Source organism: Paenarthrobacter sp. C1 (genome assembly GCF_049315185.1).
Lineage (GTDB): Bacteria > Actinomycetota > Actinomycetes > Actinomycetales > Micrococcaceae > Arthrobacter > Arthrobacter nicotinovorans.
In genome coordinates this window covers 57,672-112,338 of sequence record NZ_CP186054.1, presented here as the reverse complement: position 1 = coordinate 112,338, position 54,667 = coordinate 57,672, and the positions used below count along the sequence as shown (strand labels likewise).

General features: G+C 63.2%; 58 protein-coding genes (1 of these 58 running past the window's edge). 24 read left to right on the top strand and 34 right to left on the bottom strand.

The annotated features are described in order from the left end of the window. Positions 1-41 precede the first annotated feature (41 nt). From ACNAOU_RS26175 to ACNAOU_RS26160, 4 genes are read right to left on the bottom strand one after another with little or no spacing between them, the layout of a single operon-like run. A complete protein-coding gene (locus ACNAOU_RS26175; RefSeq protein ID WP_422759291.1) occupies positions 42-899 on the bottom strand; it encodes an SURF1 family protein in 858 nt (285 codons plus the stop codon). Then, on the bottom strand, positions 889-2,520 hold the full coding sequence (resB, locus tag ACNAOU_RS26170) for a cytochrome c biogenesis protein ResB (RefSeq protein WP_250820616.1): 1,632 nt from the start codon (positions 2,518-2,520) through the stop codon (positions 889-891). The genes ACNAOU_RS26175 and resB overlap by 11 nt, the downstream gene beginning before the upstream one ends. Continuing rightward, on the bottom strand, positions 2,517-3,485 hold the full coding sequence (locus tag ACNAOU_RS26165) for a cytochrome c oxidase assembly protein (protein ID WP_250820617.1): 969 nt from the start codon (positions 3,483-3,485) through the stop codon (positions 2,517-2,519). Before ACNAOU_RS26165 ends, resB begins: the two co-directional genes overlap by 4 nt. Before the next feature lie 60 nt (positions 3,486-3,545). Continuing rightward, complete coding sequence (locus ACNAOU_RS26160) at positions 3,546-3,968, bottom strand: ArsR/SmtB family transcription factor (protein ID WP_284705365.1); 423 nt, start codon at positions 3,966-3,968, stop codon at positions 3,546-3,548. A gap of 225 nt (positions 3,969-4,193) precedes the next feature. Here ACNAOU_RS26160 and ACNAOU_RS26155 point away from each other — a divergent pair, with 225 nt between their 5' ends. The 6 genes from ACNAOU_RS26155 (at position 4,194) to ACNAOU_RS26130 (ending at position 9,753) form a co-directional block, all read left to right on the top strand. Beyond that, positions 4,194-6,308 (top strand): cytochrome c oxidase assembly protein, encoded by a 2,115-nt coding sequence (locus ACNAOU_RS26155; protein ID WP_422759290.1) that lies wholly within the window; start codon positions 4,194-4,196, stop codon positions 6,306-6,308. 67 nt (positions 6,309-6,375) lie between these two features. Beyond that, entirely contained in the window at positions 6,376-6,750 is a 375-nt protein-coding gene (locus ACNAOU_RS26150) for an ArsR/SmtB family transcription factor (RefSeq protein WP_250820619.1), read from the top strand. Further along, entirely contained in the window at positions 6,747-7,664 is a 918-nt protein-coding gene (locus ACNAOU_RS26145; RefSeq protein WP_250820620.1) for a cation diffusion facilitator family transporter, read from the top strand. Before ACNAOU_RS26150 ends, ACNAOU_RS26145 begins: the two co-directional genes overlap by 4 nt. Continuing rightward, positions 7,664-8,371 carry a DsbA family protein gene (locus ACNAOU_RS26140; RefSeq protein WP_422759289.1) on the top strand — a complete coding sequence of 236 codons (708 nt, stop codon included), beginning with the start codon at positions 7,664-7,666 and terminating at the stop codon, positions 8,369-8,371. Before ACNAOU_RS26145 ends, ACNAOU_RS26140 begins: the two co-directional genes overlap by 1 nt. Positions 8,372-8,464: 93 nt before the next feature. After that, entirely contained in the window at positions 8,465-9,073 is a 609-nt protein-coding gene (locus tag ACNAOU_RS26135) for a hypothetical protein (RefSeq protein ID WP_250820622.1), read from the top strand. A gap of 68 nt (positions 9,074-9,141) precedes the next feature. Next, positions 9,142-9,753 (top strand): copper resistance CopC family protein, encoded by a 612-nt coding sequence (locus tag ACNAOU_RS26130; protein WP_422759288.1) that lies wholly within the window; start codon positions 9,142-9,144, stop codon positions 9,751-9,753. 72 nt (positions 9,754-9,825) lie between these two features. On the opposite strand, the gene ACNAOU_RS26125 is transcribed toward ACNAOU_RS26130, so the two are convergent. Beyond that, positions 9,826-10,272 carry a hypothetical protein gene (locus ACNAOU_RS26125; protein WP_422759287.1) on the bottom strand — a complete coding sequence of 149 codons (447 nt, stop codon included), beginning with the start codon at positions 10,270-10,272 and terminating at the stop codon, positions 9,826-9,828. Positions 10,273-10,785: 513 nt separating this feature from the next. Here ACNAOU_RS26125 and ACNAOU_RS26120 point away from each other — a divergent pair. Further along, positions 10,786-15,675: a DUF4082 domain-containing protein gene (locus ACNAOU_RS26120; RefSeq protein WP_422759286.1), complete on the top strand. Its 4,890-nt coding sequence runs from the start codon at positions 10,786-10,788 to the stop codon at positions 15,673-15,675. A 63-nt stretch (positions 15,676-15,738) separates the two neighbouring features. Here the strand turns inward: ACNAOU_RS26120 and ACNAOU_RS26115 are convergent, their stop codons facing one another. Together ACNAOU_RS26115 and ACNAOU_RS26110 are read right to left on the bottom strand one after the other, a co-directional pair. Then, a complete protein-coding gene (locus tag ACNAOU_RS26115) occupies positions 15,739-16,785 on the bottom strand; it encodes a TolB family protein (protein WP_422759285.1) in 1,047 nt (348 codons plus the stop codon). Then, positions 16,778-17,947, bottom strand: a complete 1,170-nt coding sequence (locus tag ACNAOU_RS26110) for an ATP-binding protein (protein WP_250820632.1) — start codon at positions 17,945-17,947, stop codon at positions 16,778-16,780. The genes ACNAOU_RS26115 and ACNAOU_RS26110 overlap by 8 nt, the downstream gene beginning before the upstream one ends. 1,079 nt (positions 17,948-19,026) lie before the next feature. Here ACNAOU_RS26110 and ACNAOU_RS26105 point away from each other — a divergent pair. Beyond that, positions 19,027-19,986, top strand: a complete 960-nt coding sequence (locus ACNAOU_RS26105; protein ID WP_422759284.1) for a hypothetical protein — start codon at positions 19,027-19,029, stop codon at positions 19,984-19,986. Between the two features lie 64 nt (positions 19,987-20,050). Here the strand turns inward: ACNAOU_RS26105 and ACNAOU_RS26100 are convergent, their stop codons facing one another. From ACNAOU_RS26100 to ACNAOU_RS26080, 5 genes are all read right to left on the bottom strand, one after another. Then, positions 20,051-20,641, bottom strand: coding sequence for a hypothetical protein (locus ACNAOU_RS26100; protein WP_422759283.1), 591 nt, complete (start codon positions 20,639-20,641; stop codon positions 20,051-20,053). Further along, positions 20,638-21,258: a recombinase family protein gene (locus ACNAOU_RS26095; RefSeq protein ID WP_250820635.1), complete on the bottom strand. Its 621-nt coding sequence runs from the start codon at positions 21,256-21,258 to the stop codon at positions 20,638-20,640. Before ACNAOU_RS26095 ends, ACNAOU_RS26100 begins: the two co-directional genes overlap by 4 nt. A 209-nt stretch (positions 21,259-21,467) precedes the next feature. Further along, positions 21,468-21,848: a DsrE family protein gene (locus tag ACNAOU_RS26090; protein WP_422759282.1), complete on the bottom strand. Its 381-nt coding sequence runs from the start codon at positions 21,846-21,848 to the stop codon at positions 21,468-21,470. A 1-nt stretch (position 21,849) separates the two neighbouring features. Further along, entirely contained in the window at positions 21,850-22,266 is a 417-nt protein-coding gene (locus tag ACNAOU_RS26085; protein ID WP_422759281.1) for a DUF302 domain-containing protein, read from the bottom strand. A gap of 34 nt (positions 22,267-22,300) precedes the next feature. Then, on the bottom strand, positions 22,301-22,558 hold the full coding sequence (locus tag ACNAOU_RS26080) for a metal-sensitive transcriptional regulator (protein WP_422759280.1): 258 nt from the start codon (positions 22,556-22,558) through the stop codon (positions 22,301-22,303). Positions 22,559-22,681: 123 nt separating this feature from the next. Between ACNAOU_RS26080 and ACNAOU_RS26075 the strand changes: the two genes are divergently transcribed. The 7 genes from ACNAOU_RS26075 (at position 22,682) to ACNAOU_RS26045 (ending at position 28,066) form a co-directional block, all read left to right on the top strand. Next, positions 22,682-23,296 (top strand): rhodanese-like domain-containing protein, encoded by a 615-nt coding sequence (locus tag ACNAOU_RS26075; protein WP_422759279.1) that lies wholly within the window; start codon positions 22,682-22,684, stop codon positions 23,294-23,296. Then, positions 23,293-24,051 carry a sulfite exporter TauE/SafE family protein gene (locus tag ACNAOU_RS26070; protein ID WP_422759278.1) on the top strand — a complete coding sequence of 253 codons (759 nt, stop codon included), beginning with the start codon at positions 23,293-23,295 and terminating at the stop codon, positions 24,049-24,051. The genes ACNAOU_RS26075 and ACNAOU_RS26070 overlap by 4 nt, the downstream gene beginning before the upstream one ends. A gap of 22 nt (positions 24,052-24,073) precedes the next feature. Continuing rightward, a complete protein-coding gene (locus tag ACNAOU_RS26065) occupies positions 24,074-24,415 on the top strand; it encodes a rhodanese-like domain-containing protein (protein ID WP_422759277.1) in 342 nt (113 codons plus the stop codon). Between the two features lie 53 nt (positions 24,416-24,468). Continuing rightward, positions 24,469-24,765, top strand: coding sequence for a rhodanese-like domain-containing protein (locus ACNAOU_RS26060; protein WP_422759276.1), 297 nt, complete (start codon positions 24,469-24,471; stop codon positions 24,763-24,765). A 55-nt stretch (positions 24,766-24,820) separates the two neighbouring features. Continuing rightward, a complete protein-coding gene (locus tag ACNAOU_RS26055) occupies positions 24,821-25,183 on the top strand; it encodes a thioredoxin family protein (protein WP_422759275.1) in 363 nt (120 codons plus the stop codon). Between the two features lie 108 nt (positions 25,184-25,291). Beyond that, positions 25,292-26,704 (top strand): MBL fold metallo-hydrolase, encoded by a 1,413-nt coding sequence (locus tag ACNAOU_RS26050; protein WP_422759274.1) that lies wholly within the window; start codon positions 25,292-25,294, stop codon positions 26,702-26,704. Positions 26,705-26,782: 78 nt separating this feature from the next. Then, on the top strand, positions 26,783-28,066 hold the full coding sequence (locus ACNAOU_RS26045) for an MFS transporter (RefSeq protein ID WP_050686542.1): 1,284 nt from the start codon (positions 26,783-26,785) through the stop codon (positions 28,064-28,066). On the opposite strand, the gene ACNAOU_RS26040 is transcribed toward ACNAOU_RS26045, so the two are convergent. Together ACNAOU_RS26040 and ACNAOU_RS26035 are read right to left on the bottom strand one after the other, a co-directional pair. Beyond that, positions 28,063-28,545, bottom strand: coding sequence for a hypothetical protein (locus tag ACNAOU_RS26040; protein ID WP_331456843.1), 483 nt, complete (start codon positions 28,543-28,545; stop codon positions 28,063-28,065). The two genes, ACNAOU_RS26045 and ACNAOU_RS26040, sit on opposite strands and share 4 nt — an antisense overlap. A 67-nt stretch (positions 28,546-28,612) precedes the next feature. Beyond that, a complete protein-coding gene (locus ACNAOU_RS26035) occupies positions 28,613-29,335 on the bottom strand; it encodes a VIT1/CCC1 transporter family protein (RefSeq protein WP_050686506.1) in 723 nt (240 codons plus the stop codon). Positions 29,336-29,775: 440 nt separating this feature from the next. Between ACNAOU_RS26035 and ACNAOU_RS26030 the strand changes: the two genes are divergently transcribed. Both ACNAOU_RS26030 and ACNAOU_RS26025 read left to right on the top strand, forming a co-directional pair. Further along, positions 29,776-30,306 (top strand): DinB family protein, encoded by a 531-nt coding sequence (locus ACNAOU_RS26030; RefSeq protein WP_422759273.1) that lies wholly within the window; start codon positions 29,776-29,778, stop codon positions 30,304-30,306. Between the two features lie 33 nt (positions 30,307-30,339). Beyond that, positions 30,340-30,678 (top strand): YnfA family protein, encoded by a 339-nt coding sequence (locus ACNAOU_RS26025; protein WP_422759272.1) that lies wholly within the window; start codon positions 30,340-30,342, stop codon positions 30,676-30,678. 200 nt (positions 30,679-30,878) lie between these two features. Here ACNAOU_RS26025 and ACNAOU_RS26020 read toward each other — a convergent pair whose 3' ends face one another. Both ACNAOU_RS26020 and merA read right to left on the bottom strand, forming a co-directional pair. After that, on the bottom strand, positions 30,879-32,243 hold the full coding sequence (locus ACNAOU_RS26020; protein ID WP_422759271.1) for a dihydrolipoyl dehydrogenase family protein: 1,365 nt from the start codon (positions 32,241-32,243) through the stop codon (positions 30,879-30,881). A gap of 68 nt (positions 32,244-32,311) precedes the next feature. Then, positions 32,312-33,751 (bottom strand): mercury(II) reductase, encoded by a 1,440-nt coding sequence (merA, locus tag ACNAOU_RS26015; RefSeq protein ID WP_422759270.1) that lies wholly within the window; start codon positions 33,749-33,751, stop codon positions 32,312-32,314. 190 nt (positions 33,752-33,941) lie between these two features. Between merA and ACNAOU_RS26010 the strand changes: the two genes are divergently transcribed. Further along, positions 33,942-34,331: a heavy metal-responsive transcriptional regulator gene (locus ACNAOU_RS26010; protein WP_422759269.1), complete on the top strand. Its 390-nt coding sequence runs from the start codon at positions 33,942-33,944 to the stop codon at positions 34,329-34,331. Positions 34,332-34,880: 549 nt separating this feature from the next. On the opposite strand, the gene ACNAOU_RS26005 is transcribed toward ACNAOU_RS26010, so the two are convergent. Beyond that, entirely contained in the window at positions 34,881-35,492 is a 612-nt protein-coding gene (locus tag ACNAOU_RS26005) for a recombinase family protein (protein WP_422759268.1), read from the bottom strand. Positions 35,493-35,847: 355 nt separating this feature from the next. Further along, on the bottom strand, positions 35,848-36,228 hold the full coding sequence (locus tag ACNAOU_RS26000) for a MerR family transcriptional regulator (RefSeq protein ID WP_422759267.1): 381 nt from the start codon (positions 36,226-36,228) through the stop codon (positions 35,848-35,850). A gap of 178 nt (positions 36,229-36,406) precedes the next feature. On the opposite strand from ACNAOU_RS26000, the gene ACNAOU_RS25995 reads away from it, so the two are divergent. After that, complete coding sequence (locus ACNAOU_RS25995) at positions 36,407-37,930, top strand: SulP family inorganic anion transporter (protein ID WP_422759266.1); 1,524 nt, start codon at positions 36,407-36,409, stop codon at positions 37,928-37,930. 241 nt (positions 37,931-38,171) lie between these two features. Beyond that, positions 38,172-38,753, top strand: a complete 582-nt coding sequence (locus ACNAOU_RS25990) for a recombinase family protein (protein WP_422759265.1) — start codon at positions 38,172-38,174, stop codon at positions 38,751-38,753. 109 nt (positions 38,754-38,862) lie between these two features. Here the strand turns inward: ACNAOU_RS25990 and ACNAOU_RS25985 are convergent, their stop codons facing one another. The 4 genes from ACNAOU_RS25985 to ACNAOU_RS25970 are packed head-to-tail and all read right to left on the bottom strand — an operon-like array spanning position 38,863 to position 41,766. Then, positions 38,863-40,254 (bottom strand): hypothetical protein, encoded by a 1,392-nt coding sequence (locus ACNAOU_RS25985; RefSeq protein ID WP_422759264.1) that lies wholly within the window; start codon positions 40,252-40,254, stop codon positions 38,863-38,865. After that, on the bottom strand, positions 40,235-40,834 hold the full coding sequence (locus ACNAOU_RS25980; protein ID WP_422759263.1) for a hypothetical protein: 600 nt from the start codon (positions 40,832-40,834) through the stop codon (positions 40,235-40,237). The genes ACNAOU_RS25985 and ACNAOU_RS25980 overlap by 20 nt, the downstream gene beginning before the upstream one ends. Next, positions 40,831-41,307 carry a DUF7665 family protein gene (locus tag ACNAOU_RS25975; protein WP_422759262.1) on the bottom strand — a complete coding sequence of 159 codons (477 nt, stop codon included), beginning with the start codon at positions 41,305-41,307 and terminating at the stop codon, positions 40,831-40,833. The genes ACNAOU_RS25980 and ACNAOU_RS25975 overlap by 4 nt, the downstream gene beginning before the upstream one ends. Positions 41,308-41,310: 3 nt before the next feature. Next, complete coding sequence (locus tag ACNAOU_RS25970) at positions 41,311-41,766, bottom strand: hypothetical protein (protein ID WP_422759261.1); 456 nt, start codon at positions 41,764-41,766, stop codon at positions 41,311-41,313. A gap of 147 nt (positions 41,767-41,913) precedes the next feature. On the opposite strand from ACNAOU_RS25970, the gene ACNAOU_RS25965 reads away from it, so the two are divergent. Continuing rightward, entirely contained in the window at positions 41,914-42,273 is a 360-nt protein-coding gene (locus tag ACNAOU_RS25965) for a hypothetical protein (protein WP_422759260.1), read from the top strand. Between the two features lie 5 nt (positions 42,274-42,278). Continuing rightward, positions 42,279-43,385 (top strand): ImmA/IrrE family metallo-endopeptidase, encoded by a 1,107-nt coding sequence (locus tag ACNAOU_RS25960; RefSeq protein ID WP_422759348.1) that lies wholly within the window; start codon positions 42,279-42,281, stop codon positions 43,383-43,385. 175 nt (positions 43,386-43,560) lie between these two features. Here the strand turns inward: ACNAOU_RS25960 and ACNAOU_RS25955 are convergent, their stop codons facing one another. The 3 genes from ACNAOU_RS25955 to ACNAOU_RS25945 are packed head-to-tail and all read right to left on the bottom strand — an operon-like array spanning position 43,561 to position 45,246. Beyond that, positions 43,561-43,722, bottom strand: a complete 162-nt coding sequence (locus ACNAOU_RS25955; protein ID WP_422759259.1) for a hypothetical protein — start codon at positions 43,720-43,722, stop codon at positions 43,561-43,563. 4 nt (positions 43,723-43,726) lie between these two features. After that, on the bottom strand, positions 43,727-44,749 hold the full coding sequence (locus ACNAOU_RS25950) for a zeta toxin family protein (RefSeq protein ID WP_422759346.1): 1,023 nt from the start codon (positions 44,747-44,749) through the stop codon (positions 43,727-43,729). A 17-nt stretch (positions 44,750-44,766) separates the two neighbouring features. Continuing rightward, positions 44,767-45,246, bottom strand: coding sequence for a hypothetical protein (locus ACNAOU_RS25945; protein WP_422759345.1), 480 nt, complete (start codon positions 45,244-45,246; stop codon positions 44,767-44,769). 512 nt (positions 45,247-45,758) lie between these two features. Here ACNAOU_RS25945 and ACNAOU_RS25940 point away from each other — a divergent pair. Beyond that, the gene (locus tag ACNAOU_RS25940; protein WP_422759344.1) at positions 45,759-46,340 is read left to right on the top strand and encodes a DUF4145 domain-containing protein; all 582 of its coding nucleotides are present in this window, start codon (positions 45,759-45,761) and stop codon (positions 46,338-46,340) included. A gap of 74 nt (positions 46,341-46,414) precedes the next feature. Here the strand turns inward: ACNAOU_RS25940 and ACNAOU_RS25935 are convergent, their stop codons facing one another. The 6 genes from ACNAOU_RS25935 to nrdH all read right to left on the bottom strand — a co-directional run bounded on the left by ACNAOU_RS25935 (position 46,415) and on the right by nrdH (position 49,908). Then, positions 46,415-46,780: a hypothetical protein gene (locus ACNAOU_RS25935; protein WP_422759343.1), complete on the bottom strand. Its 366-nt coding sequence runs from the start codon at positions 46,778-46,780 to the stop codon at positions 46,415-46,417. Positions 46,781-46,808: 28 nt separating this feature from the next. Further along, a complete protein-coding gene (locus ACNAOU_RS25930) occupies positions 46,809-47,228 on the bottom strand; it encodes a ParB family protein (protein WP_422759342.1) in 420 nt (139 codons plus the stop codon). 4 nt (positions 47,229-47,232) lie between these two features. Continuing rightward, complete coding sequence (locus ACNAOU_RS25925) at positions 47,233-48,048, bottom strand: ParA family protein (protein ID WP_422759341.1); 816 nt, start codon at positions 48,046-48,048, stop codon at positions 47,233-47,235. Positions 48,049-48,191: 143 nt separating this feature from the next. Beyond that, the gene (locus ACNAOU_RS25920) at positions 48,192-49,148 is read right to left on the bottom strand and encodes a DUF3560 domain-containing protein (RefSeq protein ID WP_422759340.1); all 957 of its coding nucleotides are present in this window, start codon (positions 49,146-49,148) and stop codon (positions 48,192-48,194) included. Between the two features lie 56 nt (positions 49,149-49,204). Beyond that, entirely contained in the window at positions 49,205-49,609 is a 405-nt protein-coding gene (locus ACNAOU_RS25915; protein ID WP_422759339.1) for a hypothetical protein, read from the bottom strand. Between the two features lie 29 nt (positions 49,610-49,638). Then, positions 49,639-49,908, bottom strand: coding sequence for a glutaredoxin-like protein NrdH (gene nrdH, locus ACNAOU_RS25910; protein WP_422759338.1), 270 nt, complete (start codon positions 49,906-49,908; stop codon positions 49,639-49,641). Positions 49,909-50,292: 384 nt separating this feature from the next. Between nrdH and ACNAOU_RS25905 the strand changes: the two genes are divergently transcribed. After that, on the top strand, positions 50,293-50,532 hold the full coding sequence (locus tag ACNAOU_RS25905) for a hypothetical protein (RefSeq protein ID WP_422759337.1): 240 nt from the start codon (positions 50,293-50,295) through the stop codon (positions 50,530-50,532). 11 nt (positions 50,533-50,543) lie between these two features. On the opposite strand, the gene ACNAOU_RS25900 is transcribed toward ACNAOU_RS25905, so the two are convergent. The 3 genes from ACNAOU_RS25900 to ACNAOU_RS25890 form a co-directional block, all read right to left on the bottom strand. Then, positions 50,544-53,510, bottom strand: a complete 2,967-nt coding sequence (locus tag ACNAOU_RS25900) for a Tn3 family transposase (RefSeq protein ID WP_015062052.1) — start codon at positions 53,508-53,510, stop codon at positions 50,544-50,546. A 78-nt stretch (positions 53,511-53,588) separates the two neighbouring features. After that, entirely contained in the window at positions 53,589-54,161 is a 573-nt protein-coding gene (locus ACNAOU_RS25895) for a recombinase family protein (protein ID WP_422759336.1), read from the bottom strand. 201 nt (positions 54,162-54,362) lie between these two features. Continuing rightward, a protein-coding gene (locus tag ACNAOU_RS25890) for a DUF3105 domain-containing protein (RefSeq protein ID WP_015062045.1) crosses the window boundary here: on the bottom strand, positions 54,363-54,667 show its 3' portion. It continues 334 nt past the right edge of the window; the window shows 305 of its 639 coding nt (coding positions 335-639); its start codon lies beyond the right edge, outside the window; its stop codon occupies positions 54,363-54,365.

Sequence of the window (54,667 nt, the reverse complement as noted above, 5' to 3'; positions counted from 1 at the left end):
CATGCCCGCGCTGCGCGGGTATCCGCCGGCCTGCGCCAGAGTCACAGTCCCATCGAGTCCAGCAGGGCGTCTTCTTCCTCGGCGCGGGAACGCTTGGGCGCGGAGGGATGACGGGGGTGCTGGAGGGTGCTTGCTGTCTCCGCGGATTCGTCCGGGATTTCACGCTCCTCACGGTGGATGCGGGCCTGTTGACGTGCCATGTATCCGAAGCCGACGAACGCCAGAACCCCGAAGGTGATCCACTGCATGGCGTAGGACAGGTTTGATCCTTCCTTGACGGCCGGTTGGGCAAGTTGCTGGGGAACTACGGCGGGCTGCGGGGACTCCGAGGCCATCACCCCGTAACTGCCTGTCATCAAGGGATAGCCCAGCTGGCTCGCGAAGTAGGGCAGGTCGATGCTGGCCAGTTGTCCCTCGGGAGCGTCCCGGCCAAGATCGGGTTCGGAGGGTTTGATGCGCACCACCGCGGAGATCTCGCCCGGTGGCGGGGCCGGCACGGCATCGGGGTATCCGGGCCGAAGGTTGCCGATCGGCAGCCACCCCCGGTTGATCACGATCGTTTCACCGGAAGCAAGCCGGAACGGAACCACTACCTCATATCCGGCAACGGAGTTATTGGGCCGGTTCCTGACGATTCTCTGGTCCTGGACAAGGTACCGGCCGGACACTGCAACGGTTGTCCACTTCGCGTCGGGGTTGGCGACCTCGAAGTAGGGGCGGGCGTCCTGAAACGGCGCGGGGGGTTTGTCGTAGTTCTCCTGGACCCTGCGGATCTCTGCCACTGTCTGGTTCCGACGGTCCATCTGCCAGTTTCCCAGGCCTATGCATGCGGCGGCGAAAAGTGCGGCCAGCAGCAGCCACCCCACCCAACGCCACGACAGCAATAATCTATACGCCACTCTTTTCCTCCCGAAGCTGCCACCGCCGTGCCAACAGGGCGCGGATGGCAGTGGCCTCGGCGGCCAGGCGGTGGTCTTCTCCTCGGGCCAGGAGGCCGTACTCGACCATCGTCCTGCCGTCCTCGTGGGTGCCGGCGCGGACCCAGACCCGGCGCCGGTTCACGTACAACGAGACCATCAGGCCTGTCACGGCCAGCAGGGAAAACGCCAGGACCCCACCTTGGGCGGGGGTGCTGCGCACATCCACTCCGATGTAGCGTTTCAGCCCGTCGAAGCTGATGCTTCCCTTGCCGTCGGGCAGCGTGTACGTGCCACCGGGTGCGAGTGTGATGCCCCCGGCGGGCAGGTCCCGGCCGTTGAGTTGGGTCAGCTTGGCCACGTCCAGGACATAGACGTTTTGCGGGGCTCCGGTGTCCAGTCCAAGGTCTCCGTAGTATGAATTCAGGTTCAGCTGCGGGTTCAGGGGATCAGGATCGAAGCTGTAGGACACACCCTGGTCGTTCTTGATGGCCGAAGGCAAAAAGAACCCGACAAAGCCCAGCTGGGACGGTGCCGCGTCCGGGACCTTGAGCACCACCGAGGAGGTGTACACCCCGTCGTTGGGGATGGACACCACGGGACCGCTGAACGCGGTTTTCCCGGTGCCGTCCTTTACCGTGACGACCGGGGCGTAGCCGTTGCCGACGAGGAACACCCCGGTTTCACCGAAGTAGACCGGTTCGTTGACTTTCAGGATCTGTTCCCGTGCCGGGGACTCCGTTCCGTCTTTGGTGGTCAGCTTTGCGGTGAAATCGATCGGCTGGCCGAACTGCCGGGATGATTCCCTGTCGAAACGGACTTCGAATGTCTCGAGAGTGACGGCGAACGGATCCAGCCAGGCGGTGTTGAAGTTGGTTCCCGGGGTGAAGGCGTCATAGCTGACCAGGGTGTTGACGAAGGTGCCGCCTTCGATGAGAATTTTCTGTCCGCGGTAGCCGAACATGCCGCCGACGGCCACGCAGACCAGCACACCGATCAGCGCGGTGTGGAACACCAGGTTGCCGGCTTCCTTCACGAAGCCGCGCTCGGCACCCAGAGACGGCCGCGTTCCGTCCGCGTCCCTGACTTCCACCCGGTAGCGGCGTTTCCTGAGCACTTCCGCGGCGTCCGCAATGGCGGCAGCGGCAGGGATTCCGGCGTCGGCGGGCAGCACCAGGGTGCCGTACTCCGGCAGGCGCGAAAGGCGCTTGGGGGTACGCGGCGGCCGGGACCGCATGGCCTTGTAGTGCGCGGCAGCACGTGGCGTGACGCAGCCGGCCAGCGAAATGAACAGCATCAGATAGATCGCGGAGAACCACACCGAGGAGTAGACATCGAACATCTGCAGCGCATCCAGGACCGGCCCATACCCGGGGTTGTCCTTGATATAGCGGGTAACGAGTGCGGGATTGGCCGAGCGTTGCGGGAACAACGAGCCCGGCACGGCGCCCACTGCGAGCAGGAGCAGCAGGAACAGGGCCGTCCGCATGCTGGTCAGCTGCCGCCAGGCCCAGCGCAGCATGCCACCGGGTCCCAACGCGGGCAGCACGGGCGCCGGAGCCTGGTCTGCGGGCGCGGAATGTGGGGTGCCTGGTGTTCTCATCGCCGGCGCACCGGACGGTTCGCCAGCTGACGCAGGTATTCGTTGTAGGCGTCCAGGTCCGGGTCCCCCACTACCGCCGCCTTGCGTTCGGATTTGGCCCAGCCGCGGGCCTCGTCCCGCTGCCAGCGCACCAGGATAAACATCAACAGCAGCACCCCCGGCAGCTCCCCGTACGACCAGGCCAGCCCGCCGGCGAGGCCCTGGTCCTGCATCGGATCCACTTTCCAGCTTTCCGGCGGTGCAGCGAAGAACTTCACCATCGGCGCTGTGGCCATCATGATCACGACGCCGAAAAAGGCATGCAGCGGCATCTCGGCAAAGATGTCCAGCAGCCGGCCGAAGTGCGTCTGCCTGCTCGGCAGCGGATCAGCGGAAATCAGCGGAACCGTGAACAGGATGCCCGCGGCAAGGAACAACAATTCCAGCCCGACGTGCCCGTACCAGTTAGGCAACAGCAGGTCCGCGAGCCCGGAAAAATAGACCCCGTAGAAGCTGAGCAGGAACAACGGCACCATGAAGGCCGGGTGAATGGCCAACCGGCCCCAACGGGACCGCAGACCCCAGAGGGCAAACCTCAGCACCGGCCGGCCCAACCGGCCGTGCGGGGTCGCCCGCAGCAGCAAGGTCCCGGGGGAACCAATGACCAGCAGGGGCGGCACAGCCATCATCAGGGTCAGCTGCTGAAACATGAAAATGGAGAACATCCGCAGCCCGTACCCTTCAATGCCGGCTCCCATGACGACGATGATGGCCAGGCAGCCGAACAGGAACGATGCTGTGCGTATCGGGGACCAGTGTCGGCCCTGCCGCCAGAGGCTGATCGCGCCGGCGAGGTAGAGGGCCGCGGCCAGCAGTGTCAGGGCCGGGATCAGCGGAACAGGCTGCAGGTTCGGTGCAAGGTACTCACCCAGCGAAGGTGGCAGGGTAGGAAGCCAGACCGGCCCCTCGATTCCAGGCTCACCCATCTCAGTACCTCCGTGCGGCCGCGGCGTCCGGGCCGGGTGCGGGCGGGGCGGGGGCGGGAGTTAGCTGTTGCTGACCATTTTCAGCCGGTCCTGGCCGGCATGTCCGACGTGCGTGAGGCCAAGATCGAGCAGCATGCGCACGTGCGAGTCGGCCAGCGAGTAGTAAGCCATCCGGCCGGCCCGACGGACCTGCACCACACGCGGGCCGCGCAGCAGCCGCAGCGCATGGGAAACACCGGATTCGCTCAGACCGGTGGTGGCGGCCAGGTCGCACACGCACATCTCCCCTTCGAGCAGGGCGATGAGGATCCTCACCCGCCCAGGGTCCGAGAGCAGCCCGAAAATCACGGCCAGATCCGTCACGTCCGTATCCGCCGGCATCCGGGACCTGACGGCCTCGACCTTCTCGGCATCGATCAGCCGGACGGCGCAGTCGCTGCCCGGTTGGCTGGGCATCGGCGCTGCCTGTGCTGTTCCCGTCATTCATCAAGACTACCTCTACCTGCTAATGCGTCGCATTTGCCTTCTGGCGTGTCCGGGCCATGTCCCACGGGCCCGGACTCGGGGATCCTGGCGGTATCCAGGCAGCCACCGATTAACGTCTGAACAACTCTACAGATAATCTTGAATGGCGCCGGAACGCACCGGTGCCGCCTGACTCCCGGGCCATTGGGGAGGCAGGTACGGGACCAGTGTTAGGGAACCATTGTGGCTTTGAAAGCCCCCGCCCCCGCCGCCGGCGGCAGCCCGGCTACCTCGCCGAAATTGCGGTGGCTGGCCGCGGCCGGCGTGATTGCCGTGATCGTGGTCCTGGTGGCGACGGCCTACGGCAGGGGGACCCTGCCGGCTGAAACCCGCGATCCTGGCGCCTTGGTCCGCTGGGGCTACGGCGTGGCCCAGACCGTGCAGAACGTGGCAGCGGCGGCCACCATCGGCGCCCTGGTCTTCGCGGCCTTCATCGTGCCGCCGGTGCTGCGGGGCCGCAAGGGCCGCGGATCCGCGTCCCGCACGGCGGACCTTTCGGCGGCGGAGATCGCGGCCGCTGATGAGCATCCGGCGTTCAGCCGGATCATGGTGCTGGCCTCGGTGGCGAGCCTGGTGTGGACTCTCTCGGCCGGGGCGGTGCTGGTGTTCAGTTTCGCCGATATTGCAGGGGTTCCGGTCTCCGGCAGCCGCGAGTTCGCCGCCCAGATCGTCTCCTACATTACTGAGCTTCCCAACGGTGCGGCCTGGCTGTGGGTGGTCATCATCTCCGCGGTCGTGGCCACCCTGACCTTCGGCGTCCGGTCCGGCGCGGGCCTGGCCGCCGCGGCCCTGCTGGCTTTGGGCGGCCTGCTGCCGGTGGTGTTGATCGGCCACGCGGCCGGCGGCAACGACCACGAACAGGCCATCAACTCCCTCGGTCTGCACCTGGTCGGTGTATGTCTGTGGCTGGGCGGCCTGATCGCGCTGGCCGTGGGCGGGACCGCTTTCGGCAAAGACACCGCGGCGGTCCTGCAGCGGTTCTCCACCCTGGCCGGTTTCGCCTTTGTCCTCGTCGTGGCCTCGGGAATCATCAATGCCACCATCCGCATCGAACTCCCGGCCGGTCTTGCCTCCCCCTACGGTGTCCTGCTCCTGGCGAAAACAACGGCCGCCATCGCCTTGGGAGCGATCGGGTACCTGCATCGGAAACGGCTCATTCCGGCGCTGAGCGTAAAAAACCGGACCGGGCAAGCCACCCGGCTGCTGTGGCGCTTCATCGTCGTGGAGCTGCTGATCATGGGCGCCGTCAGCGGCCTCGCCGCCGCACTGAGCCGCACCCCGCCACCGGCCGGCGAAGACATCCGGCCGGCCCTGACGCCCGCCGAGATCCTCACCGGCTACCTTCTGCCGCCGGAACTGACCCCCGAACGCTGGTTCACCATCTGGCGCCCGGACTGGCTCTGGATCGCCTTCGCCGTTTTCGCCGCGTACCTGTACCTGCGCGCAGCTCAGCGCCTGCGCGGCCGCGGGGACAGCTGGCCATGGATCCGCAGTGTTGCCTGGCTCGTGGGGCTGGCCGCGCTGGTGTTCTTCACCTCGGGCGGACCCTCGGTCTACGGGCGGATCCTGTTCAGCGCCCACATGCTCGACCACATGGCCCTGACCATGGTCGTCCCGGTATTCCTCGTCCTGGGCGCGCCGGTCACCCTGGCGCTGCGGACCTTGAAACCCCGCAACGACGGGTCCCGGGGGCCGCGGGAATGGGTCATGATGCTGATACATTCCCGCCTCGCGGCCATCGTGACCCATCCATTGTTCGTGGCCGCCAATTTCGCCGGCTCCATCGTCCTGTTCTACTACTCCGACGCCTTCGGTTTCGCCCTCAAAGAGCACGTCGGGCACGAACTCATGACCGTCCACTTCGTGATCACCGGCTACCTGTTTGTCCTGTCGATGATCGGCACGGACCCCGTTCCGCGCCGGGCTCCCTACCCTCTCCGGCTGTTGCTGCTGTTGGCCACCATGGCCTTCCATGCCTTCTTCGGCGTCACGTTGATGGGATCGACCACCCTGATCCAACCCGAGTGGTTCACTGAACTGGGCCGCGAATGGGGCGCCCCGCCGCTGGAGGACCAGCAAATGGCCGGCGCCATCACCTGGGGCATCGGCGAGGTCCCGACCCTGCTGATCGCCATTGGCGTGGCCGTCATGTGGTCTCGGTCGGATGCCCGCGAAACGCGCCGCAGCGACAGGGCAGCCGCACGCACCAACGACGCCGACCTGAATGCCTACAACGCCATGCTCGCCCAACTGGAAGAACGCGACACCAGGACCCGGGGCCATGATGGTCAGCGCTAAACCGGGCCCAGCAACAACCCTGAATTCAGCCTTCTATGAATCCAGATATTTCTGTATCATTGCGGGTATGCGCATACTTTCCACGATTGACGTGCTGGCCCGGTTCGGCAAAGCCCTCGCAGACCCGACCAGGGCCGCGATCCTGCTGCAGCTCAAGGACGGTCCGGCGTTCCCGTCGGATCTGGCCGAAAGCATCGGGGTCAGCCGCCAGATTCTCTCCAACCATCTGGCCTGCCTGCGCGACTGCGGCCTGGTCGCTGCCGAACCGGCCGGACGCCGGGTCCGGTACGAACTCGCCGACGCCAAACTGGCCCACGCCCTGGATGACCTGCTGGGCACCATCCTGACCGTGGACACCATCTGCGGATGCGCCGAACCCGAACACGACCAGGACACCACAGGCGCCCCCGCTGCCGCCGACATCCTGGAGGTCCACTCATGAGCGGCCACGAGCACGACCACGCCGCCGAGGCAACCTCCCGGCGCGGCAAACTCATCGCCGTCTTTGCCATCACCTTCACGGTGATGATTGCCGAGATCATCGGCTCCGCGCTGACCGGCAGCCTGGCGCTGCTGGCCGATGCCGGACACATGTTCACCGACTCGGCCGGGCTGCTGATTGCGCTCATCGCCGCGTCGCTGGCCTTGAAACCGGCCACCCTGAAGCGCACCTGGGGTTACAAACGCGCCGAAATCATCGCCGCCGCCGGGCAGGCCGCGCTGCTGCTCGCGGTCGGCGGCTTCGTCATCGTCGAAGGCATCCGCCGGCTCTTCGAGCCCCCGGAAATCGGCGAATCCACCATGCTCTGGTTCGGCATCATCGGCCTGGCCGGCAACGCGGTCGGCCTGCTCATCCTCGCCTCCGGCCGGAACCACAACTTCAACATGAAGGCAGCCTTTCTCGAGGTCCTCAACGACGCCCTCGGGTCCGTCGCCGTCATCGCGGCAGCCATCATCATTGCCCTCACCGGCTGGCTCCAGGCCGACGCCCTGGTGTCCTTGCTGATCGGCGTCCTGATCATCCCCCGCACACTCAAACTGCTCCGCGACACCGTAAATGTGCTCATGGAATCCACCCCCAAGGGCCTGGACCTGGCCAAGGTGCGCGAGCACATCCTGGCCCTGCCCCACGTCATCGACGTTCACGACCTCCATGCCTCCCTCGTGGCCTCCGGAACCCCGGTCCTCTCCGCCCACGTCACCGTCGAAGACAACTGCATGACCGACGGCCATGCCGCCAGCATCCTGGCGGACCTGCAGGACTGCGTGGCCCAGCACTTCGACATCAGCGTCGAACACTCCACCTTCCAGATCGAACCCGCCTCCCACCGCGACCAGGAAAGCATCCACCACTGATGACACAAACCAAAAACCCTCCCCCTCCCATGGACACCGCCAAGAAGGCCCGGGTCTTCATCTGGGTCCTGCTGGCCGTCCTCGTCGCCGTCGGGGTGGTCTGGTACACCGTGTTCACTCTGAACAAACCCGCCCCGGCCGCCCAGGCACCGGCCGCGGCCGCGGCCGCGGCCGCGGAAGCCCAACTGGTGCGCGAGGACAGCCACCGCGTCACCTCCCCGGCCACCGAGAAAGCCCAGCTGGTGGAGTTCCTGGACTTCGAATGCGAAGCGTGTCTTGCCGCGCAGCCGGTGGTCGAGGAACTGAAAAAGGAATTCGGTGATCGGATCACCTTCGTCAACCGCTACTTCCCGTTGCCGGCGCACCGTAACTCAGCCACCGCGGCCCTTGCCGTGGAAGCCGCCGCCCAGCAGGGCAAATACGAGCAAATGTACGCCAAAATGTTCGAGACCCAGCCGCAGTGGGGTGAGAAAACCGAGTCCCAGGCGCCCCTGTTCCGCACCTTCGCCCAGGAGCTCGGACTGGATCTGACCGCCTACGACGCCGCCGTGGCCGATGACAAGACCAAGGAACGGATCAAAAAGGACATCGCCGACGGAACCGCCCTGGGCGTCAAGGGCACGCCGACGTTCTTCCTCAACGGGGAAATGCTGACCTTGGAGACCAGGGAACAATTCCGGCAACTGCTCGCAGACGCCGCAAAATAACGGACCAGCCGGCGCGGGGTACGCCGTTGCCCTGCCGCCCGTCTTCTACGTAACGTAGAACGATAGTTCTTCCTAGGAAAGGAGTGGTGCGCGATGACATTTGCGCGCGCACCGTTCCGCCTCCCCAGGGCCGCTGCCGTTGCGGTGACGGTCCTGACCTTTGCTGCCGCAGCGCATGTGTTTGCCGGCGGTGAACTCCCGGCCTTCCCGGTCATGACCGCCCTGACAGCTGTTGTCACGCTGTCTGCGGTGATGCTGGCGGGCAGGAAAATGACCGCCCCCATGCTGGCCGCATATCTGGGCGTTGGCCAGACTGTACTGCACCTGGCCTTCTCGGCGTTGTCCGGCCCCGGTGCGCCCGCGCCCACCGGCGCCCACCACGGTGGGTTGCCGGGCGGCACCGGAAGCGTTGCGGCCGGGAGCCCGCATGACCACCTCAGCGCGGATGTCAGCCTCGGAATGCTCGCAATGCATGCGGCAGCGGTTCTCGTTACCGCTCTTGTCATGGCACGAGGTGAGTCGGCGCTGTGGGCGTTGGCGGCCTGGCTGCGGCCCTTGGTGGACACGCTTGAACCATCTGCAATCCAAACCTGCCGTGAGGTTCCGGTCGCAGCAGCGCCGGCCCTTTCTCCGCGGAGGAAGGCGCTGCTCCGGCCGCCCGTGCGGGGACCTCCGCTGTGCGCGTCCGCCGGCACGTACTGACCATGTGGTTCAGGGCGGCCCGGCGCGACCCCGGTCCTCTCCCGCCTCAAGCAGAATTGCAGAATCCCATGAAACCCCGTAATCCCCGACGCTTCCGCCTCCGGCTGGCCATCGCCACGGCCTTCCTGCTCCCGGCCTTCGCCGCAACTCCGGCGCTGGCCCACGACGCCCTGGAATCAACCGTGCCGGCGAAGGACACCACGGTCACAGCGGCCCCCGGCAGCGTGTCCCTGACGCTCTCGGAGCCTCCCCTGGACACAGAGCAGCTGAACCTGAGCGTTATCACCGTCACCGACGAGACGGGCAAGACCCTCAGTGACGGCAAGGTCACGGTGGAGGGTCCGACCATTTCCACCGCCATCACCGGCGGGGCCAATGGCGTCTATAAGGTCCTCTGGCGCACGGTTTCCTCCGACGGACACCCTATCGAAGGCAACTACTCCTTCACCGTCCAGGATCCCGCCCAAGCCATTGCCGGGTCACCGTCAGCGACGCCAACCTCGGGCGCGGAAACGGCCACCAGCACCCCGGCGCCGGCAGCCCAAACGGCACCGGACCAGATTAAACCCAACGACGACAACGCTCCCATGGCCGTGGGCATTGCCGCCGCCATCCTCGCTGTTGCCGCCGCCGCGTTCTTCATCGCCCGCAAGCGCCGGGACAAGGCCTCCGGAGCCTAGCCGAGCGACTGAACCATCCAATTCCCCGGCTCCGGGTAACAGTATTGCCCGGTGGCCGGGGAACCGGGTGCGCTACTGTGCAGCGGCGGCCGCTGCTCGCCGGTCCGTCAGGACCCGTGATATCCAGCCCGCGATGGTAGCCACAACCATGACTGCCAGGGCGGCCATACCGGCATAGAACAGCACCGTCGGAAGGTTGGATGGTGCCGACGAACCGTCCACGGCGGCCATGATGCTCAGCCAGTACCCGATCGTGGCGATCACCCAGAGAGCACCGGCGGCCGCTGCCAGCCAGGACCAGCGGGAAAACCATACCGGTTCCCGACGGTAGGACAGGGCGATGGCGACAGCCACGACGCCCGCGACCGCCAGCAACTGGAGGCCGAAGAGGTACGGGCCGGCCACCAGGCCAACGGGAATGCAGAGCCCTCCAATGAGCACGAGTCGACGGGCGCCAAGCGGCATCTTAACGGCGTCCGCCGGTGCCGAGGACAGGCTCGCGTCAGTTTTTGAAATCATCGGGCTACGTGGCTCCTAGAAGAACGGGTGCTGCGGTTCAGCCCAGCATCACCAGGGTCAGCCTGCCCTGAAAGAGCAGGAACAATATATGAGCATACTTTCATACGTTTCGCGTTTGGTGATCCCCGAGTCCCCGCAGACGTGGCTAAATCCGGAGGAACGCGTATGAAAGGCTTTGCGGATGGTTCGCTCCGGGTGGGCAGAACGCCGGCCGGGTGGAAGCCCTCGGTCCTTGGGTTTGTTGGCTGAGGGCCTTGTGAGGCGGCAGGGCGGACCTCTACACTGCGTCCCAAGGGTTACTTGGCGGATTCGCTCCGGTGATCCGGCTTTGGCCTGATATTCGTGGTTGAGGTTGGATCCGGTCCAGTTCTTCCGGAACGACGAGCCAAGCACAGTACCTGAGTGTTCATAACTGAAGATCTTGGTTTGACCCTGGCTGGGGAGCGGCAAGCAGGGACCGCGTGGACAGCGCGGCCTCATCTCGCAACAGGCGTGTCCACTCCAGGAGTCCCCATGTCCGGTCCTTCAGCCACCCCGCAGCCAGTCCTGAAGCGTTTGATCGTGCCCTTGGTACTTTTGCTGGTTGCCGCTCTGCTTCCGGTAACGGTTCCGGCGGCCTCTGCGGCGGGTCCGTGTGATCCTGTGGTGAACCCGGTGGTGTGTGAGAACTCCAAGCCCGGCAGCCCGGCCTCGGAGTGGGACATTTCCGGCCCGGGCGATGACAGCATCCAGGGGTTCTCCACCGAGATCAGCGTCAACGCCGGGCAGCCCATCCGTTTCAAGATCGACACCCCCGCGCCCAGCTACACCATCGCGATCTACCGCACCGGCTGGTACGGCGGCGACGGTGCACGCAAGATTGCCGATGTGACCCCGTCGGCCCTGCGCCAAAACCAGCCCCAGTGCCTGAATGACCTCAGCACCGGACTCTATGACTGCGGCACGTGGGCGGTCTCGGCGACGTGGCAGGTGCCGGCCACGGCTGTCTCTGGTGTTTACCTCGCTCTCCTGACCAGGCCGGACACGGGCGGGCAAAGCCACATCACCTTTATTGTGCGCGCCGACGGCAGCCGCTCGGACGTTGTTTTCCAGACCTCGGACCCGTCCTGGCAGGCGTACAACTCCTACGGGGGCTCGGACTTCTATCAGGGGGCGAACGGCCGCGCCTACAAGGTCAGCTACAACCGGCCGGTGGCAACCCGGGGCGGTCCGGACGGCCGGGATTTCTTCTTCGCCAACGAATATCCGATGGTGCGGTTCTTGGAACAGAACGGCTATGACGTCAGCTACATCAGCGGCCTCGACACCGACCGGAGCGGGGCCCAGTTACTCAATCACAAGGTCTTCCTCTCGGTCGGCCATGACGAATACTGGTCGGGCCCGCAACGGGCGAACATCACCGCCGCCCGTGATGCCGGGGTGAACCTGCAGTTCCTCTCCGGTAATGAGGGGTACTGGCGCACCCGCTTCGAACCTTCCCCCGTGGACGGTGCTGCAGGCCGGACGCTGACCTCCTACAAGGAAACCTGGGCCAACGAAAAGATCGACCCCAGCCCCGAATGGACCGGCACCTGGCGTGACCCACGCTTCGCGGCCCAGGCCAACGGCGGCGGGCTGCCCGAAAACGGGCTGACCGGGACCATCTATATGTCCAACTACTCCGATTTGCCGGTGACCGTCGATTCGGAGGAAGGCAAGACCAGGCTGTGGCGGAACACGTCCCTGGCCTCGCTGCCGGCCGGTTCCTCGGCGGCGCTGGCGCCCCACACCGTGGGGTATGAGTCCGACGAGGACCTCGACAACGGGTTCCGCCCACCGGGTTTGATCCGATTGTCCACCACCGTCGGGGAGGTGCCCCAGTATCTTCAGGACTTCGGCAACACCGTCCTGCCCGGCACGACAACCCATCATGTGACCCTTTACCGTGCCGCCAGCGGCGCGCTCGTGTTCTCCGCCGGCAGCGTCCAGTGGACCTGGGGCCTGGACGAGGTGCACGACGGCGACGGCGCACCCGCCGACCCGAGGATGCGACAGGCCCAGGTCAACCTCCTGGCCGACATGGGCGCCCAACCTGCCACCCGGGCCGCCGGCCTGGTTGCCGCCGTCCCGAGCACGGACCGGACCGCGCCCACCGCAGCGATCACTGCACCGGCCGACGGGGCGGCCGTGCCGCACGGGACCAACGTCACCGTCACCGGAACCGCGGCTGACACCGGCGGTGTTGTGGCCGGCGTCGAGGTCTCCACCGACGGCGGCGCCACGTGGCACCCCGCCCAAGGCAAGCAGAACTGGAGGTATACGTACATCCAGAAGGGTCTGGCTACGGCAACCATCCAGGCCCGGGCCATTGACGACAGCGCCAACATCGGCGCGGCTGCCACCAGGAGCCTGGCCCTCAGCGGCCCCTACAGTGTCTTCGGCCAAACCGTTCCCGCTGTCGCGGACTCGGGCGACGGCGGCGCGTACGAGATGGGGATGCGCTTCACTCCCTCGGTGGACGGTTTCATTACCGGTGTCCGCTTCTACAAGAGCGCGGCCAACACCGGTACCCACACCGGGTCCTTGTGGAGCTCGACCGGGGAGCGTCTGGCCACGGCGACGTTCACGAACGAGACCCCCTCCGGGTGGCAGTCCGTGCTGTTCGCCCAGGCAGTGCCCGTCGCGGCGGGCCAGAAGTACACGGTGTCCTACTGGGCACCGAACGGACGGTACTCGATCCAGAATTTCCAGTGGGCGAGCTTTGGCGCCACGGATGCCCCGTTGAAGGTGGCCGGGGGTTTCGGGGCCGAGCCGGCCGGTGTCTATGCCACCTCCTCCGGGTTCCCGACATCAAGTTACAACGGCGGCAACTACTTCGCCGATGCCCTGTTCAGCACGGTGGACAGCAGCCCCATGACGGTCTCCGGGCACACGCCGTTCCCGTCCTCGTCAAGCGTTTCGGTGGATACCAAGGTCAGTGCCGTGTTCTCCAAACCCGTCACCGCTTCCAGCATCCAGCTGGCCCTGCAGTCCCCCGACGGCCCTGTCACCGGCACGACGGCGTACGATCCCGCCACCCGGCGGGCAACCTTCACCCCGACGAACGCACTGGCGTTCAGCACCCAGTACACCGCAACGCTTTCGGGAACAGACACCCTCGGTGGTCCGGTGACGGCCGGCGGTACCTGGTCGTTCACGACCGGGGCAACAGTGCCGGTTCCGGGATCTTGCCCGTGCAGCCTCTTTGACGACTCCGTCACGCCGGGCATCGCTGAGAATCAGGACGGCGTTCCGTTGACGTTGGGCGTGCGGTTCTCCAGCGTTTCCGCCGGTGAAGTAGTAGGCATGCGCTTCTACAAATCGGCAGGAAACACCGGCGCCCACAACGGCGCCCTCTACACGGCGGCCGGGCAGCAACTTGCCACGGTGGCGTTCACCAATGAAAGCGCCTCGGGGTGGCAGACGGCAATGTTCAGCCAACCGGTCCAGATGGCAGCGAACACGGACTACATCGTCTCCTACAAGTCACTGACCGGCACCTATTCCGCCACGGCCAATGGATTCGGTTCAGGCATGAGCGTTGGTCCGTTGCGGGCCGGCCCGGATGCGGGCGCCTACACCTACAGCGGCGATTTCCCCGGAGCACGATCAACAGCAAGCTACCTGGTGGATGTCATCGTGATGGTCCCACCACCGGCATTCACCCCGACAGGCCACTCCCCGCTCCCCGGCGCGTCCAGCGTTCCGCTGGACAGCCAGGTCAGTACCGTACTGTCCGAACCGGCCGAGGCATCCAGCGTGAACCTGACGGTAAAAGCCGCCGACGGAACAACCGTTCCCGGATCCACCAGCTACGACCCCCAGACACGGAAGGTCACGTTCAGCCCGGCCACGCCGCTGGTGTCCGGGACGTCGTACACGGCCACCGTCACAGCAACCGCCGTGTCCCGGCAACCACTGAGCAACGCCTCCTGGACGTTTGCCACTGTCCCGGCCCCAAGGACACCCGGGACGTGCCCCTGCACGCTCTACCAGGACTCCGTTACGCCCACCGTAGCGGAGGTCAACGACGGCGTGCCGCTGACCCTGGGCGTCCGGTTCGCCAGCGACACCGCCGGCCAAGTCACCGGCGTACGGTTCTACAAGGCCGCCGGCAACACCGGAACGCACACCGGCTCCCTGTACACAGCCGGCGGGCAGCTGCTGGCCACCGTCACCTTCACCAACGAATCCAGTATTGGCTGGCAGACAGCGACGTTCAGCCAGCCGGTCGAGATCACAGCCAACACCGAGTACGTCGTGGCGTACAAATCTCCGACCGGAACCTACTCCTACACTCCGGCAGGTTTCGGGGACGGATTCGCCAGCGGCCCGCTGCGCACGGCCCCGGATTCCGGTGCGTTCAGCTACAGCGCAGACTTCCCCGGCACGGCCTCCACGGCGAGCTATCTGGTGGACCTGGTCTTCATGGCCGCGGTGCCCCCGCTGACGATAACCGACCGGTCCCCTGCGCCCGACGCCACGGGAGTCCCTGTTGATGTCAAACCAACGCTGACGCTCTCAGCCGCCATTAAGCCAGGTGCCTCGTTCGCGCTGGCGGCGAACGAGGCACCCGTTACCGGCAGCGCTGCCCTGTCCACCGACGGACGCACCCTGACCTTCACCCCGGGAGCTCCTTTGCCGGGCAACACAACCATCTCCGTGAACGTCAGCAACATCGAATCCCACCAGGGCCAGACGCTGCCGACCACCACCTGGCAATTCACCACTGCCGACCCTGATGCCGCGCAAACCTCCATCTTCGGGGAACTCCAACCCCAGACAGCAGCCTCCGATGATGCGTCATCGGTTGAACTGGGAACGGCGTTCACGGTCTCCGAAGCCGGCACTGTCACCGGCATCCGGTTCTACAAGGGATCCGGAAACACCGGAATCCACGTTGGCTCCTTGTGGAACGCCGCGGGAACGCGGCTGGCCCAAGTGACCTTCACGAATGAAACAGCGAACGGTTGGCAAACCGCGATGCTGTCCTCTCCGGTAGCCGTAGCTCCGGGGGAAACGTACGTCGTGTCCTATCTGGCGCCCAACGGCCGCTACGCTTACACGCCTGCATTCTTCGCCCAAACCTGGGTCAGCGGCGTGTTCACCGCCGCCGGGCCCAACAACGGCCGTTACCTGTACGGTTCCGGCGGTGTTGCACCCACGAACTCGTGGAACTCCACGAACTACTTCGTCGACGTCCTCTACTCGGCCACCGCACCGGCACAGGCGACGCCGGGCCCAACGCCCACGCCTACCCCGACAGCAACGCCGTCACCATCCGCAACGGCGACAGCGACACCCTCACCAAGTCCGACCGCCAGCCCGTCGCCGAGCCCGACTCAGTCCGGCGGCCTGCTGTGCGGCCTGCTGGGAAGCTGCTGAGACGTGGAGCGGCATTCGTACTACTGAGGTCCGTCCGCTCCCCCGAGTTTTCCGGGCCGGACGTCAGCGGACCACACTCGGTGACCACGCGTGCTCAATGAACAGGCTCGGCTGGGACGCGGGATCGGTTGGCAGTTTCCAGATGTTGCTGTCGCCTTCAGTGGTTTCGTCCGCGAGGCCATACAGCAGGGTCTGATCATCCAGCCACTCAATCTGGTCATCGACGCTGCGCTTCTCCGATAGCACCGTTTCAGTGCCGGTGGCCAGGTCGAGCAGCGCCACGTTCCAATGCGCGGTCAGGGGCCCGCCGACGTTCTTCTTATACGCGATCCTGGTGCCGTCCGGCGACACTGAGGGGCATTCAACGTTGTCGTGGATGGCCGTCAGCGTCCTGGCCGCGATACTTCCCTGGACCAGCCAGATCCGCCCTGACGACGCGGCTGTGGCGTAAAAGACATCACTCTGGCCGGGTGCGAAAGTCACACCCCAAATGTTCCTGTCACTGGCCAGCAGCCGTTCGCCGTTCACGATGAGTGCGAAGTCTTCGAGGTTTCCTGTACCGCCCCCGGGCAACGTGATCTCAGTTGCTGTGGAGAACTCGGCTTGAGTGTAGGAGTGACCGGAGACAAACACCGTGGTGGCGATCAGGGACCCGTCCGCGCTGGTGCGCGCCCGGCTCGGAATGCCGGGCACAGGCCACGAACGCTCCTGCTGCCATTCCCGGTTCAGGACGGCCGCTTCGTGAGTCGTCACCAAGCCGCGGTTGGATCTGAGACAGACCACCGTGGCGGCAGCTGCATAGACCCGGTCGCAGGCCTGGTCACTGACCGCACGTGTGCCACCAGGGGTAGAAAGAGGCACGGTGGCCGCATTGCCATACCCCTGCCCGTCGGCTGTGTTCCTGAAAAGAATGAACGGTACCCCCGGGAGGGGCTGGCCTGCAGTGACGTCGACCGACGAGGCCGCACTGCGGCTCTCCTCGAAGCGCTGGTACGCTCCCACCGCGTAGATCCCGGCCCCGGCAAGAACCAGCGCGGTAACCGCCAGGAGAATTCCCCACCGCAATCTCCCGCCTGCAGCGGTGCCGGTTCCTGCGCTCGTCTTATTCATGGAGGCGTTTGACGTAGTCAGCCATGCCCGGGACGGTGAACGCCACGACACCGAGTGCGGGTGCGTAGATGATCCCTTTGTCGATCAGGGATGCACGGGTCATGGTCATGGAGCTTTGCTTCTTGTGCGCCCGTTCGGCAAGTTCAGCGGTGCTGGATCCTTCATCTCCGTCGATCGCCATCAGGCGGAGGAAGTCCTTTTCTGCCTTCGAGGCGCGTTTCCAGCGTGAAGGGAAGAACCCTTGGTCCAGCTGCGCGCGGCCGATTTCCACCGCTATTTTGGCGTCGTCGAAGGTCACGGTCTTCTCCGGTGCTGTTTCCCAGGCCGCGTAACCATACTCTTGCAGGAAGTACGGGTACGCGCCCGAGGCACTGAGCAGGAGGTCTTGGGCTTCTGGTACGAACGATGCCCCAAACCGTCGGGCCGGGACGACCAGTGCCGCCTCGGCGGCTTCCCTCGACAGAGCTCCGATGCTGCGGTAGTTGAAGATCCTTTCGGCGTAGGAGCGCGCTTCACTCAGTACCGAGGGCAGGTTGGGCAGCCCTGCGCCCGCGATGTAGAAAGGCCATTCGCGTTGGCCGGCCAGGTGCTGGGCGCTGAGGAGAGCGGCGATAAGTCCCTCGTCCAGGTCCTGCATCTCATCGATGATGAAGATCAGGCCCGAACGCTTCTCCGCCAGTGCCAGGCACAGATCCTCAATCAGTTCTTCCAGGTCCACTTCGATCGACCCGGAATCGGCGCGGCCGTGATTGAGGTTGACCCCGATATCGATGCCGGTCACGCCGAGTTTCGCGGAGAAGGAGGCGATGCTGCCAAGCGCCGCCACGAGCCGTTCCCCCGCGCCGCGGCGGTTCAGCTTCCGCCCTGCCTGCAGCAGGCTCCGGGCTAGCTTGGCCCTAACGGCTTCCGGCCCTCCCTCAGCGTCCCTGCCCTCCAGGAACACCACCATAAATTCAGCGTGTTCGGCCTGCCGACGAAACTCGTTCAGCAGGACCGTTTTGCCCACCCCTCGAAGCCCATGCAGGACGATCCCCCGGTCGGGGCGTCGCTGCCGGGTCTTGGCCAGCAGCAGATCGAAGGCATCGATCTCGCTCTGGCGCCCAGCCAGCTCAAAGGGCCGTCGCCCCGATCCGGGCGAATACGGATTCAAAGCACTTTCCATATCAAGAACTATAAGGCAGTATCCGACATTTTGGATATGCGGTTATGGTCATGGATTCAGAGGCGTGAATGGGCACGGGTCGCCAGCGTAGAGCGTCTTGCCATGGGCATGGGCATGGGCCGGTAGCCCGTTTCTCGCATCGTCGTGCGCTCCTGTCTGGCCAGTCATGGGACGGCCCCGCCGGGTAGCGACAGCAGCCGACTCTGGCATTCGTTGCTTGGTCCATGAATTGGCGAAGCCCCGGTCAAATAGCGGTTGACCGAAGCTCCGATGGCATTATGCCCACACTAAGCTTGTAGTTCGCTGGGAGGGCAGTACGGGTAGGTGGGGGACTCTTTTAGGTGAGCAATATGTCTGGAAGGACGCCACAGAATGCCTCCAGTTGCTGCTGTTCCGGGGAGAGAATAGCAGGCAATAGCCCTGAATTGAGATTGCGTTCGACTAATTGGTGGAGGACAGCGTTGTAGCTGTGGCCGGTGGCTTTCGATTGGATCCTGGCGATGTGGGCAATCCGGGACGCTGGCATGATGCTCCTTGGTAGACCCCGCCGACTCGGGATTACTGGCAAACATGACACACGGACTACAAACACAGATACGGCGCCACGAGTCAGAGCCAAGCTCTTTCACAGTCGGGGATCCAGTCGGTGATCCCTGCCATCGGATAACTCGCGCACCCGCTTGAGAAGATCATAGGCCATGGCATTGGGCACCGGTTTCGTTTGGGTGTCGGCCGCGCGGGGAATGAGGAAGCCATGAACTCCTCCTTTCGTTGTTTTTTCTGGCCGGGTTGCTTGCCCCTCGCCCACAGGGGCACGGCAAAAGCTAAATCCTTCGGGCTTTTCCCGCACCCAGGTGGACGACGGGACCCAGCTGACCGCCTGCACCCAAGGCCCACCCTCACCTTGAGTTTTTCGTCCCACCAATGGTGAGCGGGCAATGGGCACAGCCTATGCAGCGGGGATGGTCTGCTGCACTTCACCGGCGCTTGCCGTTGCTCGATCCGGCATATCAATTTCTGTCGATGGGCTCGATGGCTGTGACAAGACAGTTGAGTGGTAGCCGCCTAGCATACGTGGCATGAGAGCCCACAGAGTTTCTTCCGCTGCCATCCTCGCCGCTGCCCTTGCCCTGGTTCTATCGGCTTGCAGCAACGAGGCCACCCCGCCAGCAGCAAATGGCCCATTGCCGGGCGCCTCCACCAGCTCTGCCCCATCTCCGTCCGCCACTCCCTTATCGACCTCCCAGAGCCCCTCTGCCACACCACGCTCAGGTGAGACGTTCACGACCGCGGACGGTACCTTGAGTTTCAGGTACCCGACAGGCTGGACAGTCACTCCAGCCGAAGGCGAAAACAATGCCTACACCGTTGTTGACGCCCAAGGTAAAGAACGAGCAGTGCTGCGGGACAAGGTGTCAACGCTCGCTAACCTCAGCCTCGGCTATGGCTTCGACACAGGCTTCAGCTCACCGGTGCCAGGAATCAAGGGACCTGCCGGACAAGACGTGAACCTGGTTGTCCAGGGGTACCCCGGCCAAGGGATCGGAAGCCAAGCCGCTGTCTACGGGTTGATGGCCGTAAACAGCAAAGAATCCCTCGACAGATCAGACATAGAGATCCCCGCCGGCGGATACTTCGTTTCCTTCCGAGGCCATGTGCCCACACTCGAAGGCGCCAACACGCCTAGCATGGAGCAGATAACAGCTGCGGCGAAGACCTATGCAGAGAGCGCAGAATTCCAGGAGACGGCGAAGGCCATCACATCCTTGGTATTGCATCCTGAGAAGGTCACACGAGTTGGCTGTATCGGAGGAGGGAACCGGTACGAGAAACTCAACGGCATCTCCTGCGATGAAGCCCAAGCCACCTTCGACCGGGTATATAAGACAGGAGCCCCGGCCGGCGCGCGGAGCATCGAAACGTCGGACTTCATTTGCTTCTACGCCAGCGCCGGGGAAAAGCAAACCGGCCAAGCGGATGTCATCTGCCGCAGCAAGACAACGCCTGACAGCCTGAGCTTTGAGATGTGGCCGAACTAGACACTGAACGTCGGCTCATGGGGGGCTTACGAAATGGTTGCCGGCCAAAGTGGCGTGTACGAGTCTATTCCACGACCTGGGCCGGGCCGTCATATGCTTCAAGCAAGGCCACCGCACTATCCCTCGACCTTGTATAGACGCCACCACTGACCGCTGCGGCGTCTAATATCAGAAGCCCAACCATTTGCCGTTGGGAAACGTTCTGACGGACATGCGCCCGCCCTGGCAATGTTGTGAAGGCGTATACAGCACGCCGGGGAAGGGCCAACGGGTGGGCTCGGTTGAACATCCGGGCCAACGGTCGGCAGCGCTCCGGGGAGATGGTCACCCATCTATGAGTCTTCGCCTGTTCCAGCAGCTCCTGGTTCCGGGTCAGGTGCCATAAGTTCCCAGTTTCGCTTAGGTCTACCAGCCCGCTGGCAGGCCTGTATCCGTTCATCAAGGAAATGCAAATCCATTGCAGGACGACTACGCCCAGCAAAAATGAAATCGACCAGAAAACCCATGCAGGTCCTCCGGATTGCATCATCACCTCAAGCGCGCTGAAAAAATACACCAAGGCGATAGCAACCACGAAGACGTTGGCCCCCAGACCCAACACCATCGGCCAGACACGACGGAAGCGCTCACGGCTTGATTCAGGAGCCAGTTTCATACAACAGCAGGTGTCAGCACTTGCTCGGAGGCATGGGTACTGCGCGATCGCGCCTGTTGATGTCGGTACAGGGTTGCACGGCTCCATCCGACCAATTTGGCGGCTTCTTCTGCTGTGCGGCCTTTGGCACGTTCTTGCTGAGCGATTTCGAGCTTGCTGGCGATAACTGAGGGATCAGCCATGGGTCGGCCGAACCTGGTCCCATTCGCTTTGGCGGCGGCTATGCCGGCGTTGACGCGTTCAGTGATGAGCTCGCGTTCGTAATCCGCCAAGGTGGCCAGCATGTTGAGCATTAGCCTGCCTGTGCTGGTTGCGGGGTCAATTCCGTCGGAGATGGAGCGCAGTGCCACTCCCCTGCTCTGCAGCAGGTTGACTGTGTTGAGGACATCAATCAAGGACCTGCCCAAGCGGTCCACCCTCCACACCACCAAGGTATCCCCCGCTTCGGCGTAGTCGAGAAGCTTCTTCATGCCCGGCCTGCCAGCAGCAGCCTTGCTGCCCGAGGTCACATCGGAGAAAATGTCCCGTCTCTGCACGTCGGCTGACAGGAGTGCGTCCAGCTGCAGCTGCGCATCCTGGGCCGCCGTGCTTACCCTCGTGTACCCCAGTAATCTCATGCGCTTCATTCTGCCTTGAAAATACCCCTACGTAGTGCAACTAAGACGTTTCACGGTGAGGCATGTTTATGAGACAAAGCGCGTCCCTAGTTTCCGGGATCCCTCGATGACATTTCCCGGCATCTACGGCTGTCTCGGAAATCTTTTGATTTCCGAGACACCTCTGGGAGCACCTGCACCAGGGTGGGTCCACATCATCAGGGGCGGCTCTACAGCCTGGCGTAGGCCCAGCCGTCCCATTGACGCCGGGCCAGGTGGGCGATGGCTGCCGGTACCGTGCCAATGCCAGGGGCGAGGTCTTTGTCTTCCATGCCAGCTGAGCGCATGCTGTTGCCGCAGGCGAGAATATCCACGTGGAGTTGCCCGGCGTTTGCGATGGCTTCGGCGGCGGGTGAGTTTGTGGCGAGGAGCGTTACGCCGGGCCCTTGGACTACCACTTCAATGCCAGATTCCTGACCCAGCGCGGCGCGGGCGTTGGCGGCGCTGCGCAGGATGCCGGTCAGGGCATCCTTTTCGAGCGGGCCGGCCGAGTGGATGAGCAGGCCGGGTGCGGCCTGCTTAGTCTCTGGATTCCTTGTTTGCGCGGACACTCTACGTCGCCGGTTGACCCAGGGCGGCGAGGGCCTTCCGGAGACGGGTACCGGCGTCGTCGGCTACTTCCTTGACCGATGGGGCGGCGCTGAGTTGGACCATGGTCTGGGGGTCGATGGCTTCCACCGTGGTCATCTCTGCATCCTTGGTCCGGCGCACCACGACATTGCACGGCAGCAGAGCACCGATTTCGGGTTCGGCGGCGAGGGCGCGGCTGGCCAGGGCCGGGTTGCAGGCGCCGAGGATGACGTAGTCACCGACAGCGTCCGCAGCTTCAGCGCCAAGCTTGGCTTCGAAGGTGGACCGGACGTTGATCTCCGTGAGGATCCCGAAGCCCTGGGCTGACAGGGCGTCCCGGGTGCGGTCCAGGGCTTCGGCCCACGGAAGGGCGACTGTGGTGGTGAGGGTGTACGTCATGGTTCTCCTTTGGGCTGCTCGATAGCTGGTCTTATTAGGCGAGGGAGAGGAAGAGCTTCTCGAGCTCTTTCTTGTCCATCGTTGCGTCTTTTTGGACGATGCACTGCTCAAGGCCCGTGGCGATGATGGCGAAGCCGGCGCGGTCAAGAGCCTTGGATACGGCGGCCAGCTGGGTGACGACGTCTTTGCAGTCCCGGCCTTCTTCAAGCATCCGGGTGACAGCGGCGAGCTGGCCCTGGGCGCGCTTGAGGCGGTTGATCACGGGCGTGAGTTCGGTTGGGTTCAATTCCATAAGGGTTCTCCATCGATGAGGTACTGCCCTCCACAATATACCCCCACGGGTGTTTTGACTACCCCCGGGGGTATCTGTAATACTCGGTGGGGTATCCACCCGCCCCCTTCCGAGAGGCCACCCATGACATCCCCTTCCACAGCAGCAGCCGTTACCGCACTCGCCCCCGAAACCCTGCAGTCCTGGATTAAGGAACATCAGGATCTTGTGGTGATGGACGTCCGCTCTGCCGCTGAATTCGAATCCATGCACATCCGCGGCTCCTACAACGTGCCCCTTCCGCTGCTCTCCGAGCACACCGACGAACTCGCCGCGCGGCTGGGCTCCCGCGTGGTCCTGGTCTGCCAGTCCGGCGTCCGCGCCGAGCAGGCCCGCCAGCGTCTTGCCGGGGCTGGAATCGACACCGCCTACGTACTGACCGGTGGTGCACCCGGTTTCGCAGCCGCCGGCGGGGACGTCGTCAAGGGTAAGGACCGCTGGGACTTGGAGCGGCAGGTCCGCCTGGTGGCCGGGTCCCTCGTGGTCCTGGGCCTGGCCGGCGGGAAGTTCGTCTCTCCGAAGATCCGGACGCTCGCCGGGGTCATCGGGACCGGTCTGACGTTCTCGGCCGCGACCAACACCTGCGCCATGGGCCAGGCCCTCTCGGCCATGCCGTGGAACAGGGCCGCGAAGGAACCCACCCGCGAAAGCGCCATCCTGCAGCTTCCCCTGCAGGGCGTTGAGGACGCCGCGGCATGATTCCAGCCCTGGCTCTGGGGCTCGTCGTCGGCATTGTCCTGGGTGTTGTGGGTGGCGGCGGGTCCATTATCGCCGTCCCGGCCCTGGTGTACGGGGTGGGCATGACCCCGGCGCAGGCGATTCCCACGTCGCTGCTGGTGGTGGGCGTATCTTCGCTTGCCGCGCTGCTGCCCAGGGTCCGGGAGGGACTGAACTGGCCCGTAATCGCACTGGTCGGGGCTGCCGGAATCCCGGCAGCCTGGGCCGGCGCGGCGGTGGGCAAAGTGCTCGATGCGAACATCCTGATGCTGGCCTTCGCCGTGATCATGGTGGCAGCTGGCATCAGGATGCTCATGAAGACCCGCGAAACTGAAGGGTCCTGCAGTACGGGACCGCACCGGGCGTTCCGGTCCTGCGCCCCCAAGGCCGTCGGCGTGGGCCTGCTCGTGGGGTTCCTCACCGGACTGCTCGGCGTGGGCGGTGGCTTCCTCATCACCCCGGCACTGACCATCTTCCTGGGCCTGCGCATGAAACAGGCCGTGGGAACCTCGCTGGCAATCATCGTCATCAACTCCGCCGCCGGATTCAGCGCACACGCTGCCGGCTACACCATCGACTGGGCCACCACCCTGGCCTTCGCCATCCCGGCCATCGTGGGATCAGTGATTGCCGCACGGTTTGCCCGCCGCCTGCACGACAAACACATCCGTATCTCGTTCGCGGTACTCATCTTCGCCGTCGCGGCATGGGTCACCGCCGGCACGATCACCGCCTGACCCATCCATAGAGGAGAACACCATGGGACTGATCGATTCCCTCAAGAAGGCCTTCAGCAAGCCCTACAAGACCATCTCCGTAGCCCAGGCCAAGGACCTCCTGGGCTCCGGGGCCACGCTCATCGACGTCAGGTCAGCCCAGGAATGGCGGACCGGCCGTGCGCCCCAGGCCAAACACGTCCCCCTGGACCGGCTGCAGGCCAGCACCGCCGGCCTCCAAAAAACCCGTCCCGTGATCGCCGTCTGCGCCTCCGGCGTCCGCTCCGCCTCAGCCGCCAGGCTCCTCGCCGCCAACGGATACGACGCCTACTCAGTGCGCGGCGGCATGGCCGCCTGGCGCCAGGCCGGCGAACCCGTCCGCTAGAAAAGCACCGCCGTTATAAACCGCCCAAAACCACCACTTTGAAGGAGAACCCCATGGCTGAAATCACCATCACCGAAGCCGAACAGCGCCGCTCCACCGCCCGGATCCTTGACGTCCGCGAGGACTTCGAGGCCGCCGAAGGCACGATCCCCGGCGCCCTCCACATCCCCATGGGCCAGCTACAGGACCGCCTCTCCGAACTGGACCCGGCCGTCCCCGTCATCGCCGTCTGCCGCAGCGGCAACCGCAGCGCCGCCGTCGCCGACGCCCTCAACGGAGCCGGCTACACCGCGGACACCATGGCCGGCGGCATGACCGCCTGGACCCGCGCCGGCCTCCCCACCACCTAAACTTCACCGCCCCGCCGACACACCCCAAGACCACCCCCGAAAGGAACGAAAGACGATGGCAACCATCGACCTCACCGAACAAAGCTTCGCCCAAACCCTGGAGAGCAACGAGATCGTCTTCGTTGACTTCTGGGCAGCCTGGTGCGGCCCCTGCCGCCAGTTCGCCCCCACCTACGCCGCCGCGGCAGAACGCCACCCGGACATCACCTTCGCCAAGGTCGACACCGAAGCCGAACAGACCCTCGCCGCAGCAGCGAACATCACCTCCATCCCCACCCTGATGGCCTTCAAAGATAAAACTCTGGTCTTCTCCCAGCCCGGAGCACTCAACGCCGCCGGCCTCGAAGACGTCATCCAGGCCGTCAAAAACCTGGACGTCGGAAAACTCCGGGCTGGCGCAGCCGGCCAACAGTCCTAGTACACGCACCCTTGACCTAGCGCACAACCCTCATTGCTAGATACCCCCAGGGGTATTACACTTGAACTAATCCCCCCAAGAAAACCCCTCCATGAAGGAGCGCACCAGATGCTTATCGAGCGTATTTACGATGAAGACCTCGCCCAGGCCAGCTACCTGATCGGTTGCCAGGCCAACGGCACCGCCGTTGTTGTCGACGGCCGCCGCGACATCGCGGTGTACCAGGACATGGCTGAGAAGAACGGCATGAAGATCGTGGCCGTCACCGAAACCCACATCCACGCGGACTACCTTTCCGGCACCCGCGAACTCGCCGCCGCCAGCGGAGCGAAGATCTACGTTTCCGGCGAGGGTGGACCGGACTGGCAGTATGAATTCGACGGCGAACGGCTCTACGACGGCGATAAGATCACCATCGGCAACATCAGCCTCCAGGCCGTGCACACCCCGGGCCACACCCCCGAGCACCTGTCCTTCCTGGTCACCGACGGCGCGTTCAGCGACCAGCCCGGTTACCTGCTCTCCGGTGACTTCGTCTTCTCGGGCGACCTGGGCCGCCCGGACCTGCTGGACGAAGCAGCCGGCGGCGTGGACACCCGTTTCGAGGGTGCCAAGCAGTTGTTCGCGAGCCTGCGGGACAAGTTCCTTACCCTGCCGGACTACGTCCAGGTCCACCCGGCCCATGGCGCCGGCAGCGCCTGCGGCAAGGCCCTGGGCGCCATCCCGTCCTCCACTGTCGGTTACGAGCGGCTCTACTCCTGGTGGGGTCCCTACCTCGCCGCGAACGATGAGCAGGGCTTCATCGATGAACTGCTTGACGGCCAGCCCGACGCCCACGCCTACTTCGGCCGTATGAAGCGCGAAAACCGTGAGGGCCCCGCCGTCATGGGCGACCGCGCCCCGCTGCCCGAGCTCTCCACCGGGATCGTTGCCGCGGGCCTGGCAGCAGACACCCTGACCTTCATCGACACCCGCCCCAACAGCGAGGTCCACGAAGGCACCGTAGCCCGTTCCCTCAACGTTCCCGCGGGCAAGTCCGTGGCCAGCTACGGTGCCTGGGTGGTCAACCCGGAAACGGACAAGAACCCGCTCGTCCTTTTGGCCCAGGACCAGGATCAGGCCATGGACATGTGGGACCACCTGGTACGGGTCGGCATCGACAACGTCGCCGGTTACCTCACCGGCATCGACGGGCTGCCCGCCTTCACGCCCAAGCTGATCCAGCCCGAGGAACTCGAGGGTTTCGAGACCGCCATGATCCTGGATGTCCGGAACAAGACCGAACACACCGCCGGACACGTCCCGGGCTCGTACCAGCTCAGCGGTGGCCGCCTCCTGTGGCACCTCGATGAGCTCCCTGCTGGCGGCACCATCGTGTCGTACTGCCAGTCCGGTGTGCGGAACTCGGTGGCGGCCAGCGCCCTGCGCCGGGCCGGGTACGACGTCGTCGAACTCGACGGCAGCTACGCCGCCTGGGACGCCTTGCAGCAGACCCGACAGAACGCCGTCACAGCGAAGTAAACCCTTAAGACCGCCCGGGCAGGATCCCCCTCCTGCCCGGGCAGCTTTATGCCTCAGCACGAAAGCGAGCACCCCGAAATGGCCAGAACTTGGGCGACAAACAACGCCGATTCGCGTGTCGTCCTGGGCCTGCGGCAGAACCTGGCGCAGTTCATGCTGTTGGTGGCAGTCAACGCCCTGGTGGGCGGGACGCTGGGCCAGGAGCGCACCGTGCTTCCGCTGCTGGCAGGGCAGGTTTTCCACCTGGACCTGTACACGAGCGCGTTGACTTACATCCTCGCCTTCGGCCTGTCCAAGGCCGCGATGAACTACTTCGCGGGAACGCTCTCTGACCGGTACGGGCGCAAACCCGTCCTCATCACGGGCTGGCTGGTAGCGATCCCCGTCCCGCTCATGCTCATCTTCGGTCCGTCATGGGAATGGATCGTAGCGGCGAACGTATTCCTCGGTGTCAGCCAAGGCCTGACCTGGTCCACCGCCGTGATCATGAAAATGGACCTGACCGGCCCGCAACAGCGCGGCCTCGCCATGGGCCTGAACGAAGCAGCCGGCTACCTCGGCGTCGCCGTCACCGCCCTGGCCACCGGCTACATCGCCTCCACCTACGGTCTCCGGCCCGGCCCGTTCCTGCTCGGAGCCGCCTACATCGCCCTCGGGCTAGGCCTATCGGTCCTGACTGTGCGCGAGACCCACCACCACGCCAAGACGGAAGCCTCCCAGCACGTAAGTGCACACAGGAGTGCAGAGGCCGGCCTCACCACCGGCCAGGTCTTCACCCTCACCAGCTTCAAAGACCGCTCACTCTCCGCAGCAAGCCAGGCAGGACTGGTGAACAACCTCAATGACGGCCTAGCCTGGGGCCTCTTCCCGGTCCTCTTCGTCAGCTCCGGACTAAACATCAGCCAGGTAGGCATCCTGGCCGCCGCCTACCCCGCAGTCTGGGGAGCCGCGCAGCTCCTCACCGGGGCTGCTTCAGACCGTTGGGGCCGCAAATGGCTCATCGTGGCCGGCATGATCGTCCAAGCCGCGGGACTCGCCATAGTCGCAGCCTCCCACAGCTTCAGCCCCTGGCTCATCGCCGCAGCCCTCCTCGGTCTCGGAACGGCCATGGTCTACCCCGCCCTCCTGGCCGCAATCGGAGACGTCGCCCACCCCACCTGGCGGGCCCGCTCCGTCGGGGTCTACCGGCTCTGGCGTGACGGTGGCTTCGCCCTTGGGGCGCTCCTGTCCGGACTGCTCGCGGACCTGTACGGGATTCCCACAGCCATCGCCACCATCGCCGGAATCACCGCTGCGTCCGGTCTTATTGTTGCGGTGCGGATGAGGAGCGGAGACCACCGACGTCCCGGTCAGGTGCGTTAGGTTCCGCTCCATACTGATGCCGAGCCGGAGTGTCCCGTCACCACGGACTCGTAGATCAGGAAAAGTCCCGCCAGTACTCCGAGTACTGACGTGGCGGGGACAAGCCAACGGGTGCTCAGTGCTTGTACGGCGCCTCGCAGGACCGTCCACCGGCTCAGCATGGACGGGAATGCGGCGAGCACCTGTGCGGCTACGACGACCAGGAAAATGACCGTCACGATCCTGAAGAAGCCGCCCTGCTCGGCATGTTCCTTGATCAGTTCTGACGTTGGCCGGACATCTTCCAGCTGTTCCCCTGCCTCGGCGGTCAGGATGGACAGCGGCACCATCAACAGGGCCAGTACCCCCAACGGCCAGGCCAGATAGGCCCGGCTACGCCGCCACACCGCGAAAACCACCGCCATGACACCTGCCATCGGCGCAAGGACAACAACGGCATGGATCAAGAGGATGTGGGCCGGAAGGCCGCCGATCTCCATCAAAGACGCTCCTAAAAAGTAGGGTGCAATGGCGGGTTGGCTGATCGCGAGGGCGAATGCAGCGAAGTCAGGCGATCCCGGTGGTGCCCAGCAGCAGGCCAACACCGTAAGTGAAGGCCATCGCGAGGGCCCCGCCGATAACCAGCCGCAGGGTTGCCTTCCGCTTGGAGCTGCCGCCAATGTTCGCACTGACCGACCCGGTGATGGCCAGGGCGATCACCACGGCCACGAACGTCAGCGGAATCCGAACCTCGGCGGGAGGAAGAAGGATCGCCAGCAGCGGCAGCACCGCACCAACGGTGAAGGCGATCGCGGAAGCAAGCGCTGCGTGCCAGGCACTGGCCACTTCTCCCTCGTCAATTTTCAGTTCAGCTTCGAGGTGCGCGCCCAGGGCATCATGCTCCGTGAGTTCGCGGGCCACCGTCCGGGCAGTCTCGACCGAGAGGCCTTTGGCCCGGTAAATCCCGGCGAGCTCTTCAAGCTCGCCGTCGGGGTCGTCCCGGAGTTCCCGGCGTTCCTTTTCGATCAGGGCGCGCTGGCTGTCACTCTGGCTGCTGACCGAAACATACTCGCCCAGCGCCATGGAAACTGCACCACCTACCACTGCTGCGGCACCGGCCACCAGAATGGGGGTGACGTCATTGGTCACACCGGCAACCCCCACCACGGTTGCAGCGACGGAGACGATCCCATCATTTGCGCCGAGGACACCGGCCCGCAGCCAGTTCAGCCGGGCGGCAATGCTCTCGTCGTGGGGCTCATTCGGATGCTGCTTCAGCAACTCAGACATGAGGGAAAGTAAAACACAAACCCGTCACCCACACCACGCAGGTTTGCATACCCTGCCCACTCGGTAACTTCCGAAAAACTGCTTCCAGGCTGGGCTAGTTACCGAACCCTCCAGGAAGCTCGGTTCACTCTCCCATCTCACGACATATAGCGCCGCCAAAATGCCGCCACCTAACGCAAACATCCACAGGCGGCTCCCCCTCTCACAAACGAAGGATTTCAATAACATGTTGAATCGAGAATGGCGATGCTTGCGGCGAGCGTCCGCAAAGGGGTGTCATGTGACTTTCGGCGGTGAATGGCGGTGTTCTGTGATCGCTATGTGTCGCACCCCGGGGCGTCCAACTGGCTCACATGGCTAGTGTTTTGAGCCAGGGAGGTTTCGAGACACCCGAGTTGGATAGGAAGGCTGACCGGACGCCAAGACGCAGGGAGGGAAATGTGGAACTGATAAAGGAAGAGATCCTGGCCGGATACGGAAAGGCACGGGACGACCTTGATCGGTGGCTGGCGGCCGCCACTGCAGAGGAGCTACGCCGTAAGAGTAACGGCACGAAGTGGACCAATGAAGAGCTGCTCTTCCACATGGTTTTCGGCTACATGGTGGTCCGCGCCCTGCTTCCGCTGGTTCACCTCGTCAGCCGGCTCCCCGCGCCGATTGGGAAGGCGTTCGCCGCGCTCCTGAACGCGGGAACGCGGCCCTTTGACGTCATTAATTACTGGGGCTCCCGCAGCGCAGCGGTGTACTTCAACCGGCGACGGATGGCTCGGAAATTCGAGAAAACCATCTACGCCCTCACCCGAAGCCTGGAGCGTGAGAGCACAGCGTCGCTGTCCAGGTCGATGCCGTTCCCGGACCGGTGGGATCCATTCTTCGCGCCCAGTATGACGCTCAAGGATGTCTACGCGTACTCGACAAAGCACTTCGACTTTCATGGCCGGCAACTCAGCATGGAGCGCCCGCACCAATAATCTGCCTGGTCACCGCCTGTCATGATGAACCCTGTGACTATTGCGAAGACGATCCTCTTGTTCATTCTTGCCGCGGCCGCGGAAATCGGCGGCGCGTGGCTGGTCTGGCAGGCCGTCAGGGAGGGCAAGGACTGGTGGTGGGCCGGGCTGGGCGTTATCGCCCTGGGTATTTACGGTTTCGCAGCCACTCTTCAGCCGGACGCTCACTTCGGACGAATTCTTGCCGCCTATGGCGGCGTGTTTGTCGCCGGGTCGCTGCTGTGGGGTATCGCCTTTGATGGTTTCCGGCCCGACAGGTGGGACGTTGCCGGCTCAGTGATCTGCCTGGTCGGGGTCGCCGTGATCATGTTCGCCCCACGAAACGCAGGGTGAAATAACCAAATGTGTTTGCCCGAAGATCCGGACATGGGGTGGGCTTCGGCTTCGGTCCCCATCCTGACCCAAGTACTGAACGTCGACTTAATGTTCGGTGTCTGACATCTGCCGGAGCCTGAACTGCTGCTGTTATCGACATGTCCAGGGCATGATGCAGCAGTGGCAGCGAACACCGTCGAAGGATCACGATTAGGAGATTAGAGCTCGAGTTTTTCCAGGGCTGCATGGTAGGCCTCGTGGTAGGTGGGGTATTGCGCGACCTGGTCCAGGAGGGTTTCGAGGGGTATTCGTGCTCGGATTGCGAGGGACGCCTGGTGGATCCATTCCCCGGCTATCGGCCCGACTGCCCAGGCACCAATGAGGACGTTTCGGTCTGCATCGGCCAGCAGGCCCAGGTGTCCGCGGGGGTCTTTTTCGTAGGTCCAGGGCCGGGTGATGGTGTTGGCAAGGTCCAGTTCGGCCGCGGCCACCCGAAGTCCGCGTTGTTGTGCCTGTTGTACGGTCAGCCCGGCGGCAGCTATTTCAGGGTCGGCGAACACGACGCGCGGTATGCCCTCATAGGTGGCCGTGCGGGAGCGGCCGAGGATGGCGTCGGCGGCGATCCTTCCCTGATATTTGGCTACGTGGGTGAAGGGCATGATGCCGGTGACGTCCCCAATGGCCCAGGTATTCTCAGCGGCGCGGCAGTGCTCATCGACCAGCACCTCACCGCGATCTCCCAACCTGATTCCGGCGCGTTCAAAACCCAACCCTTTGGTGCGCGGCTTTCGGCCGGTGCCGAAGATTACGACGTCGGCTGCGACTTCTCCGCCGTCTCCGCCATCTGCTTCCTTGAGTTCGATGATGCTGTCTGCGCCTTGGCGCCGGGCGCGGGCAGCTGAGGCGCCGAGGCGGACGTCCACACCGGTTTCCTGAAGATAGGTGAGCGTCAGTTCGCCGACGCGCGGATCTTCACGGTCGATCAGCCGCTGTCCGCGGTGGACCAGGGTGACTTTGACGCCGAAGCGTGCCAGGAACGTCGCGGTTTCGACCCCAACCGCGCTGCCGCCGATGATTACCGCCCGCTCGGGCAGGGTTGAGGCGGTGTAGGTCTCCCGGTTGGTCCATGCCGTGATCTGTTCGATGCCCTCAAGGGGAGGTATCACCGGGTCGGAACCGGTGGCGATGATGAGGTGTTCGGCGGTGATGTCCCGGCCGCCGGCGTGGATTCGGCCCGGCCCGGTCAGCCGGGCCTCCTCCTTGACCACCTCGGCTCCTCGCTTGGCGTAGCCGTTCACTTGGGCTTTGTCGTCCAGGTTCCGGATCATGTAGTCGCGGTATTTGGCCGTGTCTTCCCAGTCCAGTTCGGCGCCGCTGACGCCAGCGGATTTTTGTACCTCCATGCGTGCTTCCGGCGGCCGCAGGACCGTCTTGGAGGGGACGCACGCCCAGTAGGCGCACTCCCCGCCGATCAGTTCCCGCTCGAAGATCACCACTTTCTTCCCTGCCTTGAGCAGGCGGCCCGCGGCGACTTCTCCGCCGGGCCCCATGCCGATGACGGCCACATCGTAATGCTCGCTCACGCTGATCTCCTTCAGATTGGCTTGATACTTACTGTGGATTGGTGGAGAGGCGGGGTTGGAACGTGCGGTCAGGAGGCGCAGCAGGAAAGTTTTGAGACGTCGGTGGTGAAGGACTGGGCGGCGATCTTTATACCTTCGGCCATGGTCAGGTAGGGGGACCAAAGGTTGGCAACCTGGTCCACTGTCATGCCGGCTTCCAGGATGTAGACGCCGGCCGCGGCCAGATCCCCGGCTTCCTTTCCGACCGCGGTCATTCCGAGGATGCGGCCGGTGCCGGTGTCGGCGACGATTTTGATGAAGCCTCGGGTGTCTCTGTTGACCAGCGCCCGGGGCACGTATTCCAGGGGCAGAACCCTGCATTCACACCGGATTCCGGCCTCGTTGGCTTCCTTGTCGGTCATGCCGACAGCGGCGAGGGCGGGGCTGGTGAATGTCACCCGGGGCAGGTGCCGGTAGTCGACCTGGCGGCCGGCGTTGTTGAACGCGTTCTCCACCATCAGGGTCCCGTGTGCGGAGGCGACATAAACGAACTCCCGGTGTCCTGTCACGTCCCCTGCAGCCCAGATCCTTGGGTTTGTGCTGGCCAAGGTTTTTTCGACGAGGATTTCTCCGGTGTCACCGGTCTTAACCCCGACGTGGTCCAGGTTCAGGCCGTCAGTGACAGCACGGCGACCGGTGGCCACCATCAACTTTTCGGCCCGGAATTCCTGCTGGCCTCCCGCCACCGTAGCGGTGACGACAATGCCTCCGTCCACATCTGTCTGCACCGAGCTCACGGCGGCCCGCCGGACTACGCGGATACCCTCATCCGCGAAAACACCTGACAGGGCACGGGAAGCCTCGGGTTCCTCGTGCGAGGCCAGCCGTGAGCGGGCCAACAAGGTTACCTTCGATCCAAGCCGGGCAAAGAGCTGCGCCTGCTCCAGGGCCACGTATCCGCCGCCGAAAATGATCAGGGACTCGGGCACCTCGTCCAGTTCCATGGCCGTAGTCGAGGTCAGGTAGTCAACCCCGTCCAGTCCCGGCACCGGCGGTGCCCAGGGAGCTGAGCCTGTTGCGACCAAATAGTGGGCGGCTGTAAGGGAATCCCGGCCGCCGTCGGGCCTGGCGATCTCCAGCGCCGGCTCCTCAAGGGTGCCTGTGAAGGATGCTGTTCCCTCGCGCAGGTCCCAGCCGTAATCCGCAGCCAGATCCACGTATTTGTCAGAGCGCATGCCCTCAACCAAGGAACGTTTGCCCTCGATGAGGGCAGCCATGTCCACCGGACCGGCGGACGTGCTGATCCCCGGAAAGCGTCCCGTACCGTCCAGAGCGACGTGTCGTGTCTCTGCGGCAGCCAACAGGGCTTTCGAGGGCACGCACCCGGTGTTCACACATGTCCCACCCACGGTTGACCGTTCGATCATCACCACCCGCTTGCCGAGGTTCGTAGCCCGGATGGCGGCAGCGAAGGCACCGCCTCCGGAACCAATCACGGCCAAATCAAAATCGGGTGCTGTCTGAGGCATTGGCCCTCCGTGGTCCTTGGAAAACACCCTAGGGGTGTTTGCGGTGTGCGTACTGCCCCCAGTCTGCACCTTCCACTGCGGGGGAAGGTCAAGGAGCCTTCTCGCCGAGTTAGCGGAGCGTGACCGGATTTCAACGTTCCAGTACCGTGGAAGGCTAGAAGCGTCTTCGGAGCGAGAAGAAGGACCCGACATGCGGATCGGTGAAGCAGCTGACGCAGCCGGCATGACAGCCAAGACAATCAGGTTCTATGAAAAGAGGGGCTTGCTCCCACCGGCTGAGCGTACCCCCAACGGTTATCGCCGGTACGGCCGCGAGACAATCAGCCGCTTGGAATTCATCCGCCGCAGCCAAAGTGCCGGACTGACTTTGGCACAGATAGAAGGAATCCTCCGGATCCGGGATAACGGCATGACACCTTGCGCCCATGTCCGCCACACCCTGGCAAAACAACTCTTGGATCTTGACCAGAAAATCGCGGAACTAACTGCCCTGCGAGCCACCGTGGCCGAACAATACGCAACGGCGAAGGCAGCAGATCCGCGACACTGCGATGCGGAACTGATCTGCAGCTACATCTGATTACCTACCGACAATTTCCTCGCTTCCAAAACTGACCCAATCTGCGTGCAGCCAGACTTGCCAGGAGCCCCAAATTATCGCCGATGTCATCTCGTAAGGCGTCGGCCAGCCGCACCGCCCTGCGCCCCGCCTACATCAGTTTGTCGTCTATAACCCTTGGGAAGCGAGACGCCTCGACGAGCGAATAATCGTCCCACCGCACCGTCGCAGACTCTCTGCGAGATCTTGGACGGGTGATGGCCGTCGGCCAGAGTTGATTAGGGCGACGCGCGGAAGCAAACACCTTTCTTACTTCGACTGCCTAGTGTCTTGAAAAACAAAAGCTTTTCAAGACACTGTTCGGCGCGTTGGGAGGAGCCAGTTGCGGTGTCAGTTTCAGAAGTCGTCTGCACTGGATCCCGCGGAAGTACGGGACTCGTGCAGACGACTCCTGACACCCAAGTGCTCGAAGTCGTCTGCACCAACCGTCGTTTTGTTCGAAGTCGCGTGCACCAACAGTCATTCTTTTCTGAAGTCGTGTGCACCAGCCACCACCGTAGTCCGGGACTTTTAGTCGTCCGGCTGGGTCTCGGCGGTCAGCGTCTCCGGTGGTCGGGGCGGCAGGTAACGGTAGAGGCTGGAGCGGGTGATACCCGTGGCTTCGACGATCTCGGAGATGGACTGATTTTCCTGGTCGCGAAGGTGGACGGCATACGCAAGCTTCGCTGGATCGATCACGCTGGGCCGGCCGATCCTTTTGCCTTTAGCAACAGCAACGGCACGCGCGTGAGCTGCGCGTTCGATCGCGTAGGTTCGTTCCATTTGGCCAAAGAGCGCGAGCATCACAACTGCCAACTGCGACATTGGATCCTCCGGATTGGCGGAATCAACCCGGATCGGGTCAGCCAGGTTCCGGACTCCGACGCCGCGGCCCGCCAGGTCGTGGATGAGGTTCAGGGTGTCCCGGACGGTGCGGCCCAACCGGTCCAAGGTGTGCACCACGATGACGTCGCCCTCGCGGGCCTGGTCGAGGGCTTCATGCAGTCCGGGCCGGTTTGTCGTGGATCCGGATTTCTTGTCCACATAAATGTGTTTGGCGGGGATCCCCTCGCCGCGCAGTGCGTCGATCTGCCGATCGAGGTCCTGTTTCGCGGTCGAGACGCGGGCGTACCCAATTTCCATGGAACCACTGTACCGATACTTATCCTGCACGCGCCGAATGGAACGCCTAAAAGAAGATAATTGTGGAACGAAAAATCGGGGCGTGTCGCCATTCTTCGGAGGGGGCTACCTGGGCGTTCCACTTCCTAGGAACTGAGACGCCCCGACCGCCCGCTGTGCCCGTTTGCCACCCGGTCAAGGTCCGCCAAGCGTGACCCGAGCGCAACATGTTGGTGGGCAGAGTGCCGGCCTGGCCTCGAGATCGTCTGCGGGCGGGAAGCTCCGGTGAGTCTGGTTACCGTTTTCGAGCTTCCTATCGGCTCCGGATGGTGCGTGCCGGGAAGAGGAGTCATTCACGCCCGGCACGCACGACTGTTCAGGACTGGTGGCTAAGCCTTTGAATGAACTCGTCCGCCTGGGCCAGGTTCCGCGCCATCTTGGCCCGCTGATGGACGGCCCTCTCCAAGAATCCGGCCAGCGTCGCTGATCGTTCAGGGGCGGCGAGGTCCGGGGCCGCAAGGAGGGAAAGGATTTCAGCCATCTCCTCGAGCGAGAAACCCAGGGGCTTCATCTGCTTGATGACCATGAGGCGTTCGAAATCATCTTCCGAGAACACCCTGAAACCGCCGTCGGTCCGCGCGGTTGCAGGGAGCAGCCCCACATCGTCGTAGTGGCGGATGGTCCGCAGGGACAAACCCGTCCGCTCCGCCAGTTCACCGATGTGCATGGTGTTGGTGCTGCTGGTCTTAGCCGTCATCAGCGCCTCCGTCCTGTTCAGATTTAAACCCTACCATCACGTTAGGGTAGGGTTTAGGTAGTGGGCTGAGACCTTCAAGACTAATTCCCCCTCTTCCTGGCGCGGCGCTGCGCCCCTCATTCATTAGCAAAAACGAAGCCGCACACGCGCGCCTTCTTGACCATGAACGGAGCCAGCAATGGCCGTCACAAAAGCCGAACACCCGCCGGCGTTCACCCCTGAACAGCTGCAATCGGTCCGGGGAACCCTGATGTCACCGCGCCGGCTCAAGACCGAGGTCCTCGCCGGACTCGTCGTCGCCCTGGCCCTGATCCCCGAAGCCATCGCCTTCTCGATCATCGCCGGCGTCGACCCGCGGATCGGACTCTTCGCCTCCTTCACCATGGCCGTCACGATCGCCTTCGTCGGCGGCCGCCCGGCCATGATCTCCGCAGCCACAGGCGCTATCGCCCTGGTCATCGCCCCGCTGGTGAAGTCCCACGGCGTCGACTACTTCATCGCCGCCGTCATCCTCGCCGGCATCTTCCAGATCATCCTGGGACTCTCCGGGGTCGCCAAGCTCATGCGGTTCATTCCCCGCTCGGTCATGGTGGGCTTCGTCAACGCCCTGGCCATCCTGATATTCATGTCCCAGGTCCCCGAACTCCTCGGCGTTCCGTGGCTGGTCTACCCCCTCGTGGCCCTGGGCCTCGTCATCGTCTTCGGCCTGCCGAAGCTCACCAAGGCCGTCCCGGCGCCGCTCGTCGCCATCGTGGTCCTGACCCTCATCACCGTCTTCGCCGCCGTCGCGGTCCCGACCGTGGGCGACAAGGGCGACCTGCCCGATTCCCTGCCCACCCTGTTCATCCCGAACGTGCCTTTCAGCCTCGAGACCCTGCAGGTCATCTTCCCCTTCGCCCTCGCCATGGCTTTCGTGGGGCTGCTCGAATCCCTCATGACGGCCAAGCTCGTCGACGACGTCACCGACACCCGCTCCCACAAGACCCGCGAGGCCTGGGGCCAAGGCGTCGCGAACATCGTCACCGGCTTCTTCGGCGGCATGGGCGGCTGCGCAATGATCGGCCAGACCATGATCAACGTCAAAGCCTCCGGCGCCCGCACCCGGATTTCCACCTTCCTCGCCGGCGTCTTCCTGCTCATCCTCGTGGTCGTCCTCGGCGGCATCGTCTCCGTGATCCCCATGGCCGCGCTCGTGGCCGTGATGATCTTCGTCTCCGTGGCCACCTTCGACTGGCACAGCATCCACCCACGGACCCTGAAGATGATGCCCAAGAGCGAAACCACTGTCATGGTCGCCACCGTCATCGTCACGGTCGCCACGCACAACCTGGCCATCGGCGTCGGCGTCGGCGTCCTCGTGGCGATGGTCATGTTCGCCCGCAGGGTCGCCCACTTCGTCACCGTCGAACGGACGGTCAAGACCATTGGCGGCCACGAAACCGCCACCTACGTCGTCGACGGCGAACTGTTCTTCGCCTCCTCCAATGACCTCTACACGCAGTTCGAATACGCCCTGGACCCCGACCACGTCGTCATCGACATGCACGCCTCCCACCTCTGGGACGCCTCCACCATCGCAGCCCTAGACGCCATCACGGAGAAATACCACCACCACGGCAAAGACGTGAAGATCATCGGGCTCAACGACGCCAGCACCCTCATGCGCGAACGCCTCGGCGGCAAACTCGGCGCCGGCCACTGACCCTGTTCAAGCCAGAATGAGGCCCCTTCCGCCCATAGCGGAAGGGGCCTCATCTATGTTCCGGTGGGGGCGAGGAATCCACGACGCTTGTGGTGCAGAGGACTCCTGACATTCCGTGCAGACGCCTTCTGAAACTGACACATGACGAAAAGGCACCCCCGGGTCTCTAGTTCTCACAATTAGTTCTCGAAACTGTAAGGTCAAGCGAGGAGCCCGAATCGAGTTTTGAGAAGAGAAACCAATGGCTGCACACCGTATCGGTTATGCGCGAGTGTCCACGCGTGACCAAAACCTTGATCTGCAGCTGGGTGCCTTGAAGGGTGCAGGATGCGATCGCATCTTTGAAGACACGGTGAGCGGCACCAAGGCCGGCCGCCCCGGTCTGGCCAAGGCGCTGGATACGCTCCGGGAGGGCGACACCCTCATCGTATGGAAGCTGGACCGTCTTGGCCGTAGCGTGAAGGACCTCCTGGATTTCGCCGAAGGCCTAAACGATCGAGGCATTGGCTTTGTCAGTCTCACGGACTCGATCGACACCACCACGGCCTCCGGACGCTTCTTTTTCAACGTGATGGCATCGCTCGCTCAGATGGAACGAGAGCTCATGGTTGAACGCACCCAGGCCGGCCTCAAAGCAGCAAGGGAACAAGGTAGGGTCGGCGGCCGCAAGCGCGTCATGACGGACGCCAAGATCAGCTCAGCGCGAAAGCTCCTTAGCCAGGGCACGCCGCCCCGGGAGGTTGCCAGCAGCCTCGGGATTTCCATGCCAACGCTCTACCGATGGATCCCGGCGGCGGGAGCCACGAAGACACCGGCCACGTGATGGCGTTATTTAGGGGCAGGTGACTTCCGTACGAACTGCCTCGTAGTGCAGCCGGGTTCGAACACTGCCTGACCATTCCCTTCTGCGGTACCCCCGTAATTCTGGGTTATCAGTGCAGACGGGTCGTGAGTGCGCTGGGCACTACGTCTCCCTTGGTCGCCGCTGGGGCTTTTTTGAGATCGTTGGATCTCAGGGAAAAGTTCAAAACTTCGAGGCCAGAGCCCCCATTGAGCTCCCGACCCGGTTCTGCAACTGCGAGGCAAGCAGCAATTATGCCGACGAAGGATGCGCCTACTGCTTTTCCCGCAAGCTCAACGACACCACATGCGTCGAAGTTCTGTCGCAAATCGTCGAATGCTTCGTTCGCAGGAACTTGGATCTGTGCAGCTCTTTCTTCGTTGGCCCATCCGGCGACTTCGCGGCTGGTCAATTGACCAGGGAAGCGCCTCAGCAAAATTGAATCGAAATCCATGGGTCCGCGTCCCAGACCAACGTCTATTGCGAACTTCCACCCCACGTTGGAAATTAGGCGTCTCGTGGCGAGATTGTCGACGCCAAACAAGGCTGTGTGTTGTTTCTCTTCCGATGCCACTCGAAGATCTTCCACCAGGCGCCGTTCGATGATTCGGGTTCTAAACCCTGCTTGTTCGAGGCCTGTGGACACGAGCCTGGTTTTCTGCTTGCCTCTGGAATATTGAGGGGTAAGCACGCCGGTGCTGTGGTTTGCCGGAACGGTGCGGTCCGTGTCCTGCAAAACGATCTCAATCGTCGAAGGATCTGGGTACGCTAACCAGGATATGACCCAGCTGTATGCCTGCCCCAGGTGGCCGAGGCCGACCAGCCACCACGCATGGGGCATGTATGCCAGGGGTGGCCCGCTGTCATTTGCTGGGCCGCCCGGGTTCCAGAGATTAAGGTCTATGGTTCGGAATCCTTCGTCACTTCCGGCTTCGCCACGCAGTGCGCCGAAGGCTTCATGGACTCCCATGGCAGCGGCGGCGATCGAGGAGAGTTCGTTGCCCTCAGTTTGGGCTAATGGGCTCGGCCCTGGCGAGACTCCAGCGACCCACCCGCACCATGTGGTCCGCAACACGGTTCTCGCCTCCTGAGTTGGCAAGCCTTCGGGGACAGGTGTTTCTCCGCCGACAAGAAGAAGGGTCCAAGCTTCCGGGAGCTCGCTTATGCCGGCGTTAGAAACTTCTTTCGCACCTTCTCCTTCGATGACGTCGGCCAGTGTGGTGCCGCGGAAGACACCCCGTAAGATGCGGTTTTCGGGCGCTGCAGCCACTACGTACACGGATCCGAACGCTCGCGTCGATGTGAGAATTGCAGTCAAAAGCGCTGCTTGCCCGGAGGCTTCTGTACACACCCGCGCATCTGCACAGATGACGATTCCGGTGTTCTGCTTCGCCTCGATGGCTCTTTCGAGGGTGGGCTGGCTGCCGTCATGGATAGCGGCAAGGACGGTGCGGTCGACGGAGTCAGGATCGAGCATTAACATCAAGTGTCCCTCTTTCTTTGATGCTGCGGTGGACTGCTCGGAACGCGCTGCGGAGCGCGGATATCGCCATGCGCAGGAATGGGTATGAACCGGTTAGATGAAGTACTTCCTTCACTTCATTCCGATAGCGGGACTCCCATGTTTTGTCGCCATGGAATACGTGCAGTCCTAGATCGCGGAGGCGGATGCTGCCTTGGCTGTAGTTGGGGGCGATGATGGCAATATGGCCCGGAATAGCTGACATGGGGTGGCGGGCATCTATGGCGCTTTGCTGGACCCAGCTACCGGGATGGGTGTGAATGTCTGCGACCACGCACAGGTCTTGGGCTCTGCACACCGCGCTCAATGCCGAGTAGCCGATCGCACCAAAGGTAATTCCACCGGTGAGGCTTGCCGGATCAAGGTCGTCATAGAAAGCGAAGCCAACTACGGTTCGCTTGTGCCCGGGAGGTCTTTCAACGTTGGTCGAGGACAGGAGGAAGGCGCCTGATTCTCGGCGCCCGTCGCCTCGACGCGCCAATTCTGCCGTTAGTGCCGCAAATTGCGAACGGCTCATTTGCAGGGCAAAAGGGCCGTTCATTTGGGAGCCTCCGGGAGGATTGCTCCACGGAGTTCGTGGTGCACTTCGCCGACGTAGAAAGTAATCGCCCGCCCTGCGTTCCACGCTCGCGTCGGGTGGGCGACGGCCCAATCTGGATGTGAGGTCAGAGCTACGCGATCACACGCCATATATGGCGCGTTGCCGTTTGGGACAGACCAGTCCGTCCTGAAAATCTGGGACGCTGAACCACCTGTTGGCCACTGATTCAGAGGCAAAGGGGCATCCAAATCGATATCCCAGGGCTGACCGGACGGAGGTATTGCCGGATAACCGTCGACCAGAAGTCTCATGCCCAACTTACTCCCGTCTCCCGCGGTGATGGTCACAATAAGCACTGGCCAGGAGAGCGAAACGATTGACCACATCCCCGCGTCCACTCCCGCTTCGAACTCGTAGGAGGAAAGATCCTCAGTAATCCGCCGTTCGTGGGGATCAGCAATCGCTTCACTCATGGTTTAACCCTGAGGTCGAACGATGTGTACGAGGTCGACCGCGAGGTGACCCTTTCGTGCGTACGCACCGATGGGCTTCGTGGAGTCGAGGTCCACATCAGATCCGGGAACGCGCAGCGTGAGGTCGACCGCGCTGCTCGGGTCAATGCGCAGAGCGGCGATTGCTTCCGCCAAGACCGTCTTCACCCGAGTAGACGGAGTCACCTCGAGCTTGGCCGTCGCCCCCGTGTATGAGACGTCGATGGTAATCTCGCGGGCCTGATGCCTAATGACATGGCCGTTTTCGCTTCCGAAAATTTCTACGACCGTCTGGTCCAGGTCAATTTCCTCGCTTGAACCGACCCGGTAAACGCGCTCATCGAGGCCGATGTCGATGATTGCGCGGAGGAGCGTCTCCGGGGAAACGTCGGAGTGGGTGACCGGGACGGCGCCGCCGGCCTCGTGGATGTGAATTCGCATATCAAGCTTCCTTCCAAACTGGTAGAGATCCGAACGACCTCAATCTACAGTCTAGCACCCAAAAATCGCACAATTGGTAAATTTTTTTATGAAAAAGACTTTCCAGTCGTTTACGTAACATGAACCGGAGTGGGGCATACTGGTGTTGTGAGAGTGACCGTGGGGGATACAGGCTTGGCGGGATTGCTCAACTCGTCCGCATCGCTGACCAAGACATGGCCAGACGCGCACCGCGAGGCCGCCATGCTGATCCAAATACTGCGAATTTCCGATCCGTCGCTTGCAGATGCAATGCACATCGGGCTTATCAGCCTGTTGACACCGACCAACGGGCAAGCCCGCACCCATGTCGCACTTGGACACAAGCGCGCAGTTCTGACCGCTGAGGCGCGTGACAGGAAGGGCGACGCTATTGACTCGCCCCACAAGAGGCCAGAGGAGGTCGAGTGGCTAGAAGTCCTCGACATTGCGGTAGCCGGGCTCTCGGCAACTAGGACGACAGGGTGAACCAAATGGCAACGACCGAAGAACTCGTACCCGACTGGGCAATATCCCCCGGCGAAATGCTGACGAACATCCTCGAACAGCGCAACATTCGCCAGGCGGAACTCGCCGAACGCACGGGTCTGACATCAAAGCATGTGAACCAGATAGTCAAGGACAAGGCAGGCATTTCGGGTGACGTCGCGGTCCTCCTGGAGCGGGCCCTTGACATACCCACACAATTCTGGACGCGTCTTGACGCCGATTGGGAGGCCCATCAAGGCAAGGTTCGAGCAATGGAGCGCCTACCGGAGTTTCGGCAGTGGGCCGCCGCCTTCGACTCGGACACAATTCGACGTCACCATGTCATCGCCCCGGCAGACGATGAGATAACCAGAGTGGAGAAGATTCTCAAGTTCTTCCAGGTAGCGACCCCGGCTGCATTCGACCAAAAATGGATTCAGCCGCGCGTTTCGTTTCGGAGGAGCCAGGCATTCGCCGTCGAAGAACAGAACACGGCACTGTGGCTTCGACTCGTGGAGCGCGCCGCTGAGCAAGTTGAGGTTCAACCACTGAATATAAAGGCACTGCGTTCGGTTGCCCGAAGCATTCCCGGGATGACGACTCTCTCGGTTACCGACGGATTCCTGGCAGCACGTGCAGCACTTGCAGAAGCCGGCGTCGTCCTCACCTTCGTTCGCGAGGTTCCAAAGACGCGAATGCTGGCCGCAACCTGGTGGCTTGCAAGCGACAGACCTGTCATCGGTATTACTGAACGACAAAAACGCCCCGATACCTTCTGGTTCAATCTCTTACACGAGATCGGCCACGTTGTTCTACACCCAAGACGGACAACCTTCCTAGACATCGATAAAGCTCCAACAGACGACGCTGAGCAGGAGGCAAACGACTTCGCCAGAACGATACTGCTGCCTGGAAATTCCCTGGCCGAGATTGAAAAGGCGACCACCCGATCCGACCTGGTTCGTCTTGCCGCGCGTCTAGGAGTTGGAGTAACCATCGTCGCTGGTCAATACGCATGGATCACCAAGGATTTCAGCGGTGCGAATGCCCTCCGCGGAACAATTCGTCCTGAAGACGTAGATGAGCTGGAGGCTCTATCACTCGTGAACTAACCACCCGCGAAGTTGCGGATTAGGCCCGTGCAGTCGCTGATAACAGTACCTCTGTGGCGATGCACCTGTGGGTTGCCTATTCACGGGGCGGCGATTGGTTCAAATCCGACGCCGCGGAGTACAACGCTCAACGAGCATCAGTGCTCATGCAGGTTGGCGTCGGTTGCCTTGAAGGTCAATTGTCTGCCTTGTCTTTGAATCGATGCGCGGGTGTTCCTGGCGTCGGTGCACCATGGGTCAGCCATCGCTCCAGCTTGACGATTTCATCCGCTGCCGGTGAGTCGATTTTTCCCCTGCGGATCTCCGCTTCAATGCGGTCGGAGAATGTGCGTTCCACGTTGCTACCTCCCGAAGTCCTTACCGGTCTGGGGCCGGTTGCTGTGGTGCGTGGCGCGCGTTGTTGAGGCCGCGCGAACTGCCCCCAGGGTGTCGCTGTCAACCAGCGGCCCGCCTGCCTTGGCGCGGCCCTGCGTTGTCTCCAGCTTTGGGCCAGCGTCCCTGTCTGCGACGCGGTAAACCTGGTATTCACTGACGCATCCATAGTCTGCGGCGATTGCCGCTGCGTTGGCTGCGCAAACGGATTCCGTGTCGCTTGGTTCGTTGAACAGTGATGCCGGGAACGACTGCGGAACCCAGCGCCCTCCCAGCTCGGCATCCAGGCCGGCGGCCGTTCCGTTTTCGGCATCGAGGTAGCCGCGCTCCCAGCGGCCCATGGTGCGCGCCTCGCTGACCTTCTGCGTTGTCTCGACGTCGGCAACCAGGACGTCATAACCGGCGGCCTGCAGTCGGTCCAGCAGAATCCTGGCCTGCTTCTCGTTGCCCAGGGTGCCGTCGATGATGACATTCATCCCTGACTCAAGCGCCTCGTTGCGTGCCTTCTTGGCGAGGATGGATGACTCCGTGTGGACCAGGGCTGCCAGCTCGCGCGGGTAGAACTTCTCCCCCGCTGCTTCGAGTGCGCGCACTTCGTCCGGCAGCAGGTAACTGTCGTAGCTTCCATCCTGGCGGGCCTGCTGGAGCAGCTCATCTTTGAAGTCGTCGGCGTTGATCGGCAGCCAGTGCTCCGGCTGCGTCCGGGTTGCCTGGATGAGGGCGGCCTGCGCGGTGGACTTTCCGGCACCGGGAGGGCCGGCAAGGACAATTGCCTTCTTGTCCCGACGGACCTCGGCACGTGACTCAATGAAGCGTGCAAGGATCTCGTTGTGCAGCCGCCGGCGGTCCTGGCGTGGCTCGCCTCGACGGACGTTGAACCACTCGGGGTTCTGGGCGGTCGCGGTCTTGCTCTGGGCGGTCAGCGGTCCCCCGTCTGCGCCCAGGCGCTCCAAGGTGGCGCGGTGCGCTGCTGCCTGGTCTTCTGTAGTCACGCTTTACAGCGTAGCCATCAGACTTCGGGAGCCTCGTCGGAGGCGTCCAGAATCTGGTCGTAGGCGTCGCCGTCGATCAGTCCTTCATCAAAGGCCCGGCCGACTTCCGCGAACGATCCCGGGGTGTCCAGATAGGGCGTGGACTCCCACTCGGCCGCCGCTGCGGCCGCGCCTTCGTTCTTCAGGTAAGGCCACGCGGACAGCTCGCGGATCATGGCGTCGCGGTCAATGTCGCCGGCCGCGTAGCGCTCTGCGATCTCGTAGGGGCTGGCACCGCTGAAACCTTCGGGAACAGGCTTCACTCCCCTGGCGTCAGCCTGCGAGAGCAGCCGGCTAATGGCTGGCTGGCTGACGCCCAGGGCTCGGGCGACCACGCGCTGGTCAGCAGTTTCGACGGCAGCGCGGACGTTCCTGATGTAGTCCAGTCCGCCCAGCTCGCGACGTGCGCGGGCACGGCGGGCATTGGCAATGGCGTTCTCGGGGCTGATGATTGTCATGTCCAAACCTCCCTGTGTATAACCAATGTTATCATCGTTATAACAAACGTTATAACGATGGCTTCAGACAATGCAGGGGCAGCGGGCGTAGTGAACGCCGAGCGTCGTTGCACCGGGCAAGGTTTTACGCTTTGCTCCATTCGATGTTTTAAGGCGGTGTCCGTACAGTCGACGGTGAAAGCCTGCCGGTCCCCCATCGGCGGGCTTTCTTCTTGCCGCTTCCATGAGCCGCAACCCTCGTCTTTCCGTGCTGTGGCTTGAACTTCTCTTCCACGAAATATGCTGTCCTCGACGGGGTTACTGGCCCTGTAACCGTTAAACAGGGAAGAGATGATGGTCAACACCCACCTCCGGGTCCTTCAAAGGTTCGATGAAGAGATTGAGCAAGGCATGCCATGGCCGCGCCCGCATTGTCGTACTTGTGGAGAAGGCTATGTTTCGTGGGAAAAGCCTAAAACGGCTCGTAACGAGCAATCTATGAAAGACATGAATCACCCTGGCTGGGAGCCCGAATGGGTTATGTAATCGGGCATTGCGACTACAGCGAATGCAAGCAGACGGTCGTCGGGGTTGGGAAGTTCAGAGTCGACTATGCCACCTCAGATTTGGGCAGCGAGTACCAGGGAATCCCTTACTCGGAGTTCTACAAAGTCGAATATTTCAACCCGCCGCTGCCACTACTCTCGCTGCCCGAGGCCGTGCCACAGAATGTGCGCAATGCCATCGACCGGGCCGCGCCCATCATTTTCGTTGATCCTAGTTCTGCCGCCACCGTGCTCCGCTCCTCGATAGAGCTGTTCCTCACCAACTGGGGGATACCGGCGTACGACAAAAACGACAAACGCATAAATCTTCACAAACGAATTGAGCTCTGGAAGACAGAAACAGGTAACCAGGAAGTGGGGGAACAGCTTCTCGCCATCAAGTGGATCGGGAACTCAGGATCTCACGAAGGGGAACCGCTCAGTGTCCGTGCCGTTGTCGACGGTTTGGAGTTTTTTGAAGCTGCATTCAATGAACTGATAGTGGCCCCGGAACTTAAAGAGCGTGTGCGAGCCGTGAATGAAGCCAGAGGCCGGATATACGCAAAGTGATAGTGGCCGATTCAAAGCAGCAATAGGACGTAAGCCGGAAGCGCACTGCGTGTTGGCTCACGCACTCGAAGTTGTCAGGAAGCAGGCTTCTCGCGGTATCCCTGGCGGGAGATTGCGCTCTGCGCCTTCTCCAGTTCTGCGCCCAGTTCGGCGGCCAGCTGCGACGCCCTGGTCAGGTGGTCCGTCGCGGTGGCCACGGAGGCAACGGGGTCGCGGTCGTCGTCCTCGTACACGTCGTACTCATCCAGGGATCGGCCAAGGGATTTGGCCAGCTGAGTGCACGCCTGGGGCAGCAAGTGCCCCACTCCCTTGAGGTTGCCCAAGACGCTGTAGACCGTGGGGGCAGCGTGAACCTGAGTGATCGTCAGGTGATTGATCGTGCGGATTGCCTCGTACGCATCATCCGCCGCGCGGATCACTTCGGGGGTTTCCTCGTCCATGCTGCGTTCCTCTCTGGGTTGGTCGGCGTCAGCTGCCGAGGGGCTTTCCCTGGGGGATCTCGCGGGCGGCCAGGGGCGGCCATTCCTCGCCGCCGTTGTAAGTCTGCTCCAGGGCACTGACTTTCTCGTCAATGGCGGCGTTGATGAATTCGCTCAGGGAGCGGTAGCGGGTGTGCATCTGTGTGTTCAGGTACGCGGCGCGCATCCGGTCAGCGTCCTCTTCCAGCTGATAGAAGCTGGTCTTCTTCGGGGTGGCTTTCGCCGGCCGGGCCGCTTTAACCGGCTCAACCGGGGCGGGAGCAGGCGCCGGCGCGGCTCCAGGCTGTCCTGCCAGCTCGGTCACGACGTCACTGGCGGCCGCTTTGCGCAGCCGTGACGTGCCGGCGGTTCCCAGGGCAGCCAGGGCCTCCTTGTCCGGGGCACTCCCCCGTCGTCGGTTCTCTGCCATGGTTCTAGTTCTCCTTCGTGATGGTGCGTGCGATCTCTTCCAAGCGGTCCAGCAGCTCGCGGCCGTTCGGGCCGTAGTGGCGCAGCGGCACGGCGGCCGAGTTTGCCTTGGCGAAAGCCTCCCGCTCGGGCAGGTACGGCGGCAGCAGCTGGGGGCCGTAGTCGGCTTCCAGCTTCTCGAGCCATTCGGCCTGGTCGCTCTTGCGCTTGCTCACGCGGTTGACGATGATGCCGGCCAGCGACAGGCCCGGGTTGAACAGGCTGCGGACGCTGCCCAGGGTCTTGACGATCTCGGACAGTCCTTCGACGGATGATGCGCGCGGCTCGGTTACAAGGAGCGCGCTGTCAGCGGCCACCAGGGCGTTGATCGTCAGCTGGCCCAGTGACGGCGGGCAATCCAGCAGCACGACGTCATAGGCCTCCGTGGCCCCGTCAAGCGCAATCCGGAGCCGGTGCTCCCTGCCCATCATCTGGTCCTGCTCCCGGCCCGCCAAGGCGCGCTCAGCGGCAACCAAGTGGACCGCTGGCCACTCCTGGCCCTTCTCGGCGTCGGCCTGCCACTCTGTGCCGGCCGGCACGGCTGCATCGGCCATAACACCGGGGATGACCTCGTTGCCCTCTCCCCCGGCCAGGACATCGTTCAGGGTGAACTCCGGGCCGGTGACGCCCATGTTGCTCGTCGCGTTGAACTGGGGATCGACGTCCACCAGGAGAACCCGTTTGCCCAGGCGGTGGGCCAGCACTTCGGTAAGGCCCGCGGTGACGGTCGTCTTGCCGACGCCACCCTTCTGATTGCACACGGCGATGATCTGCGCGCTCATATGAATACCTCCAATACTTCTATTAGTAGTTTTAGGGCTGAATCTGTCCAGCACTTCCGCGCCATTTCACCACAGTTCACATGATCTTGCCTGATAACCTCTATCACTTCTAATAGTACTATTAGAAGTGATAGAGGACAATTTTAGAACGCTGCCGGCTGGTGGCCGGACAGCTCGTGGTACGGCACCGTATCGGTCCAGCTGCCGCCGACCATGGAAGGGATGGTGACTGATTTGCGGTTGACTCGCCGGACCTCGTACCAGCTGCCCCGGAACTTAACCTGGTCCCCTTTGTTGATCGTCTCCGGGCCGTAGTTGCCGGCCATGCCGGCGGCGATCTGTTCGGCCCTGACTCCTTCCCAGTAGCTGATTTGGTCCTGCAGCTCTTGGATACGTGCTTGCAGCCGCTCCGCGTACTCCCCCTGGGCCGGCTCTGATGCCTCCACGTAGCGGGTATCCCCCGTCTTGTAGAGAGTGCGCGTGTGGCCGTTCAGCTGGCGCTCTGCGCGGCGCAGATCCGCACCCAGGGTTTCCAGGCGGTTGGCGACGGTAACGGGGTTGTAGCGCCGGATGGTGGCCAGTGCTGCTGTGTCTGCCTGTTCGGCGGCCTGCTTGGCTTCCTGCTCGGCGGCGATAGCGCGGCGGGTCGCCCGGTTGGCCTTGGCGATCGCGTTGCGGTGCCGGCTCTCGGAATGGTGGCCGATCTTGATCGGTTCCCCTCCCTCGGGAAGGCGGGCGTCGGCCGCGCGCGCCTGCTGCTGTGCGTGTTCTGCTGCCGATTCCCTGCGCTCTGCGCGGGCGGCCAGGGCTTCGGCCCTCTCCCCCGCGCGCTGGGCCTTGTCGTGCTCGACGGTGGCCGCAGGCCTGGCGGTGTCGTTGATTTCGATCTCCACGGTAAAGCCGGCTGCGCACAGCTGCTCGGCGGTGTCATTGATCAGCTGCCGGCGCGCTGCGCGGTCCCGCGTGTGCGGCACGTACCAGGTGCCCAGATTCCGGGACCAGCGCCAGCCGGCCGCCTTGAGGATGGTGTTGGAGCCATCGCCCCTCGCGGTGCCTTCGATGAGCGTTCCCGCCTCGCGGGTGTGGGTGATGATCGTCATTTTCGATCTCCTTTTCATAGGTACCTCTAACAGTTCTAATAGTACTATTAGAACTGTTAGAGAGCAATGTTTCGATACCTCGGGTTGGCCGTGACGTTGCCGGCCCCATAGCGGACCAGGCAGGGCAGTTCGCCAGCTTCGCTGGCCACCAGGCGCTCGGGCGCGTGCTCCCTCACTCCGTCGTCACCGGCCCATTCCCAGGAGCTGTAACGGGCCGCCAGGGCGTCGATCTCCGCCTCGCTCGGCCCTGACGCCAGCTCGCAAGTCTCGGGGGAGTAATAGCCGTCAAAGTCGGCCGACGTCGGCCGGTAGGGAATCTCCCAACCGATGACCGTCTGAGTGATACCTGCCCCATTGGAGGCCCGGACGGTGAACGCGCTTCCTGGATAGGACGCTTTCAGCTCGGCCCGGATCAGCCGGTTGGTCTCCGCCTGACTGTACTGCTGCATGATTGCGGTCATGGCTGCCTCTTTTACTTCTAATGGAACTATTACGGGCATTCGATCTTGAGTGCGGCGGCCAGGTGGCCGATCTTGTCAGGCCGGAAGCCCGACCAGTGGTTTTCGTCGTCTGCATTAACGACGACGACCGGAGCCTGGGAGTAGCCGAGATCCTGGACGTACTCCAGGGCTTCGGGGGAGGCGGTGACGTCCACCGACTCATAGCTGATGCCTGCCTTGTCCAAGGCTCGGTAGGTGGCGTTGCACTGGACGCACGCCGGCTTCGTGTAGACCGTGACGATTGCTGTTTCCGTGTTCATCTCAGGTTCCCTCCATCTTCCCTTTCACTTCTAATAGTACTATTAGAAGCATTAGAGGTCAATGGCTATTCCTTGATTTCTCGGGGTTTTCGGCTCAGTCTTGGCGGTTTCGTTCATTGCGTGCGCGGCGCTAGGTGGGTGTGGTGCAAGAACGGACAGCACCTCAGCGTAAATCCCCCCAGCGCCTTAGAACCCGGCCGGCCCGGTGGCTCCTGTACCTGGTCAAGGCGGCCCCGCACACCGAATGTGTGTCGTCCCTGCTGAAAAGAACCCGACCACGACGGGGGGAGACGGCAGCGCAAAGGCCTGGACCATGGGGAACTGTGCCGCTGCCGGCGGCCGGCGTCAGGGATACTTGCTGAACCATTTGGACGAAGGATAATCATGGGGAAAGCAAGCCGTTTGAAGGCCGAACGCCAGCAGGTCAAGTTGATACGCGAACCGGTCACCGTTACACACGAGCCGGACGTGCCCAACAACTGGCCGGACGGCCATGTGGGCGTTGCACTGACTGGTGACGAACTCGGGGAATGCATCGAGATCACCATCCATGGCGTCCGCCACTACCTCCACTCAACAACCGCACGGGAGCTGAGCAACATGGGGTGGCTTGTGAAAAAGTGAAATATCCGACGCTAAGGTTTTGCCGGTCGTCGTAGTGGCCTGTATTTGCCGGGTTTGATGTGGTTGGCGCGGGGCCAGGTGTAGTCGCCGGTGAGGTTGATGTGTTCCCATCCCAGGGGTGAGAGGAACCGTAGGAGGTGGGGGTCGATGTCGCTGCCGTTGCTGGTCAGGGTGGTGATGGTGCGGTCGAGGTAGACGGTGTTCCAGAGGATGATGGCTGCGGTGAGGAGGTTCAGTCCGTTGGCGCGGTAGCGCTGTTGTTCGAAGGAGCGGTCACGGATTTCGCCGAGCCGGTTGAAGAAAACGGCGCGGGCGAGGGTGTTCCGGGCCTCGCCCTTGTTTAGGCCGGCGGTGACTTTGCGGCGCAGGCCGGGGTCCTGGAGCCAGTCGAGCAGGAAGAGGGTCCGTTCCATTCTTCCCAGTTCGCGCAGGGCGACGGCGAGCCCGTTTTGGCGCGGGTAGGCGCTGAGCTTTCGCATCATCAGGGACGCGGTCACGGTGCCGGTTTTGATGGACGCGGCGAGCCTGAGGATTTCATCCCAGTGCACGGCGATTGTTTTGGTGTTGATCGTTCCGCCGATTAACGGCGCCAAGCCCGGGAGTCCCGGATCGTTGGTGGGGGTGTAGATACGGGTGTCGCCGATGTTGCGGATCCGTGGTGCGAACCGGTAGCCGAGCAGGGGCATGAGGGCGAAGAGGTGGTCGGTGAATCCGGCCGTGTCGGTGTAGTGCTCCTGGATTGCCAGGTCGGACTCGTGGTAGAGCAGCCCGTCCAGGACATAGGTCGCGTCGCGGTCCCCGACGTTGATGAGTTTGCTGTGGAAGGGCGAGTACTGGTCCGACACATGCGTGTAGATCAACCGTCCGGGCTCAGCACCGTATTTGGGGTTCACGTGCCCCGTGGATTCGGCTTTGCTGCCAGCGCGGAAGCGCTGCCCGTCCGAGGACGAGGTGGTCCCGTCGCCCCACTGTGCGGCGAAGGGGTGACCGTGCTGGGTGTTCACCAGTTCCGCTAGCGCGGCGCTGTAGGTTTCGTCCCGTATGTATGAGGCTTGGTGGCGGTCCAACTGTGCGTAGGTGACGCCGGTGCAGGACTCAGCCATTTTCGTCAGTCCCAAGTTGATTCCGTCGGCCAGGATCGCGGTGAGCAGGAGCTGCTTGTCCTTGGAGGGGTGGCCGGATTTGAGGCTTGTGAAGTGGCGGGTGAATCCGGTCCAGCTATCGACTTCCATCAGCAGGTCGGTGATCCTGATCCGCGGGAACATGGCGCTTGCCTGGTCGATCAGTGGTTGCGCGTGCGCGGGGACGATCGTCTCGAGCGGGGTGATTTTCACGCCCTTGTCCGTGATTAGTACCCCGGGCAGTTCGTCGCGGGACGCAAGCCTGTTGACCTGGTACAGCCGTTCGCTGAGCAGGGCAAGACGGTCCTGGAGATAATCTTCGCCGCCGTCGGTTGTGACCAGAGGCAGGCTCCCGGCGGTCTTCATGCCGGCGTAGTCGGGGCCGGAAAGAAGGTAGTCGTCGAAGTCGCGGAACTGACGGGACCCGGTGACCCACATGTCTCCGGACCGCAGGGCATTCTTTAATTCCGTGAGGGCGCAGAACTCGTAGAATCCCCGGTGGAAGCCGTCGTCGGTGAAGACCAGCGGTTTCCATCGGGGCCTGATGAAAGCGACCGGTGCATCGTCGGGGATCCTTCGGGCGCCGGTGGTGTTCAGGGCGCGGAGGACGTTGATCGCTGCCAGGAGGTCTTGTGCTGCGGGGGCTGCGTGGAGGTCAAGGACGGCAAGGAACGCCGGGGTGTAGCGGCGCAGCGTGGTGAAGTGTGCGCTGACGAGGGCCAGGTGATCTTCGAAGGCCGGTCTGGTCATTTCCTTGGCTTGGGCGATGCTTGTCGCAAGGGATTCCCAGCCGATGGCGGTTTCGATCGCGGCGAAGGGGTCTTCACCGTTTTCCTTGGCCGCGAAGAGGGCGTCACCGAGCCTGGAGTGCAGGCGCATCATGGCTGTGACGGTGGATCGGGACGCCAGCGTGTGCTGGTTTTGTTTGTTCTGCGCGGTCCGGATGAGCCGGCCAATGATGCGGTCGTGCAGATCGATAATTTCGTCGGTGACGGTTGCCATGCTTTCCACTGCCATGGCAAAGAGGGTCGCGTACCGGCGTGCGGGTTCGAACTTGGACAGATCGGCCGCGGTCATGGAGGCACCCTCACGGGCAAACTTCAGCAACCTGTTCCGGTGAACCAGCCGGCTTGCTGGCCACGGGAGATCAAGGGCACGCCAGGTAGTGAGCCGGTCGATGTGCTCGTTCATCGCCCGTGCGTTGGCGCGCAGGGGTGCCTGCCGCAGCCAGCCGATTTCGGTCGATGAACTCTCAGGGCGACGGAGAAGCAACCCGTCCAGTCGTTTGCAGTGTTCCACGGACAGCTGCTCACACAGGGTGGCGTAAATGCTCCGGTTAGCCTTGGTCAGGGCCTGTGCGCAGGCCCGTTCAATGACGCTGACGCCAGGCAGAGCGATCTTCTTTGCCTGGAGGAAGTCTCTCGCGCTTTCAACCAGGAGCAGGCCCTTGTCTGTTTGGGCAGCCACGCCGCCCACGTGCTCCACGAGCTGGCGGAAGTCCGCGATGCCGAACGCAGACATGCCCAGATACGCGCGGATCTCTCTTCCGTGTTCTTGCCGCGTTTCCTCGCGTTCCCCGTAGTCTGTCCATGCATCGGCGGGGACGACCAAGCGGGAGGCCAGCCAAGAAAGCAGTTCAGGCGGGACCTCGGTGTCTTCGGCCAGCGCGATCCCCGGGTGACTCAGCAGAGCCAGCTGGGCGGCGAAGCCCAGCCTGTTCGTGTCTCCGCGACGCTGGCGGATCAACGACATATCCGCATCACTGAGCGTGTAGTGGGCTGCAAGGTCCTCTGCTCCAGTGGGTATTGCCAGGATCTGGCTACGCTCGGCAGTCGTGAGCAAAGAGCGCAGAGCCACGTCAGAAGTCCTTATCTACTAAACGGCCGGGCCTCACGGACATGCCGTCGTTCTGCTGTGGCGCGCAAGGCCCGTCGTTCATGGCTTAGCGAGGTGCCGGTAAATGGTGGGCCGGGTGACGCCGAACTCCTGGGCGATGTGCTCGACCGTGTGGGCCCGCTTCCCGTCGGGGCCCTTTTCTTCATACATTTCGCGGGCCAGCTTGACCTGGCGGGGTCCGAGTTTGGGTTTCTGGCCGCCGGTGCGCCCGCGGGCCCGGGCAGCGGCGAGGCCGTCGCGGGTCCGTTCGGACATCAGGGCGTGTTCGAACTCGGCGATCGAGCCGAGGATCTGGAAAAACATCCGGCCGATGGCGGTGGACGTGTCTATGCCCTGGTCCAGGACCACTAGGTCCACACCACGCACCTGCAGAGTGTTGGAGAGCTCGATGAGGTTTTCCAGCGACCGGCCGAGCCGGTCGAGTTTGGTGACGACGAGTTGGTCCCCTGCCCGGTTGGCCGAGAGCAGCGCTTTGTCGAGTTCGGGTCTGCGGGCGAGTTTTCCGGAGGCCGTATCAATGAAGATCTGTTCACAGCCGGCCGCTGTCAGGGCGTCGTGCTGGGCTTCGGGGTGCTGGTCATGGGTTGAAACCCGTCCGTATCCGATTCGCATTCCTAAAACGTATCAGTAACCCGGCTGGACTTTACATAGGACAGTACACGCGAAGCATTACAAACGAGGCCCCGTGCTTCCGCACTTCTTCGAACTCGACTTTGAGTGTCTCGTGAACGATCGGTCGCGTTACTTTGGGGAAATGCTCTTCGTCCGGGCGATGAACGGGTGCGGTTCCCGCATGTGTCGGTCGCCCTACGGCTAAGGTGTGATTCCGCCTGAGCATGGGGCTCCGGGCTCCGGGGTCTGGGGTCCTTGGATGTACTTGTCCAGAAATGTCGGGAGCCGGCTGTCATCGGCCGAGTCGACTTTTAATTGAAGACCCCAGGCGGTGGCGATCACGGGGGCGTCCTGTCCCGGATAGGGGCTCAGGAGGACGTAGCTGCGCTTTCCGACGAGCGCGGCCAGCTCATCAATCTGGGACTGGCCGATTTCTGGCTGGTAACTGATCCATACTGCGCCGTGCTCCAGCGAGTGGACTGTGTTGGCTTTCGGTAGGGTTCGGG

Bases quoted from the DNA above. Each gene is read 5' to 3' on its own strand.
- resB (WP_250820616.1), bottom strand. From the start codon at position 2,520: ATGAGAACACCAGGCACCCCACATTCCGCGCCCGCAGACCAGGCTCCG.
- ACNAOU_RS26165 (WP_250820617.1), bottom strand. From the start codon at position 3,485: ATGGGTGAGCCTGGAATCGAGGGGCCGGTCTGGCTTCCTACCCTGCCA.
- ACNAOU_RS26160 (WP_284705365.1), bottom strand. From the start codon at position 3,968: ATGACGGGAACAGCACAGGCAGCGCCGATGCCCAGCCAACCGGGCAGC.
- ACNAOU_RS26150 (WP_250820619.1), top strand. From the start codon at position 6,376: ATGCGCATACTTTCCACGATTGACGTGCTGGCCCGGTTCGGCAAAGCC.
- ACNAOU_RS26145 (WP_250820620.1), top strand. From the start codon at position 6,747: ATGAGCGGCCACGAGCACGACCACGCCGCCGAGGCAACCTCCCGGCGC.
- ACNAOU_RS26140 (WP_422759289.1), top strand. From the start codon at position 7,664: ATGACACAAACCAAAAACCCTCCCCCTCCCATGGACACCGCCAAGAAG.
- ACNAOU_RS26135 (WP_250820622.1), top strand. From the start codon at position 8,465: ATGACATTTGCGCGCGCACCGTTCCGCCTCCCCAGGGCCGCTGCCGTT.
- ACNAOU_RS26130 (WP_422759288.1), top strand. From the start codon at position 9,142: ATGAAACCCCGTAATCCCCGACGCTTCCGCCTCCGGCTGGCCATCGCC.
- ACNAOU_RS26125 (WP_422759287.1), bottom strand. From the start codon at position 10,272: ATGATTTCAAAAACTGACGCGAGCCTGTCCTCGGCACCGGCGGACGCC.
- ACNAOU_RS26120 (WP_422759286.1), top strand. From the start codon at position 10,786: ATGTCCGGTCCTTCAGCCACCCCGCAGCCAGTCCTGAAGCGTTTGATC.
- ACNAOU_RS26115 (WP_422759285.1), bottom strand. From the start codon at position 16,785: ATGAATAAGACGAGCGCAGGAACCGGCACCGCTGCAGGCGGGAGATTG.
- ACNAOU_RS26110 (WP_250820632.1), bottom strand. From the start codon at position 17,947: ATGGAAAGTGCTTTGAATCCGTATTCGCCCGGATCGGGGCGACGGCCC.
- ACNAOU_RS26105 (WP_422759284.1), top strand. From the start codon at position 19,027: ATGAGAGCCCACAGAGTTTCTTCCGCTGCCATCCTCGCCGCTGCCCTT.
- ACNAOU_RS26100 (WP_422759283.1), bottom strand. From the start codon at position 20,641: ATGAAACTGGCTCCTGAATCAAGCCGTGAGCGCTTCCGTCGTGTCTGG.
- ACNAOU_RS26095 (WP_250820635.1), bottom strand. From the start codon at position 21,258: ATGAGATTACTGGGGTACACGAGGGTAAGCACGGCGGCCCAGGATGCG.
- ACNAOU_RS26085 (WP_422759281.1), bottom strand. From the start codon at position 22,266: ATGACGTACACCCTCACCACCACAGTCGCCCTTCCGTGGGCCGAAGCC.
- ACNAOU_RS26080 (WP_422759280.1), bottom strand. From the start codon at position 22,558: ATGGAATTGAACCCAACCGAACTCACGCCCGTGATCAACCGCCTCAAG.
- ACNAOU_RS26075 (WP_422759279.1), top strand. From the start codon at position 22,682: ATGACATCCCCTTCCACAGCAGCAGCCGTTACCGCACTCGCCCCCGAA.
- ACNAOU_RS26070 (WP_422759278.1), top strand. From the start codon at position 23,293: ATGATTCCAGCCCTGGCTCTGGGGCTCGTCGTCGGCATTGTCCTGGGT.
- ACNAOU_RS26065 (WP_422759277.1), top strand. From the start codon at position 24,074: ATGGGACTGATCGATTCCCTCAAGAAGGCCTTCAGCAAGCCCTACAAG.
- ACNAOU_RS26060 (WP_422759276.1), top strand. From the start codon at position 24,469: ATGGCTGAAATCACCATCACCGAAGCCGAACAGCGCCGCTCCACCGCC.
- ACNAOU_RS26055 (WP_422759275.1), top strand. From the start codon at position 24,821: ATGGCAACCATCGACCTCACCGAACAAAGCTTCGCCCAAACCCTGGAG.
- ACNAOU_RS26050 (WP_422759274.1), top strand. From the start codon at position 25,292: ATGCTTATCGAGCGTATTTACGATGAAGACCTCGCCCAGGCCAGCTAC.
- ACNAOU_RS26045 (WP_050686542.1), top strand. From the start codon at position 26,783: ATGGCCAGAACTTGGGCGACAAACAACGCCGATTCGCGTGTCGTCCTG.
- ACNAOU_RS26040 (WP_331456843.1), bottom strand. From the start codon at position 28,545: ATGGAGATCGGCGGCCTTCCGGCCCACATCCTCTTGATCCATGCCGTT.
- ACNAOU_RS26035 (WP_050686506.1), bottom strand. From the start codon at position 29,335: ATGTCTGAGTTGCTGAAGCAGCATCCGAATGAGCCCCACGACGAGAGC.
- merA (WP_422759270.1), bottom strand. From the start codon at position 33,751: ATGCCTCAGACAGCACCCGATTTTGATTTGGCCGTGATTGGTTCCGGA.
- ACNAOU_RS26010 (WP_422759269.1), top strand. From the start codon at position 33,942: ATGCGGATCGGTGAAGCAGCTGACGCAGCCGGCATGACAGCCAAGACA.
- ACNAOU_RS26005 (WP_422759268.1), bottom strand. From the start codon at position 35,492: ATGGAAATTGGGTACGCCCGCGTCTCGACCGCGAAACAGGACCTCGAT.
- ACNAOU_RS26000 (WP_422759267.1), bottom strand. From the start codon at position 36,228: ATGACGGCTAAGACCAGCAGCACCAACACCATGCACATCGGTGAACTG.
- ACNAOU_RS25995 (WP_422759266.1), top strand. From the start codon at position 36,407: ATGGCCGTCACAAAAGCCGAACACCCGCCGGCGTTCACCCCTGAACAG.
- ACNAOU_RS25990 (WP_422759265.1), top strand. From the start codon at position 38,172: ATGGCTGCACACCGTATCGGTTATGCGCGAGTGTCCACGCGTGACCAA.
- ACNAOU_RS25985 (WP_422759264.1), bottom strand. From the start codon at position 40,254: ATGTTAATGCTCGATCCTGACTCCGTCGACCGCACCGTCCTTGCCGCT.
- ACNAOU_RS25980 (WP_422759263.1), bottom strand. From the start codon at position 40,834: ATGAACGGCCCTTTTGCCCTGCAAATGAGCCGTTCGCAATTTGCGGCA.
- ACNAOU_RS25975 (WP_422759262.1), bottom strand. From the start codon at position 41,307: ATGAGTGAAGCGATTGCTGATCCCCACGAACGGCGGATTACTGAGGAT.
- ACNAOU_RS25970 (WP_422759261.1), bottom strand. From the start codon at position 41,766: ATGCGAATTCACATCCACGAGGCCGGCGGCGCCGTCCCGGTCACCCAC.
- ACNAOU_RS25960 (WP_422759348.1), top strand. From the start codon at position 42,279: ATGGCAACGACCGAAGAACTCGTACCCGACTGGGCAATATCCCCCGGC.
- ACNAOU_RS25945 (WP_422759345.1), bottom strand. From the start codon at position 45,246: ATGACAATCATCAGCCCCGAGAACGCCATTGCCAATGCCCGCCGTGCC.
- ACNAOU_RS25940 (WP_422759344.1), top strand. From the start codon at position 45,759: ATGGGTTATGTAATCGGGCATTGCGACTACAGCGAATGCAAGCAGACG.
- ACNAOU_RS25935 (WP_422759343.1), bottom strand. From the start codon at position 46,780: ATGGACGAGGAAACCCCCGAAGTGATCCGCGCGGCGGATGATGCGTAC.
- ACNAOU_RS25930 (WP_422759342.1), bottom strand. From the start codon at position 47,228: ATGGCAGAGAACCGACGACGGGGGAGTGCCCCGGACAAGGAGGCCCTG.
- ACNAOU_RS25925 (WP_422759341.1), bottom strand. From the start codon at position 48,048: ATGAGCGCGCAGATCATCGCCGTGTGCAATCAGAAGGGTGGCGTCGGC.
- ACNAOU_RS25920 (WP_422759340.1), bottom strand. From the start codon at position 49,148: ATGACGATCATCACCCACACCCGCGAGGCGGGAACGCTCATCGAAGGC.
- ACNAOU_RS25915 (WP_422759339.1), bottom strand. From the start codon at position 49,609: ATGACCGCAATCATGCAGCAGTACAGTCAGGCGGAGACCAACCGGCTG.
- nrdH (WP_422759338.1), bottom strand. From the start codon at position 49,908: ATGAACACGGAAACAGCAATCGTCACGGTCTACACGAAGCCGGCGTGC.
- ACNAOU_RS25905 (WP_422759337.1), top strand. From the start codon at position 50,293: ATGGGGAAAGCAAGCCGTTTGAAGGCCGAACGCCAGCAGGTCAAGTTG.
- ACNAOU_RS25895 (WP_422759336.1), bottom strand. From the start codon at position 54,161: ATGCGAATCGGATACGGACGGGTTTCAACCCATGACCAGCACCCCGAA.